Genomic DNA, 57,671 nt, shown 5'->3' on the forward strand with positions numbered 1-57,671 from the left:
CCCCAGAAGAAGACAACGCCAATGCTGAGACTTTATTGGCCTCTGAAAAAGACCGTGCAGAAAACCTGATGATCGTCGATTTATTAAGAAATGATCTTGGCCGCACCTGCCTCACTGGCAGCATTAAAGTACCCAAACTCTTTGCTCTAGAAAGCTATGCCAATGTTCATCATTTGGTGTCGACCGTAGAAGGAAACATTGCAGGAGTAGATCAATCCATTCGGGTATTCCACGAAAGCTTCCCCGGCGGCTCAATTACGGGAGCACCCAAAATTCGTGCCATGGAAATCATAGATGAGCTAGAGCCACATGAACGTTCCGTCTATTGTGGCTCCATTGCCTACTTCAGTGTCAATGGTCAAATGGATTCCAGCATCACGATTAGAACCTTAGTTGCTGACCGTGGACGCCTGCATTGTTGGGCGGGAGGCGGTCTGGTAGCCGACTCTAAATATCAAGAAGAGTACCAAGAAACCTTTACCAAAGTAGGTAAATTAACTCATACTCTCGAAGATGATTTTTTGAAATAGGTCGCAGTATGTCCGATATGTCGCAGTTTTTAAACGCTCCAGCTATCTCAACCAACTTAGATGAGATACGCGCTGCGCTCGACAATACGCTAGAAGTCCATTCCATTTATAACCCTGATAAAAACCTGTCACCTAGTGCTTACAGATTAAAATACCGCTCTGCCGCTGTATTAATTCCTATCTGGCACTCGCCTGAACACGACCAACTAGAAGTATTAGTCACTAAAAGAGCGCTGCATATGCGTAACCACCCAGGGCAAATAGCCTTCCCTGGTGGCAAACATGACCCTGACGATGCCAGCATCCAATACACGGCATTAAGAGAAACACTGGAAGAAGTAGGGCTAGCCCCTGATTGCTTTGACTTAATAGGTGAATTGGGTGAGTACTGCACGATTTCTGGGTATTGCATCAAACCCATCATTGCTGAAATGACACGATTGAGTGCCATGAGCTTATGCGAAGATGAAGTTAAATCCGTTCATTGGGTACCGTTAGACTTCCTATTAGACCCTAGTAACTATCAATTTAAAACTCGACAAATTGGTACAGTGACGCACAGCTATTTTGAAATAAAATACCAAGACATTCGTATTTGGGGGGTTACTGCTGGCATCCTATATGGCCTTTATCAGACCCTCTCCAATCATATTCGCTAAGCCATTATAAGGTTAGTGTGCTTTCGTCTTTTGCATCGTTCGCACAAATTGTTATGGTACAGCCAACATACATTTAGATAGTGGTAAAACAGACTATGTCTACTTTCGACTTAACGTCTTTCGTTGCTAACAACGTTGAAGACGAAGCACAAAAAATTATTCATAACGCCATGAAAGAATTCGACAACATCGCCATTTCATTCAGTGGTGCAGAAGATGTTGTATTGATCGATATGGCGGTAAAAGCCAATAAAAATGTAAAAGTATTTTCTTTGGACACTGGTCGTTTGCACGCCGAAACGTACCGTTTCATTGAACAAGTTCGCAAGCACTACCAAATTGAAATCGATATTCTCTCGCCGAACAGTGAAGTGCTAGAAAACTTCACCCGTGAAAAAGGCTTATTTAGCTTTTTTGAAGACGGCCATAAAGAGTGCTGTGGCATTCGTAAAGTTCAACCGCTAAAACGCAAATTAGCCACTCTAGATGCATGGATTACCGGTCAGCGTAAAGACCAAAGCCCAGGCACTCGAAATGTGTTGGCGTTTGCTGAACTCGACTCGGCATTTAGCTCAGAAGAGAAACCACTTTTCAAGTTTAACCCACTGGCTAACTGGTCTTCTGAAGATGTCTGGAACTACATTAAGATGTTTGATGTGCCATACAATGAATTGCATGCCAAAGGCTTTACTAGTATTGGCTGTGAGCCTTGTACTCGTGCTGTATTGCCTAATCAGCATGAGCGTGAAGGTCGCTGGTGGTGGGAAGAATCTGAGAACAAAGAATGCGGTCTGCATATTGGCAACCTGATTCCTACTGCGCAACAATAAACGGTAAAACCCGCAGCTGATAAAATCAACAGGCTGGACTAAACCGCCTGTTGATCTCTCTCCTGAACCACTTCTTGCTGCCACTTTTCCATAAAACGCTCGTAACACACTTCCAAATTTAGAATGTGCTTAAACAGCACCTCACCCGCATGGGTCAGCTCAGTCGTTCGACCATGACGAATAACCAAGGTCGCGCCTAAGCCTTGCTCTAACTTTTTAATGTGCTGGCTCACCGCTGGCTGAGTCAGTCCTAACTGCTGAGCGGTTTGCGTGAAATTGCCCGTTTTCACCAATGTTTTAAACGTAACTAGATGATGAGTATTTAACATAACGATTCCTTATAATTGGATGCATTATGACGAAGCCTTTTCACGGGCACATTGACCTAAGTCGTGTTTTAATGAAAGACTGATAATTCCTTACATACGTAGAGTATGAGCATGATAATAGAGCAAGATGAGATGTTGCCTTGGCACGAGAGGCAATCCGGCTATAAACAACCTCGTGAAAATGACTACCGCACTCCTTACCAACGGGATCGGGCGCGTATTATTCATAGCGCGGCGTTTCGTCGCTTGCAGTCTAAAACTCAAATACTGGCCATTCGCCAAAACGATTACAGCCGCACGCGTCTGACCCATTCACTAGAAGTGGCGCAAATCGGTAATGGTCTGGTACATCAGTTAAAACACAGCGCCTCAGCGGAGGCGCCTTTTCAAAAGTGGCTCGCCGAGCCCGCGCTGATCGAAACCGTTTGCCTAAGTCACGACATTGGCCACCCACCTTTTGGCCACGGCGGCGAAGTGGCGCTGAACTACATGATGAACAACAATGGTGGCTTCGAAGGCAATGCTCAGTCGTTGCGCATCTTGGGCAAGCGTGGCTCTTACTCCCCTACTTTCGGCATGGATGTGACCCGCCGAACCCTGTTAGGCATTCTCAAATACCCAGTGTTGCACAACACTGTGGTGGGAAGTTACCCGCAAAAGCCGGATCGTTTTAGACAATTTAAAGCCAGCCACTGGGCTCCACCAAAATGCGTCTATCAGGAAGAACAAGATCTGCTGACTTGGATTATGGCGCCCTTTAGCGACGCGGATAAACTCGCCTTGCAACACACCACTCGCCAGACGCCTGACCGCCATGCGAAATCAAGCCACTCTAGCTTCGATACCAGCATCATGGATCTGGCCGACGACATCGCCTATGGCGTACACGATCTAGAAGACGCCATTGTGTTAGGCATGGTCACCAAAGAAATGTGGTCAGAGCACCTAGAACCTAAGCTCGCCAGCCTCGCTACGCCGTTTTTAGATAAGCACCTTGGCGACATCAAAACACAGCTGTTTAGTCGTCAAAGTCATTTGCGAAAAGAAGCCATTGGTAGCCTTGTTAGTTGGTTTATTACCTCTTGTCAGGTGGTTGAAAATAGCGCCTTTGAACACCCTTTACTGCGTTTTCAAGTGACGCTTCCAGAAGGTCAACGACAAGCGCTCTCTTTGCTGAAAAACTTTGAAATGCAACACATTATTCAGCGCCCAGAAGTGCAAATGCTGGTCTATAAAGGCCAACAAATGCTCTTGGAAATGTTTGAAGCGCTGGCCGCCGACCCAAGCCGACTGCTGCCGAGAGAAATCGCCACTGAATGGCAAAAGAGCGTCGATGACGGCCACGATGGTTTGCGTATTCTTTGTGATTACATGGCGTCCATGACGGACGACTACGCCAGTCGCATGTACAACAAGCTATTTGTACCTAGCTTAGGTTCGGTCTTCGAACCCATGTGATATCACCAGATAGCATCGCATATTACCAATAGACGCCCCTTCTTATGGCTTATAAAAGGGGCGTTATTTCTCTATTTTTTCCAGCTAGGCCTTTGCTATGAATACCTTAGACACAGCGTCATTACTACAGCAATTCCCGCTACTCAAACAACTGATCGCCTTAGAAGAAACCAGCTGGTTTAACCCCAACATCACTCGCCTCAAAGACGCCTTGCCTTATGTGGGCCTAAGCGCTCAAGACATCCAAGACGCCAGCGACAGACTGACTCGATTCGCCCCTTATTTGGCACAAGTATTTCCAGAAACCGCCGCCTGCGGTGGCATCATTGAATCTGAACTGGTCGACATTTCAACTATAAAGGCCGAACTCGAAAAGAAATACAATACTCAAATCACGGGATCGTTACTGTTAAAAAAAGACAGTCATCTGCCTATTTCTGGCTCAATCAAAGCCCGTGGCGGCATTTATGAAGTATTAACCCATGCTGAGAAGCTTGCTATACATGCAGGCTTGCTGAGTATTGATGACGATTACAGCAAACTGACTTCTGATGAGTTTCAACGTTTCTTCAAACAACATAGCATTGCCGTAGGATCGACAGGCAATCTAGGCATGTCGATCGGTATTATGAGCGCAAAATTGGGCTTTTCGGTCGCGGTTCATATGTCGGCAGACGCGCGCCAATGGAAAAAAGACACCTTGCGTGCTCACGGTGTGACCGTTGTCGAATACGATCAGGATTATGGCGTGGCCGTAGAACAGGGCCGCAAAGAGGCAGAAAACGACCCAAACTGCTTCTTCATCGATGACGAGAACTCACACACCTTGTTTCTTGGCTATGCGGTCGCCGGAGAACGTCTGAAAGCGCAATTTGAGCAACAAAACATCCTTGTTGATGTGAATCATCCTCTGTTTGTGTATTTGCCTTGTGGCGTTGGCGGAGGCCCTGGTGGGGTGGCATTTGGGCTTAAAATGGCCTTTGGTGACCATGTCCATTGCATTTTTGCTGAGCCAACGCACTCCCCTTGTATGTTACTTGGCGTGCACACTGGACTGCACGATGCCATTTCAGTTCAAGACCTTGGCATCGATAACATCACAGCCGCAGATGGTTTGGCCGTAGGGCGAGCTTCTGGATTTGTCGGGCGCGCAATGGAGCGCTTATTGGATGGCTACTACACGCTCTCAGATGAACGCATGTATCGTCATTTGGGTGATATGAACGAGCTGGAAAATATTCAACTAGAGCCGTCGGCGTTAGCCGGTTTAATCGGCCCTATTCTCGTCTCCAACAACCCCGAATACCGCCATCGTTTAGCACTGGATGACGACAAAATGCATCACGCGACACACCTCGTCTGGGCCACTGGCGGTGGCATGGTACCAACAGAAGAAATGGCGGCGTATTTAGCAAGAGCCCAGCATGAGAAGAGCAAAGAAACAGAGAAGACGAAAGAAACAACCTAGTCTTGGCACTTCGGACTAGGGTTAGGGCCTTAATACCGGCCAATTATTTCTTACGCAAAGCCTTTGCCACGCAAATAGCAGAATGCGCGTCATTGGCCGCGTACAACACCTGACTTTTCTTCAATGGATAAGCGCCCCAATTTGAAATCTGCGCGCCTTTCCTAAGACAAAGATTCAACACCATAGCCACGGCTGCACGGGCACCTATGGTGTTTTTCTCCCCCACTTTTTTTTTCAACACAACGGACAAGTCTTGAGTATTGGCAATCTCTATATCGAGCTTATTACGCAGCGCTTTATTGTCATCTTTAATGCCAAAGCCGACTTTTTGAATACGCTCATTCGTTAACAATACCCGTGCCGCCTCTACAGCAAACGAAAAGCGAGTCGGAAAAAGATAGCCTGTAGATTCGGTTGCCAATTGGATTAACGCAGGTGCCGGACTCTCTTCACCCTTACGAAAAGTTGGCTTGGTTTCTGTGTCAAAGCCAAGACAAGGCTCGTTTTCTAAAGCGCTCACGGCTAGTTTGGCGTCTTCTTCGCTTTCAATGATTTTAATATCCGGTAAATCAAGCCCCATATAAAACGGCAATGCTTTGATTTGCTCCTTAGTAGGACGCTCCATAATGGCTCTCTTGGCTTGTTTTCTTAGGTTGCTTTCTTAGATCCCTATTCAACCATAAAACCGCCGCAATAGGCGGATAAAACCGTCATCGACCTGCGCCCATGCTATAGTCATCCGCTTATCTGTGCTGCTGTTTAAGGTCTGGCCACGTATGGCAATCTCTGAATACCCTTCAAAACTGAGTTTACCTCAGAGCAATCCCGGCGTCGTCACTGTGCTGGATTACCTGATCATTAAATTCCCCTATGTTGACGCGCAAATTTGGCGACAGCGGATGGCTGCAGGCAAGGTACATTGGCATGACGGCACCTTGATTCATGCGCACACGCCATTCGAGACACAGCAAAGAGTGTATTATTACCGAGAAGTTGACAACGAACCTCAAATCCCTTTTCAAGACACTATTGTGTTTCAGGATGAGCACCTTTTAGTGGCTTACAAACCCCACTTTTTAGCCGTGACGCCAGGCGGCCAGTTTGTTAATGAGTGCTTGCAGACCCGCCTACGACGCCGCACAGGTTTAGATAGTTTACAAGCTCTGCATCGGTTGGATAGAGTCACCGCGGGCTTAGTGATTTTTTCGATTAACCCAAACACTCGACATCCATATCATGAGTTGTTTAAAACACGACAAGTACACAAAACCTATCAAGCCATTGCAAACGTGAGCAACAGTGACAATCTAGTAGGACAAGAATGGGAGGTAAAGAATCGTATCGTGCCCAGCGAGCCACGCTTTCGCATGCAGGTGGTTGAGGGTAACGCCAACAGCCTCTCAGTCATTCGTTGCGTACAACAAAGTCCCCAACAAGCCTTATTTGAACTCACCCCTGTTACCGGTCGAACCCACCAGCTGCGTCTTCATATGCAGACACTGGGCTGGCCGATTCTGCATGACAAATACTACCCCGTTTTAGAGCCGCTTAGTGCCGACAACTACGCTGCGCCATTGCAGTTACTCGCCAAAGAAATTCAATTTATTGACCCCATCACTCAGCAGGCTAGGCACTTTCTTTGCCAAGATCAACTAGCGCTCTAGGAAGATTGAAATACCAGTATAAACACCCAAAATAAGGTGCCTTGGCGATTACTCAAACAAAGGCTTCTTCGGCCAAATATCGTCAAACTTGGCCTGACTTTTTTGCTGTTTGGCGGCAAAGCTTTTCATCATATCATTCGGCCTAAACATCCCTGCTTGCCAAGTCGCCATGTATTTCAAGCTGTCTTCCACACTGTGATCGCGACTGTAGTTAATCATCTCTTTGCAGCCAGTTACCGCCAATGGAGAATTCTTGGCAATGGATTTTGCTACGTCTAACACACCTGATATGAGACTTTCATGGTCAGGAAAAACGGCATTAAGCAAGCCCATGTCTTTGGCCTCTTGGGCACTAAATTTACGCCCAGTGTAAGCCAATTCTCGTACTATTCCCGCGGGTACTAATTTCGGAAAGCGTTGTAAAGTACCGACGTCTGCAGTCATACCTAATTCGGTTTCTTTAATGGTGAAAAAAGCGTCTTCTGTGGCGTAACGACAATCGGCGGCGCACACCAAATCCAACGCGCCACCAATGCAGCCGCCCTGAATCGCCACTAAAACAGGAATACGCGACCCTTCAAGAGAAGACAAGCTGGCTTGTAGCTGCATCACCACACGACGTAAATTCTCCGCCATTCGTCCAGGGTCGCCTGTCATGGGCACGGCATCGCCACTCATAAACACGCTAAGATCCATCCCAGCACTAAAGTGCTTCCCGGTCGAAGAGATCACAATAACCCGCGCCAATGACTCTGAATCCAATCCCTTAACTAACAGCGGCAGTTCTTTCCAAAATGCCTTATTCATTGAGTTCATTTCGGTCGGACGCGACAATTGTATATGCGCGATGTGATCTTTAATATTAATCTCGAAACACGTGAATTTTCGTTCTAAAATAGCCATGACATTCACCTTTTAATTATCGTTTTTATACGGTAGGCCACAGCCTATTAAATGATCAGAATGCATCAAATTAGCAAGCTTTTGCACTTAGAATCAAGTCGCTTCATTTTTTCTTCAAACCTCTCTCCCTGTTAACCTTAGAGGTCTAGCGAGAGTTGAACATTCCTCCCCCCTATCCTGATGAAGTTTCATTATCATTGACGACAAAATATGCTTGAATAGCCACCTCTTAATTTAGGCATAAAGAAATCAATTAATGAAAAAACTCACTATTCTCGATGGCGGTATGGGGCGCGAACTTAAGCGTCTTGGTGCACCGTTCTCACAGCCCTTATGGAGTGCACAAGCACTAATAGAAGCACCACAATATGTGACTCAAGCGCATCAAGGTTTTATTGATGCAGGCGCTGAAATCATCACAACAAATAGCTATGCCTGCGTACCCTTTCATCTTGGCGAAGCGCTTTACCAAGAGCGTGGTGCGGCGCTAGCTAAGCAAGCCGCGATCCTTGCTCAAAACGCGGTAAACAATACCCAACAAACAATATTGGTCGCCGGTTCACTGCCTCCTCCATTTGGTTCTTATCGTCCTGACTTGTTCGAAGAAGACCGCGCTTTTGATATTTTAAAAACATTGTTTAATGCACAAAACGAACATGTCGATCTATGGCTGGCTGAAACCATCTCAAGCATTGAAGAAGCGCAAGTCATGATAAATGTGCTTAAAGAGTCAACGAAACCTTGCTACTACGCATTTACACTGAACGATAATATTGAACAACCCGCGACCCTACGCTCTGGTGAAAGTGTCACAAAAGCCATTGGCGCTATCATTCAAGAAAACATTGATGGGGTATTCTTTAACTGCTCTATCCCAGAAGTCATTGAGCAAGCGATACGCGATACTAATAACGTATTAGAGAAGCACCATAAACAAATCGACATTGGTGTTTTTGCTAATAGCTTTACGCCTATTTCAACGGATCACAAAGCCAATTTAAGCGTGCAAGGCTGCCGTGATTTATCCCCTGAACAATATCTAGAATTCGCCAAAAAATGGCATACCGCTGGCGCCAATATTATCGGCGGGTGCTGTGGCATTGGACCCGAGCATATAGGCCTGCTGGTACAGTGGAGAGACGGCTTCGAAAAAGCGTAGCACCATGGTGATATTAGCTCCGCTATTTAGGTTTATAACCAGATAGCAGAGTATCAGCAATGACGTTATTATCGGCGACACAATACGTTCTCAATAATTCTATGGATTAGCAGTATCAATGATACCTTCAACTCAATTCCCTATGATTGCCGCCTTTGTATCGTTACTGTCCTTACAAATTGGGGCCGCCTTTGCTAAGACAATTTTTCCTCTTGTTGGTACCGATGGTGTTGCGGCTCTGCGCATCGGCATCAGCGCGCTACTTCTAGCGATTGTATTTCGTCCATGGACTGCAAAATTTCAAGCGACTTACTGGCCGAGTATTTTAATCTACGGTGCCATGATTGGGCTCATGAACCTGTTAATTTACCGAGCCTTTCTGCACATCCCCGTCGGTATCGCCATTTCCATTGAAGTGCTGGGACCACTCGGCATTTCATTACTTTCAACTAAGCGTAGAACGGACATTATCTGGGTACTCTGCGCATTAATTGGTGTGCTGTTGCTGCCCTTTAATCAAGCTGATACCGCGTTAAGTCTAACCGGTGTTATTTACGCTGTATTAGCCGCTATTTGCTGGGGTTTATACATCAAAACGGCAAGCACAGTCTCACAACTTGGCAGTAAAGGGGTGGCGACAGGTATGTTCATCGCCGCACTCTTCATGGTGCCTATTGGCACTGTTCAAGCGGGACCTTCACTCTTTACCCCTCATATCCTCATGCTTGGCTTAATCATCGCCTTGCTATCCAGCGCCGTGCCTTTCTTACTCGATATGTATGCACTAAAACGGCTTCCAAGAAGCATTTTTGGGATTCTAATGAGCGCCTCTCCTGCTGTCAGCGCCATTGCTGGCGCCATCATTCTTGATGAGCAACTAAGCACATTGCAGTGGTTTGGCATTGCCGCTATCAGCCTAGCGTGCATTGGAGCAAGCTTTACTAAAAAAGCATAAGTCACTGCTTTTAGTAATTACGCCGTTAAGCTCTAACGAATTAAGCTGAGAATAGGACGAAACTCTGGTGCTCTGCAGTCTTTTACAAGCTCGTACAGACACATTTCTAAGCCTGTGATTGTCACGCCTTTATTCATCAGTGCGGTTATCCCAAGTTGCTTATTGGTCTGCGTTCGAGAAGAAACACAGTCGTTGACCAAGTGCACATCGTAGCCACGATCCAACAATCCGCTGGCGGTTTGATAGACGCATATATGTGCTTCGATGCCACACACCAACCAAGTTGTTATCTGTGATTCTGCTTGCACTGCTTCGACAAACTTAGCCTCTTCACAAGCATTAAAGGTAAACTTTTCGATTGACGTCAATGGGGCTAATAACGAATGAATTTCTTCTATCGTTGAGCCTAACTTATCTGGATTTTGTTCAAGGTAAATAATAGGGAGAGCAAGTGTTTGGGCAGCCTTGATCAGCTGTTCACAATGAGAAATAAAGAATTCGCTGTCGTGGACTAGGCGAGCAAGCTTACCTTGAATATCCACCACGATAAGACCCGTTGTGTCTTTTTCTAACATAAGCCACCTCCAGATAGTTGGCTAAGCCTAATGCCATTCCGCTCGACTTAATCCATAAATAGCATGATCAAGCACATGCTCGTTTATCTTTTCAGCTCGCGTAATAATACCTTCTAGTTTGAAACCTAAGCGCTCACACACTCGACGACTGGGCTGATTATCAACAGCGGCCGATATTTGAACTTTCTCCATATCGAAGTCAGTAAAGGCCATGGTTATTAGTTTCGTAACGCATTTAGAGACAATGCCTTTACCTTGATAGTCCGTACTTATCCAGTAACCGATATCCACCTTCTTCAGATCGTGATCGATGCTATTAAAGCTAATATTACCCACTAGCGTTTCATTATAAAATATCGCACAAACCAGTGATTTTCCATCAGCGTAGTCGTGCAAAGAACGACTAATAAAGTTCAGAAAAAAACCGTCATCATGAGCATATGGAGGCCAAGCTAACCATTCACCCAAATAGTCACGCTCTCTCGCCACAATATCGAGGTATAAAGAAGCAAATGAGTTGTGAACTAGAGCCAGTTTTAAGTTTTTTTCAACATCCAATGTAAACATAATTCCCCTTATATCATGCAAGTGTTGCCATAAATTAGTTCGTCTTTCTGCGTTTTACTACGCCTATACACACTACTAATAATGTTAAAGCGACACCAATGAAAAACTAGAAAACAATAAGGAGAGTAATAATAGGAAAGTGGTAGCGGTAAGAACAACGTTACCCATATTGTCTGGGTAACGCGTTTAAGGATGTGGTTACGCTTCTTGTAGTTCTTTTAATAGATCATGAATTTCGGCTTTTAACTCTTTATCAATGATTTTATTACTATGGATTTTAGCTTTTTCTAAGGACTCAATAGCCCCTTCTGAATCACCAAATTCTACTTGAAGTAATGCTTTTGAATAGCCGATAGAAGATAAATAGTCTTTTGAGTTTATCGCCTCAGCTTTCAATAAGGCTTTATTATAAAGAGCGATAGCTTGTTCTATATCATCGTTAAAGTCTGCAAGCGCTTCCCACTGTACCGGGTGATCTTTGTCGGTATTATCATTGTCATCGCAGATCTTTTTCAATTGTGCATAACACGCATCAAAACCAACTTGATCTTTTTTATTCGCAAAAGACATTAAGTCATTGGCCAACGAAAAAACTTCTTTATAAATTTTCGTGTTCATATTTCACTCTATATTAAGCATTCAAAGATAATAGCTGCCTATGGTAATTTTAACGGGCAGTTTATGACAGTGTTGATATGTTAAAACGCGATTCTATCTGGTCAAAAACACTCTCGCGCTCTTAAAAAGACAGTAACATTTATTGATCTAATGGAATTCTCTGCCGAGTAGGTGTACATCTTCAGTAATCGCATCGTTTTGAGCAATGTTAGGCAATAAGCCCCATTGCTCGAAGCCTTGCCTCGTAAAGAATCGTTGACTGGCGTCATTACTGGCATAGATATAGGCAATTAAATGAGTAAAGCCGATACTTGTCTGATGATGCTCTAAATGCTGGATCAGTTGTTTGCCTAGACCTTTGTGCTGGTATTCAGGAGCAACATAAAGACTAATTTCTGAAGCTCGATCAAAAGCGGGTAACCCATAGAAAGGCTCAAGAGAGCACCAAGCGACAACCTCATCTTGTACAACTATAACCAACATCGGGTATTTATCAGAGGTATTTTCAAGCCATTCCATGATATCGATAAGACCAATACTGTCTTGTCGATTAGTGGCAACCGCGAACGGATCACCTTGCTGAAAGATAGATAAAATAGCCGGAGCGTCTTCTAAAACAGCGGCACGAATCAAGTGTATCTTCTCTGCATTCATACCGCTATTGTCTCTTAGGTTCTTACGATGTGCGAATCGTTGTTTAGCCTTGCTCTAGCAAGCTACGTAAATCAATCAGCGCGGCGTTAGCGCGAGATAGGTAAGATGCCATCACCAACGAATGGTTTGCCAAGATACCAAAACCACTGCCATTGAGAATCATTGGAGACCAGATACTTTCTTGGGTCGCCTCTAATTCTCGAATAATTTGACGCAAGCTAACGAGAGCATTTTTATCTTTTAGTGTAGGAGCAAAATCCACTTCCACTGATTTAAGAATATGGATCAACGCCCAACTAGTGCCGCGGGCTTCATAAAATACATTATCAATTTGGCTCCACGGCGTTTTAACGTATTTGTACGCTTCCTCGTTATTGTTATTGCTCGCATCTTGAGCGCTTTTATTGCCCGCTAAATCTGTATTCTCACGAACTTTAACTACGCTGGCTGATAAACGCTGAGATAAGCTACCTAAACGAGTACTCACATCTGATAACCAATCCACTAGGTTATCTGAGCGAGCGTAAAACTTCGCCGGTGCTTGTCGTGAATTGCCCGCCAAACGATCCATGTACTCTAAGATCTCTTTATTACCGCGCTCGTATTCGCTTTCACTAGAAGGCAATGCCCAGCTATTATTATCAAAGTTAAATTGAGGCTCAGCGACTTTTAGGTTCACATCTTCGGTTGACTGAGATTGCGACCGACTAAACTCTTTACGCATTGCGCGAGCTAAGTCCCTTACTTGAACCAATACTCCAAATTCCCAAGAGGGCATGTTGTCCATAAAAACACCTGGAGGCATCACATCATTCGAAATAAACCCACCTGGTTTATTAAGCAATGTATCGACCATTTCATGCAATGTATTGGCTGTCGTATAACCTACAACCAACTGTTTATCAGGGCCAAGATCACCACGTGCTTCTGCAGTCGCTTTTGCTGACGCAACCACATTAAATTGGCCAGGCTCCGTGCTCCAATACATTCCCAATATAGATAACAGAATAACCAGCACACAAATAAGACCAACTATCCATTTCCATAATCCAGGCAAATGGGAGTCGCCTTTCCAAAACTGTAATTTACTTAATAAACTCGCCATCGTTATTTCACCTTAATTCTGTTGTAATTCGACCATATAGTCTGAGCGATGATAAATCATTGCGCGTACACGATAATCACTGACTCGACTGTTGATAATTTGATAAATCAATCGGGCTTGTTTGTCATTCGGCCAATAAATAGCAACTTCACTTTGGTCTTTTGCTACTTTATCGATAATAGGCTGAAGTGTCTTAACTATTTCATCGTCACTCAAACTGAATAAATCATGTGGCAAAAAATATTGCCCTGCTTTAATTTGAGATTCTGCTGTTTTAGAAGCATTCACTTGAGTGTTTGTTGATCCACCCTGAATCGTTTGCTGTTCAGTCTCTGACGGCGAGGCGTTTAGTCTTGCTGCTCGCTGTCGTTGCGCTTGTATTCGTTGTTCCTTTAATCCTCTAATACGCGCCGCCATATCATTAATGGTCGCGTCTTCAGGGTTTACTGAGCGAGCAGAGTCTAGATAACGCTCAGCGGCTTTATAATTTGTTTGTCTCGCCGCGTTTAGCGCCCATTGAGTATAAGTATCAACAATGGAAGCAATACCCAGTGTCGCTTGATAATTACCCGGGTCTCGACCCAATACGGCTTGAAAATACAAATTAGCATTATCATCGACTGGCGTAAGTAATTGATTTGCCGCGAGAGCTTGTTTCCCCAGCTGAACCAATTTGTCCGTCATTATTTCAAAAGAGGTACGCACCTTTTTTTGAGTAACTTGAACCACTTTTTTAGCGTTAACTGGTGTTTGTTTCGCCTTAGCCACTTTTACCACTTCTGGTTTGGTTAGACCGACATGAGTAGGGTCCGATTTTTTCACATTTTCTTGGCATCCAGCGAGGAAAATGACAGTAAACAGTAAGGATATCGTTTTAATGCTCAATTTAGCCTCTTATGACTGGCAACTTTCTAAAGGGTTGATAGTCTATATCCGCTATTCGTGTGATGGAATAGATTCACGCAATCTAACTTATTTATAAAAGATTCTTATGCGCCTATTTATTGTATTTTGTTTGCTCTTAGTTAACAGCACCGCTTTTGCATTTACTTTTGCTCCTACCACAAATCAACTAGGACCTACTTTTCTACCCGTTGAGCAAGCCTTCCAGCTCACGTTAGACCCACCAAAAGATGGGAAAATAAAAGCGAATTGGTACATCAGTAAAGGTTATTATCTTTACCAGAACCGTTTATCACTGTCTGGCCCTCAAGCCGATAAACTGCACTTTGCAGCGCTGCCTAAAGGCGAAGACAAAACCGATAAATATTTCGGCGACGTGGTTATCTACAAACACAATTTGTCACTTTCTATTTATTATGACATTACTTTGCCTGTTGGTACTAAAATCAATGCCACCCTACACTACCAAGGATGCGCTGAAAAAGGCTTATGTTACGCGCCGCAGTCCACCCCGATTGAATTCACCGTCCCGCAGACAGATAAGACCAGTGTTAAAACGAATGCATCACAATCGATACAAGCTCCTGTTGCGTTATCTGAAGCCTCTTCAATCAACCAAATTCTTGCCTCAAGCAATCTATGGGCGGCCATTGCCGCTTTATTTGGCTTTGGCTTATTGCTTTCGCTAACACCCTGTGTGCTACCAATGATTCCTATTGTTAGCGCCATTGTTGTCGGCACGCGACGCTCGAAATTAGGCTCTTTTTATTACAGCGTTGTGTATGTACTTGCGATGGCGCTGACTTATGGCGCCATCGGTGCTATTGCCGGTATTTTCGGAACCCAGCTTAATTTGCAAGCACAGTTGCAAAGCCCTGTACTGCTTTCCATCAGTGCGATTCTTTTTATTGCCTTGGCCCTTGCGATGTTTGGAGTATACGAACTGCGCTTACCGTCATCATGGCAAAATCGTCTACAGCAAAGTAGCAATCCAGACTCTGCTTCAAGTCTACGCACGACGATCAATACCTTTATCGCAGGCGTACTGGCAACATTGATTGTTTCGCCTTGCGTGTCAGCTCCCGTCGCTGGCGTATTACTTTATATATCCAGCCAAGGTGATATTTGGTATGGCGCACTAATGCTTTTTGTTATGGCGTTAGGTATGGGGATTCCGCTCTTATTAGTTGGGTTGTTTGGCCCTAAAATATTGCCTAAAACGGGTCCTTGGCTTCACGACACTAAAGTCATTATGGGATTTGCCCTACTGGCTGTCTCTATCTGGCTCGCAACTCGCTGGTTACCAGACGCCACCCACCTTATTTTATGGGCGGCCTTAGCACTCGGCATAAGTGGCTACTTCCTACACAGAGTGAGTAAATCATACTCTCATCCAGTGCGCTGGTTTTTTGCACTGTTCTTTGGTGTGATTGGTGCTTTTGAAATGTATGGAGGGGCTTCTGGTGCTTCCAACCCTCTAGAGCCTCTTTCATCCACTCAAGACAGAATTGAAGATGTTAGCGCTTCTCCATTCAAAAAAACCATTACCAGTTTAAACGAAATTCCACCGTTATTAGCCAGCCAAGACCATCGACCCATCATGTTAGATTTTTATGCCGATTGGTGCATAAGCTGCAAAGTCTTGGAAGAAGAAGTTTTTAAAGCAACAGATATCCATCCATATTTAAAACAGGTTCAACTGGTCAGAGTCGATGTGACAAAAAATACATCAGAGAACAAAGCGTTCATGGCGCACTTTTCTGTGTTCGGCCCCCCTTCTATCATCTTCTTAGATGAAAATGGCAACGAACGTAAAGACTTAACCTTGATTGGAGAACCATCTAAAACAGATGTTTTAAATCGCTTAACGTATATAACAAAAAACAATCAGTCAGAAAATAAATAATGGTTTACTAGTGTTCAAATAAAATACTGGGCAGCATTTTAATGGTTTTTTTGCGTCATAACTGGACAATATCACGCTTTTTAACGATAATTTCTTACTACATGACTCTGCCCCTTCACTTTTGGCCGCTAATGTAAGTAGATTGTTAAAATCTTGGTTTTACAACGTCTTCATTAAAGGACTTCATTTGCCAGAGCGTGCCGAATTAATAATGATTAGCCTTCATAAAAGTGCTAAACAATTTAGACCGAAAGAAGAGAGTAACAATGGATATTCGTAAAATTAAAAAACTAATCGAGCTTCTAGAAGAATCTAACGTCTATGAGATTGAAATCAAAGAAGGCGAAGAAGCTGTTCGCATTAGTCGTGGCGGTGCTCCCGTTGCGATGGCGCCACAAATGATGGCAGCGCCAGCACCTCAAGCTACGCCAGCTCCTGCACCAGTGTCTTCTTCTGCCGCACCAGCAGCCGCACCTGAAATCGCAGGCCACACAGTAAATTCCCCAATGGTTGGAACTTACTACAAATCTTCAGCGCCAGGTGCTAAAGCCTTCATTGAAGTCGGTCAAAAAGTCAACGCTGGTGATACTATCTGTATCGTTGAAGCCATGAAAATGATGAACCAAATCGAAGCTGACAAGTCTGGTACTATCGGTGCCATCCTTGTAGAAGACGGCGAGCCAGTTGAATTTGATCAACCTCTCGTTTCCATCGTTTAATCCACAGCAATAGGTTTCATCATGCTCGATAAGGTATTGATTGCAAACCGAGGCGAAATCGCGCTACGTATTTTACGTGCGTGTAAAGAACTCGGTATCAAAACCGTTGCGGTTCACTCTAAAATTGACCGCGACCTACTTCATGTTCGCCTAGCAGACGAATCCATCTGTATCGGACCAAATCCTTCAGCGCAAAGCTATCTGAACATTCCTGCGATCATCAGTGCCGCAGAATTGACAGATACTTCTGGGATTCACCCAGGCTACGGCTTTCTAGCTGAAAACGCAGATTTTGCTGAACAAGTTGAACGCTCCGGCTTCGCCTTCATTGGCCCTAAAGCTGAAACGATTCGCCTTATGGGTGACAAGGTTTCTGCGATTAAAGCTATGAAAGAAGCTGGCGTTCCTACCGTTCCAGGCTCTAACGGCCCAGTGCCAGAAGACCCAGAAGAATGTGTTCGCATCGCTCGTGAAATTGGCTTTCCTGTGATCATTAAAGCTGCTGCTGGCGGTGGTGGTCGTGGTATGCGCGTTGTTCACAACGAAGGCAGCCTACTTAAATCGATCAGTGTCACACAAGCAGAAGCGGGATCTTACTTCGGCGACAGCACGGTTTACATGGAAAAATTCCTACAAAACCCACGTCACGTAGAAGTTCAAGTACTTGCTGATGGCCAGGGTAACGCAGTTCATTTGTATGATCGCGATTGCTCTTTGCAACGTCGTCACCAAAAAGTATTGGAAGAAGCGCCAGCACCAATGCTTGATGAAACATCTCGCCAAGCTTGTCTAAAAGCCTGTGTTGATGCTTGTATCAAGATAAATTACCGCGGCGCAGGTACTTTTGAGTTTTTGTACGAAGATGGTGGCTTTTACTTCATCGAAATGAATACTCGTGTTCAGGTAGAGCATCCAGTTACTGAAATGGTAACCGGTGTTGATATTGTAAAAGAACAGCTTCGTATTGCCAGCGGCATGCCTTTGACTCTTAAACAAGAAGACATCAAGCTAAACGGCCATGCGGTAGAAGCACGAATCAACGCTGAAGATCCAAAAACCTTCATGCCAAGCCCTGGTAAAGTGAACTACTTCCATGCGCCAGGCGGTAACGGTGTACGCGTTGATTCTCACCTTTACAGCGGCTACTCAGTACCACCAACGTACGACTCTATGATTGCAAAAATCATCTGTCATGCACCAGACCGTACTATGGCACTAAAACGCCTTTCTGGTGCATTGGATGAAACCTTCATCGATGGCATCAAGAGCAACATTGACCTGCAAAAAGATCTCACAAACGATGCGAACTTTATTGCTGGTGGCGTTAATATCCATTACTTGGAGAAAAAGCTCGGCTTATAAGAGCTGATGCTTATCCCTAGCGTTCGTAAAGTTCGCTAGGGATCTTCACTTTCTGCTCGCGAACCTTCCCCAGCTTCGTTATTCTATCCCTTGCTTGTTTATTTTTCGGATGTTTGTTTATGCCTTGGCTTCAAATTTGTTTACACACCACACCTGATCATGTTCCTGCCTTTGAAGACACCCTACTAGATTGCGGCGCTATGGTCGTCACCTTTGAAGATGTTCATGATGACCCTGTCTATGAACCAGAACTAAATACAACGCCGCTATGGAAACACACGAAAGTAACAGGATTATTCGAAGCAGATGCCGATGTAGAACACATTCGCCCTGTTATTGAGCACAAAGCCAGCACCTTAGGTGAAGAAACTACGATCGACATAAAAATCGAAATAGTCGAAGACAAAGATTGGGAAAGAGAATGGATGGACAGCTACCATCCAATTCAATTTGGTGAACGCCTATGGGTATGCCCAAGCTGGCGTGAAGTCCCAGACGAAAACGCTATCACCCTTATGCTCGATCCAGGCCTAGCTTTCGGTACTGGCACACACCCAACCACCGCACTCTGCTTACAGTGGTTAGACAGCCTTGACTGTCATAACAAAACCATCATTGATTACGGTTGTGGCTCAGGTATTTTAGGCATTGCTGGACTATTGCTAGGCGCAGATAACATGGTTGGTATCGACATTGACCCACAAGCTGTGCAAGCGACACAAGCCAACGCTGAACGCAACAACATCGACCCTGCGCGCATCGAGGTAAAACTTCCACCTTACGAATCAGATTTACAGGCTGATATCGTTGTCGCTAACATCCTAGCGGGACCTTTAGCACATTTAGCCCCAACTATTACGGCATTAGTGAAAACCGGCGGTCAATTAGCACTATCAGGCATCCTTGCAAACCAAGCACAAGAAGTAATAGACGCATATCAAGAATGGTTTACGATTGAATCTATTACAGAAAAAGAAGAATGGGTTCGCATTGTTGGTATTAAAAACGCCTAAAATCACTAGGTAATCAGTAGAAGTCCAAATAGGAAGGCCGTAACACAATGACCGATAGCTTAATCACTCGCTGTCCCAAATGTTCCACTGCATTTCGTGTAACCGATGATGTATTAAGCATGGCAAAAGGAAAAGTACGTTGCGGTCAATGCTTCCATATTTTTGATGCCAGAGAAGCGGCTAACAAAATAACAACACCACCAGCGCAACCCACCGCAGTAAAAGAACAGATTCTTGAATCGAAAGCGGAGCCTGAACTTAAAAAGCACACACCATTTTCCGAACCAGAGTTAGAGCCAGAGACGAACGATATATCAAAAGGTAACACTCTGCTTTTTACTTCAGCCGACGATGAACCTGTTAGTCCAGAATGGTTACAAACACTGTTCGATGAAGGTGATTTAGCACCGGGCACTCCAGATGACCCTTTGTTTGATACCCCCAAACACACTCATCAACCTCTCGATTCGGACGACTACGACCCAACTGATGCATTACTCATTAACACGAGCAGCACGTCGTCACGCACCAAGCAAAACAATGAATTCAGCAACCATAACAATGAATTCAGCAACCATAACAATAAAAAGGCTTTTTCTAAGCCCCAAAGAAAAGAAAACCAAGCCCAGAAACCAAACGATGCGCAAACAGACCCCGCGCCATGGGAACTAGAACTAGCAGAGGTCGAAGCCGTATTAAATGCAACACCAAGGCAACAGCCAACCAAAAAAGAAACTCTCGAACTTTTCACTGCGAAAAATAAACACGAAGAATTACACGCTAAACCTGAAGCTGAAACCGAACCTGACTACATGGCGGCCTTGCATTCACTTGCCCAGGAAACCTCCCAACAGGACGCTTCCAATAGAATAACCAGCCAACATGTCGCATTAGATCAGCTGACTGGTCAAGAGTATCTTGACCCTTTATTGGGTGAATACGAAAAAGAGCAAAAATCCAACAAACAACCGCGCTCCTTCTTATGGTTTCTAGGGGTTCTGTTTGGCCTATTCGCTCTCGCGACACAAGTGACTGGACATTTCTTTTTACAAGGTAGCCAGTCGGAAAATTTTAGAGTGTTTTATCGAACCTTTTGTACCTATACTGGCTGCACTTTGCCCGTATTTGTTGACATTAACGCCATCAGCATTCAACACGTACGTATCCAAAGCCACCCAACAAAACCGAATGTATTATTAGTTAACGCCATCATGACTAATACCAGTAAGTACGCACAACCCATGCCTAAAATTGCTCTAGAATTCTTTGATCTAAATGGCGCTCCCGTCGCCGCCCGGTTATTCTCTCCTAGAGATTATCTTGATAAAGACTTCTTAGACATTACTTATATGCCGCCTAACACGCCAATTCACTTAGTCATTCCTATTCGAGATCCTGGCGCACGAGCGGTTACACACCAGCTTCGAGTTTTCCCAGCGGGGACTCGTTCTTATTAATTTAGGGTATTTTTGAGCCCGTAATAAAATAAGCACAAAAAATAGCCAATTTTCGTGTTGTCAAGACTTCAAAAATGTCTATCTACTAGGTATTATGCACGCCCGCTCGACATTGTCGCCGATCTTAAACTTTCGATTCAGTATTCAGGAACAGCATGGCTTTTGCTATTGGCTCATATTGCGTTGACAAGCCAGTTATTCTAGCCCCTATGGCAGGTGTAACAGATTTGCCTTTTCGCCGCCTTTGTCATGATCAAGGTGCTGGATTAGTCGTCTCAGAAATGGTGACGTCTGATGTTCGTCTTTGGAACTCGACGAAGAGCCGTCATCGTTTAATTCACGATGCCGAAGTCTCGCCAAGATCCGTGCAAATTGCTGGCGGCGACCCAAAAATGATGGCAGAAGCGGCTCAACAGAATGTTGAACTAGGCGCTCAAATAATTGATATCAATATGGGTTGTCCTGCTAAGAAAGTATGCAATAAAGCAGCAGGGTCAGCGCTGCTAAAAGACGAAGTATTGGTTCGTGAAATATTAGAATCGGTGGTAAATAGTGTCTCTGTTCCTGTTACTTTAAAAATCAGAACAGGATGGAGCCAAGATCAAAAAAATGGTTTAACCATTGCCAAGATGGCAGAAGACATTGGTATCAAAGCATTGGCTGTCCATGGAAGAACACGAGAGTGTAAATTTCAGGGGCAAGCTGAGTACGATACGATTGCCGAGATCAAGCATCATCTTACTATTCCGGTGTTTGCTAACGGTGATATCAGGGATGCAAAAACCGCTAAATTCGTGATGGATTACACGAATGCTGATGGCGTTATGATCGGACGAGCAGCACAAGGACGACCATGGATTTTTCGAGAAATAAATCACTACTTACAAACCAATGAACTGTTAGCACCTCCTTCTCTTTTAGAAGTGCATCAGTTGGTTATCAGTCACGTCAATGCTCTTCACCAGTTTTATGGTGACTATCTGGGCGTGCGCATTGCACGCAAACATGTTGGCTGGTATCTACAAACGTTGGCGGACAACACACAATTTCGTAGCTTGTTTAACCGTATTGATAATACGCAAGAACAGCTCGATCAACTGAACGAATTTTTTGTTTGTCATATGACAAACAAACCTTGTACTTAATAGGCAAAGACTTTATAGCCTCGTCAGATTTATTATCTTTCGTAATCTATGATCTATGCTCATTACTAAATGGTTAGCTTTAAACTAGAAGGTCATTCTGTGGTAGAACAAACTCATACTAAAACGTTTCAAGCGGCTTCTTCAGAGCAGTCACAAACACTACGTGATAACGTTGAAAAAGCACTGCAAAACTACTTCGCTCACTTGGATGGGCAGCCAGTGACTGACTTGTATCAGTTAGTCTTAGCGGAGGTCGAGGCACCTCTTCTAGAGTCTGTCATGAGCTACACAAAAGACAATCAAACAAAGGCGTCAACTATCCTTGGCTTAAACCGAGGAACATTGCGCAAAAAGTTAAAGCAGTACGGCATGCTTTAACCATTGAAAAAAGGGCAATTTCGCCCTTTTTTCGTTTTACCTTCCCCTTGTTTATTTATCGTTAATCAATTGCGAGAACCATGATGGCAAATCACACAACTGTTACTCCAATCAAACGAGCTCTAATCAGCGTTTCTGACAAAACAGGCATTGTCGAATTCGCCCGCGAATTAACCGCTCAGGGCATTGAAATCCTTTCTACTGGTGGCACTTACCGTCTATTACTTGAAAACCAAGTAGCGGCAACGGAAGTATCTGATTACACCGGTTTTCCTGAAATGATGGATGGCCGTGTAAAAACACTGCACCCGAAAGTACATGGCGGCATCCTTGGTCGTCGTGATATCGACGGCGCGATCATGAAAGAACACGGTATCGACGAGATCGATATGGTCGTTGTTAACCTATACCCATTCGAAGCAACAATCGAACGCCCTGATTGCGACCTACCAATGGCGATTGAAAACATCGACATCGGTGGCCCGACTATGGTTCGCTCTGCAGCGAAAAACCATAAAGACGTGGCTATCGTTGTATCACCAGCGAGCTACGATGCGCTACTTGCCTCTCTAAAAGCAGACGGCGGTTTAACGTACGATCAACGTTTCGACCTTGCGGTACAAGCATTTGAACATACGTCTTATTACGACGGTGCTATTGCTAACTTCTTGGGCAAAAAAGTGGAAGGCGGCAGCGAAGATTTCGCTCGCACATTCAACTTGCAGTTCAACAAACAAGAAGAAATGCGTTACGGCGAGAACCCACATCAAAAAGCGGCGTTCTATGTTGAAGCAAATCCAAAAGAAGCCTCCATCAGCACGGCAAAACAAATTCAAGGTAAAGCCTTGTCTTACAACAACATTGCTGACACTGATGCCGCTCTAGAATGCGTTAAAAGCTTCGACAAGCCAGCTTGTGTAATCGTTAAGCACGCCAACCCTTGTGGTGTGGCGACTGGCGAAAACCAATTAGCGGCTTATGAATTAGCCTTCCAAACAGACCCAACGTCTGCGTTTGGTGGCATCATTGCTTTTAACCAAGAATTAGATGCAGCAACCGCTCAAGCGATTGTTGACCGTCAATTCGTTGAAGTGATCATAGCGCCAAGCGTTAGCAAAGCAGCCGCAGACATAGTGGCAACTAAGCAAAACGTACGCGTTCTTGAATGCGGTCAATGGTCACAAGACAAGCCTGCAGCACTAGACTACAAACGCGTTAATGGCGGCCTATTGGTTCAAGACCGTGACGACGGCGCTATCACGCTAGACGACCTAAAAGTTGTGTCTAAGCGTCAACCGAGCGAAGCAGAACTAAAAGATCTATTGTTTGCTTGGAAAGTGGCTAAATTCGTTAAATCTAACGCCATTGTTTACGCAAAAGCAGAACAAACAATCGGTGTGGGCGCTGGCCAAATGAGCCGCGTATACAGTGCAAAAATCGCAGGTATTAAAGCCGCTGACGAAAACCTTGAAGTACCGGGTTCTGTTATGGCCTCTGACGCTTTCTTCCCATTCCGTGATGGCATAGACGCCGCAGCGGCAGCGGGCATTACTGCCGTTATTCAGCCTGGTGGCTCAATGCGTGATGCTGAAGTCATCGCGGCAGCAGACGAAGCCGGCATGGCAATGGTCTTCACTGGCATGCGCCATTTCCGTCACTAATCAACCGCCACTAAACAGCCGTCACGATAACAGTGACACTCTTTAGCGAATAGCCAGTGAGGAGACTCACTGGCTTACAATAGAAAGGATGAAAACATGAAAGTTCTTATTATTGGTAACGGCGGTCGTGAACATGCACTTGCATGGAAAACCGCAGAATCAAGCGATGTCGAAAAAGTCTTTGTTGCACCTGGTAATGCGGGTTCAGCGATGGAAAACAAAGTTGAAAACGTCAATATTGGCGTGACTGATATTGCCGATCTTGTTGCCTTTGCCAAAAAAGAAAACATCGATCTGACCATTGTGGGCCCTGAAGCGCCATTGGTTATTGGTGTGGTAGATGCGTTTGAAAAAGAAGGTCTTGCTATCTTCGGCCCAACCGCTGCCGCAGCACAGCTTGAAGGCTCTAAGGCCTTTACTAAAGACTTTTTAGCTCGCCATAACATCCCAACAGCGGCCTACGGCAACTTCACTGAGATCGAACCTGCGGTTGCTTACATCAAGCAACAAGGCGCTCCGATTGTGGTAAAAGCCGATGGTCTTGCGGCTGGTAAAGGTGTGATTTTGGCTCAAACAGAAGCCGAAGCCATCGAAGCGGTTGAAGACATGCTGCAAGGCAACTCTTTTGGTGATGCGGGCAGCCGTGTGGTCATTGAAGAGTTTCTAACTGGCGAAGAAGCCAGCTTCATTTGTATGGTAGATGGCGAAACTGTATTGCCAATGGCAACCAGCCAAGACCATAAAGCACGTGACAATGGTGACCTTGGACCAAACACTGGCGGCATGGGCGCTTATTCCCCTGCTCCCGTTGTAACACCTGAGATTCATGATCGCATCATGAACGAAGTCATTATGCCAACCGTGAAAGGCATGAACGCTGAAGGCAATCGTTACCGCGGTTTCTTATACGCAGGTGTTATGATTGACGCTGATGGCACACCAAAAACACTGGAATACAATTGCCGTTTTGGTGATCCAGAAACACAACCTATTATGATGCGCTTGCGTTCTGATTTGGCAAAAATGTGTTTGGCTGCCGTCAATGGCCAGCTAGACAGCGTTGAAGCAGATTGGGACCCTCGTGCTAGCCTAGGCGTTGTACTGGCTGCTGGCGGCTACCCTGCTGACTATCCGAAAGGCGATGTTATCTCAGGCTTAAATACGGTCCTTCCAGCGCACCAGAAAGTCTTCCAAGCAGGTACTGCATTGAAAGATGGTAACGTGGTTACTAATGGTGGTCGTGTCCTTTGTGCGGTCTCTCTTGGCGATACCGTTGCCGAAGCACAAGCTGGCGCTTATGACGTCGTAAAAACACTGTCTTGGGATAAAGTGTACTTTCGTACCGACATTGGTCATCGCGCCATTGCCCGTGAACAGAAATAGTCACTCGTTATAAGAAATTGCTAAATAAGCAACGCTGCTGATTTAGCGTTCCTTTTTAAAAACGATTTTCCAAATAAAAAGGCTCGTCATTTTTGACGAGCCTTTTTTTGTTTCTATGTTCCACTCTAATATTGTATTGCTATCAAGGAGTGGCGAGCTGTACGCAATCAATCAATGGCTGCGGATAAACACCTAAAACAACCACGATAATCACTGATATTAATAGTACACATGTACCAGATTTAATAGAGGCACTCTTCGCTTCGATACTTTCTAAACGCTCTTCTACTAGAGAGTTGTCACGAGCCGGCAAAAATACGTTAATGGCTACTTTCAGATAATAATAAAGACCAATAGCACTCCCAATAACCACCGCCGCACTTAACCACCAAAGAGAGGCTTTCATCGCTAATGCAAGCACATAGAACTTACCGATAAAACCAAGCGTCATTGGAATACCCGCTAACGATAACATCATCACGGCCAGAACAATGGCAATCAACGGGCGACGCTTAAATAAGCCACGGTAAGCAGAGATCTCTTCTACATCTTTGCCTTTATAGGGGCTTGATAGCAAACTCACCGCACCAAACGAACCTAAGCTGGCAAATAAATACCCGACTAAATACACACCGGTTGTTTCAATGGCTAATTGGCGATCTTTTATAGCCACTAACACGATTAGCAAATACCCTAAGTGTGCAATCGAGGAGTACCCTAATAATCGCTTAATATTCGTTTGCGACACCGCCATTAAATTACCAAATAGAATGGAAACGAAAGCAATTACACCCAGTACTAATTGTACCGATGGCAAACTTGCTAATGGCGCTTCTAAAAAGATGCGCATTAGCACTGCAAAGATAGCAATCTTACTGCTTGTTGCTAAAAAGGTCGCTACTGGTGCTGGTGCACCTTGGTACACATCAGGCGTCCATAGGTGAAACGGCACCAATGAAAGCTTAAAGCAAATGCCCACTAACAGCATGCCAATACCAACCAATAATAAAGGCTGATGAATCATGCTGTGATTAAGGCTAGCACCGATACCCGCAAAGGATAACGACCCAGTATCGGCGTACAAAAGCGCCATACCAAATAACATAAATGCCGAAGCACCTGCGGATAGCAGCATGTATTTGATCGACGCCTCAAGTGAAGGCTTCTGCTGGAAGACATAGCCCACCAAGCCGAACAACGGCAAGGAGACCAACTCAATTCCTAAGAACAAAGACGCCATATGGTCAGCACACGCTAACAATAGTCCGCCACTGGTAGAAATGAGCACCAGCATATAAAACTCTTCTTTATTATCCTGATGATATTTCAACCAAGAATAACCAAAGACACAAGTTGCTAAGCCGGCCAACAGTACTAAGCCGGAATAAAACAAAGTGAAGCCATCGACACGTAACAACGGCGTAATATGCGTAGGAATATCTTTACCGGCAAAGGATAACGACAAGAATGCCGCAGTAAGCCCTATCAGACTTAGCCAAAGCGTCATACTGTGAGAGCGACGCCAAGCAATAGCCAGCATCACCACAACGACCGAGAAATCAACGATCAGAAGCGGTAATAAAGTGATCAATTGTTGGATACTTATGGTCATGGAAAATTACAGCCCTGTGGTTGATGTACCTGAGATGGATAAAGAAGAAGCCGCCGTATAATAATGCTGGATATTGGCAATTGCAGCGTGCGATGTATCAAGTACGCCTTGCGGATAAACGCCCAACAACACTAAGAGTACGACTAATGAAAGAATCATCGATAGTTCTCTTACCGACATAGACTTCAACGGAGCTTCTGATTTTGCTTCTCCGTAATAAGCTCGGTGCATCATAATCAGTGAATATACGGACGCAAACACCAAACCAAATGTTGAAACAACGGTGATCACCGGAACCACGCTAAAGCTACCAAACAGCATCATAAACTCGCCGACAAAGTTCCCCGTGCCCGGCATACCTAACGACGCCACAGCAAAGAACATAGACAAGCCTGGCATATATCGTAAACGCCCCCAAAGCCCGCCCATTTCCCTCATGTCTCGAGTGCCTAAACGTTCATAAAGCTGACCACAAATGATAAACAAGGCGGCCGCAGATAGACCCAGAGCAATCATGGTGACAACCGCTCCTTGATAGGCAAGTTGGCTGCCAGTATAAATAGCCACCATCACAAAGCCCATGTGGGACACACTGCTGTAGGCAATCAAGCGCTTAATGTCGGTTTGAGCAAAGGCCATCCAAGCGCCGTAAAAAATACCGATCACACCCAACCACATAGCAATGGGTGCAAATTGCGCCGAGGCATGAGGGAAGAATGGCAACACAAAACGCAGTAAACCATAAGCCGCTGTTTTTAGCAGAAGACCCGCTAAATCAACCGAGCCTGCCGTTGGAGATTGGCTATGAGCATCAGGCAACCAGCCATGGAACGGCACTAAAGGCATCTTAACCGCGAACGCAATAAAGAAACCTAGCATCAGCAAGTAAGCTTCGGTATTGCTCATTTTCGTACCAAGAAGATGATTATAATCGAAGGTCCAAACGCCCGTCGTTTGATAATGAACAAAGACCAATCCGATAATCGCCACCAGCATGATCAAGCCGCTAACTTGAGTATAGATAAAGTACTTAATAGCCGTCGCAATACGAGTTCGTTCGTCGGAACCTTTATAGCCCCAAAGTGCGATCAAGAAGAATATCGGTACCAGCATCATCTCCCAGAAGAAGAAGAATAAGAACATATCAATCGCAAGAAATACGCCCATCACACCACCCACAATCCATAACAGATTGAGGTGAAATAATCCCTCACGCTTGTCCACTTCATTCCAAGAACAGACAACAGAAAGTAGGCCTAGAAAGGCGGTTAATACCACCATTAATAATGACAAACCATCCAGTGCAAAATGAATCGAGATCCCAAATCTAGGAATCCATGGCACTATAAATTCAGACTGCCATTGAGGAACACCATGGGGCACTGTTAATGAAAAGTGCCCTTGTCCCCACATCACTAATGATAATAATAACGTCAGCACCATGCTAAGCACGGCTATCCAACGAGGTAACGCTCGGCTAAAGCGTTCGCTCTGCCAACACAACAGACCGCCAATAAAAGGCAGAAGAATGAGCCAAGGTAATAGCATGGCGTTATATGATCCTCTTCAATTGATAACACTCACTTAAGCACATCGGATTAACTCCAAAGCAACAGGCCTAACACGATCACAGCACCCATTCCAAGCGATGCCATATACCAACGAACTTGGCCATTTTCACTTAAAGCAAGTCCTTTATTAAAGCCAATCGCGACAAAACGAAGACTGTCTAACATGGCATTGATTGGGTCTCGGCGCAGCCAATGTGCAATCGCTAAATAAGGACGCACAAATAATTGGTCATACAACCAATCAAAGCCCCAGGCATGAAACCAAAACTTACTCAATAATCGACCAAGGCCAGTATTGGCCACTTTAGTCACCAAACGTCTATTGCCCAACCACAAGAAAGCCGCAATCAAGACACCGGCAATAGCAAAACCACCGGAAATCAACTGCACCATCATGGATTCATGACCTGGCATCGACGGTAATACGTTTTCAAGAGGCTGTTTAATTAACGCGCCCACAAACGTCGATAAAATCATCAATACAATCAGTGGAAGATGATGAGAGATACCTCGACCAGGAGTGGCTTTGATTTGATCTTTGCCGTGAAAAACGATGAAAATCATGCGGAAGGTATACAAGCCCGTTAAGAACGCGCCCACTAAGCCAGCAGTCAATAAATTAATATGGCCGCTTGCCAACGCACCAGACAAAATTTCATCTTTACTGTAGAAGCCAGCAGTGATCACAGGCAACGCAGCCAGTGCGCCCCCACCGACCAAGAAGCAGGCATATACGAGAGGGATATGCTTACGCAAGCCACCCATTTTGAAGATATTCTGCTCATGATGACACGCCACAATAACGGACCCAGCGGAGAGGAATAACAGCGCCTTAAAGAAAGCATGGATCATCAGATGAAAAATCGCAGCATCCCAAGCTTGCACACCCAGCGCCAAGAACATATAACCGATCTGACTCATAGTGGAATAAGCCAACACCCGTTTAATGTCCGTTTGAACCAGTGCCGAAAAGCCTGCAATTAACAGGGTAATTGCCCCGACGATGCCAACTAAATGCAACACTTCTGGTGACAATAAAAATAAGGTGTGAGTACGAGCAATCAGATACACCCCTGCCGTCACCATGGTTGCAGCATGAATTAATGCCGACACAGGTGTTGGGCCTGCCATCGCATCTGCCAACCAAGTTTGTAATGGCAATTGCGCTGATTTACCCACCGCACCACCTAATAACATCAAGGTTGCCCAGAACATAACCGAGGAGCCTACGGCCACTTGAGCGGGAGCGATCGTCGACAGTTGTTGTATATTTAACGTGCCAAATTGCTGATAAAGAATAAACAAAGCAAAGGCCAAAAAGACATCCCCTACTCGCGTAACAATAAAAGCTTTTAACGCGGCGGCACCATTATTACGATCTTTGTAATAAAAGCCGATCAACAAATAACTGCACAGACCAACCCCTTCCCAACCAAGATAAAGCAGCAATAAATTATCGGCCAAGACCAAGATTAACATGCTGGCGATAAACAAGTTAGTGTAGGTAAAGAAGCGAGAGTAACCTTCTTCCCCGCGCATATACCAAGAAGCAAATAGATGAATAAGCGCACCAACACCGGTCACCACACACATCATGGTTAATGATAAACCGTCTAGATGTAATACCGCTTGAACATCAAAATTGCCTTCGTGTATCCATGTCCATAATGGCTGATTAAACGACGTTATTAGCCCTGCGTGCATCTGTGTTAGAAAGTCGATACCCACATAAGCGGTAATTAACGCGGCAAGAACAATAGAGCCCACACCAATTACAGCGGAGGTATTTTCCGACCAGCGACCACGAGAAAAGGCCAGTAATAGAAAACCAATTAAAGGCAAAAGAACCGTTAAATAAAGTAAATTCATCCGCGCATCTCACTCACTGTATCCACGTTCAAAGACTGGTGACGACGATGTAATTGCAACAATAAAGCTAAGCCTATACTCGCTTCAGCCGCGGCCAAACTGATGGCCAAAATATACATCACTTGCCCGTCGGCTTGTTGCCAGAAACTACCAGCGGCTACAAATGCTAACGCGGCCGCATTGATCATAATTTCAAGAGACACCAACATAAAAAGCAAATTACGGCGCACTAATAAACCAGCCAACCCTAAAACGAATAATATCGCCGCAAGAATTAACACATGCGATAATGGAATCATGCATCTTCCTCCATAGAATCAAGGCCCGTTTTATCTCGACCCAAATGGAATGCCACAATTAAGCCAGCCAGTAGCAATAAAGACGCTAATTCAACCGCCAATATATAAGGGCCAAATAAGCTTTCACCGACGCTTTTACCACCAATCAATTGATACTGAATAGCACCATGCTGAAGACTACCGATACCGTAAACCAAGGTAATCAGTAGCAACCCAGAGATCAGACCGGGACCAATCCATAACGAAGGTTTTAACCATTGACGCTCTTGCTTAATCACTTCGCCACCGAGGTTGAGCATCATCACCACAAACACAAATAGCACCATAATGGCGCCTGCATAGACGATGATTTCCAACGCCCCTGCAAAATTGGCTCCCATGGAGAAAAACACCACCGCCACAGACAGTAACGACACAATCAAATACAACAAAGCATGCACTGGGTTAGTGTGACTAATAACGCGAATCGTCGTCACAATCGCAATGAACGCAGCAATATAAAAAACAATATTCACAGCAGAGCTCCTTACGGCATCAAACCTTTAACATTAATAGGTTGTGCTTCATTTTCAGCCGCCCCTTTCGGTTTGCCAGCGATCGACATACCCGCCATTCGATAGAAGTTATAATCAGGGTATTTACCTGGACCTGAAATCAACAAGTCCTCTTTCTCATACACCAAGTCCTGACGATTAAATTCACCCAGTTCAAAATCGGGTGTCAGCTGAATCGCCGTGGTTGGACAGGCTTCTTCACACATGCCACAAAAAATACAGCGTGAAAAATTGATACGAAAAAACTCTGGCATCCAACGACCGTCTTCGTCCTCCGTTTTTTGCAGAGAGATACAGCCAACAGGGCAAGCCACCGCACACAAGTTACAAGCGACACAGCGCTCTTCACCATCAGGGTCTCGAGTCAGCACAATACGACCACGATAACGAGGCGGTACATACACTGGAACTTCTGGGTACATTTGCGTTTCACGCTTCGCAAACGCATGCATACCAATCATCCAAAGGCTGCGCGCTTGTGTGCCGAAACCAACCAGCAAATCTTTTAACGTCATGGTTGTCCCCTAAATTAGTTGTTTTGAATCAGCACAATCGCCGCGGTTATTAGTAGATTGATCAAGGTAATGGGCAGACATATTTTCCAGCCAAAAGACATTACTTGGTCATAACGAGGACGAGGTAAAGCGGCCCTAAGCAAAATAAACATCACCATAAAAAAGGCTGTTTTCAGTGCAAACCACACAACAGGCGGTAAAAAAGGCCCCTGCCAACCACCGAAAAACAGTGTCACTATCAATGCAGAAACCGTCACAATACCGATGTATTCACCGACAAAGAACAAGCCAAATTTCATTCCGGCGTATTCAATGTGGTAACCATCAGCCAATTCTTGCTCCGCTTCTGGTTGATCGAAAGGGTGACGGTGACAAACCGCAATCCCAGCAATGGCGAAGGTTAGAAAACCAAAGAACTGTGGAATAATATTCCACAGATGAGCTTGGTTATTGACAATATCCGTCAGTTGAAATGAACCTGCTTTCGCGACAACTCCCATCAAAGACAAACCAAGAAAAACCTCGTAACTTAGTGTCTGTGCTGAGGCTCGTACGGCACCTAAAAGAGAGTATTTGTTATTACTTGCCCAGCCAGCAAATAACACAGCGTATACACCCAAGCCCGCCATCATCAAAAAGAACAGCACACCAATATTAAGATCCGAAACAATCCAACCCGGACTGACTGGCACAATGGCAAACGCCAGCAGTAAAGAAGTGAACGCGATCAATGGCGCTAGAGTAAAAATAAAGCGATCTGAGAATGGTGGGATCCAATCCTCTTTAAAGAACATCTTGATCATATCTGCGACGAGCTGCAGAGAGCCGCCCCAACCGACTCGGTTAGGGCCATAACGATTTTGAAACAAGCCTAGCAAGCGCCGTTCACCAAAACTCATAAACGCACCACATGCCACCACAACCATCAAAATTGCCAGCGCTTTACCAATGGTAATCAGCGTGGTGATGATCTCAGGTGAAAATATGCTCATGCTCGTTCCTCCTGCAGATTGTCAATCATTTTACCTGCAAGACTCGCTGGCAATCCTTCAGTACCAAGCGGCAAACCAATACTGCCAACTTGTAATTGATCACTAAAAGACACAGGCAGTTGCCATTTCTTTCCACCCCATGTGAAGCACACTTTTGCGTGTTCATGAACGCCCAGTTTTTCGGCATCCATTGGGTGAATTAATAGAGCTACCACTCCGGTACGCTCTTGGATCACTGGACTGCGTTGCGACAATTCATCACTACCAAACAGTCGGTAATTAGCAGCAACCTGCCATTGACCCTCAGTAATTTCAAACGCATTAGGAATGACGCTAAAATACTCACCCTGTGTAGACGCTTTGATTAAGCGCACACCCGGATCGCCATTGCGTAAATGTCCACCCACTTCGTCTTGAAATTTATTCCACGCTTGTGGGGAGTTCCAACCCGGAGCCCAAGCAAAAGCAACTTCGTTACGATCGGCTTGCGGATTGTTATTCCCTTCCATAGAGAAGGCAAAAGGCGAATCTACATCTTGTGGCTGACGAGGTTCATGCACACTGATATCAGCACGCATTGCCGTACGGCCACTATAACGATGTGGTGAACGGGCAAGTTTTTGACCATGGATTCTAAAATCGGCATTCGGTGCAGCATCTATAATCGGAGCTAACTCAGGAACTTCTTGGGCAATTTCTTCGATTAAATTGTCAAAGGTTCCCCAATCTGACGAATGCAGATTTTTTGCTGAATCAACGAGGTGCAACCAACGCCATGCGGCCAATACAATCGTACCTGGTTTGTAATAACTAGGGTCATACACTTGGAAGAACCGTTGCGCACGGCCTTCTAAATTAACAACTGTGCCATCAGCTTCAGCAAAGCTACCAGCAGACAAGACTAAATCTGCGCGTTGTGCCAAGGCCGTATTCTGGTGATCGACAACGATAAGATGTTTTAGCTGTTCCAATGCTTGATCTACACGCTGTGGCGACACACGCTGATACAAATCATTTTCTACAACAATCGCTGTATCTGCGCCGTCTGCGATTGCGGACAAGCCATCATCTAATGTTTTACCGCCCAACATGGCCAATCCCATGCTGTTTACTTCACGAGCCACTAGCGTTAAGCCAACTTCATCGAGACCACGAGATGTCAGTGCTTGTGCAATATTAGCTGCGGCATCTATTAGCGCTATTTCGCCCGCCTGACTGCCTGAAATAATCAGGGGTTTGCGGGACGTTTTTAATGCTAATGCGATAAATTCTGCTTTTTTCTGCAACTCATCACTTAAGCCGGTGACCGCTGGTGCGCTAGGATCAATGGCATGAGCGATAGCAAAACCAAGACGAGCCTGATCTGCCGCTGACGCGCTGTAATGCCAAGCCGTTACATCATCTAACCGAGTACGATCAGTGTGGGTAGTGAAAATAGGATACTTAGCATGCTGACCAATATTTTGAACCGCCGCAATCTGCCATTCTGAAATACGCTGCACTGCAGCCATTTCACGGGCCTTGCCTTTCACTGCTTGTCGAACAGATAACGCAATGCGAGCCGCGGTTTGAGTAATGTCTTCACCTAAAATAACCACGGCATCGTAGGACTCGATGTCTCGCAATGTCGGGGTATGAATGCCTGAGGTATTCAATACTTGCAGCATGCGCTCAAGGCGTTGCTGTTCACCCGCTTCAATTCCGGTAAAAAAGTTTTCTTCGCCCACTAACTTACGTAGGGCAAAGTTGCTTTCTAAACTAGCTCGAGGTGAACCAATACCAATCACACGCTTTGAATCGCTTATCATATCCAGAGCAGACTGAACCGCTTGCTCTGTATTAAGGGTAACGTGCTCGTCACCTTGTTTTTGCAACGGCTTCTTAGGGCGATCATCTAAATTCGTATAACCATAACCAAAACGGCCGCGGTCACAAAGAAAGTACTGATTAACATCACCGTTGAAACGGTTCTCGATACGACGAACTTCGCCATAGCGTTCGCCCGGGCTGGTATTACATCCCACACTACATTGCTGACAAATACTCGGAGCAAATTGCATATCCCACTTACGGTTATATCGCTCCGTATGGGTTTTGTCTGTGAACACACCGGTTGGACACACTTCAACCAGATTGCCAGAAAACTCACTTTCTAATGTTCCTGATTCTGGTCGGCCGAAATAGATATTATTACTCGCGCCATAAACACCAAAATCTTCACCGTCTGCGTAGTCTTTGTAGTAACGAACACAACGGTAACAAGAGATACAGCGGTTCATTTCATGAGAAACAAATGGCCCTAATTCTTGGTTTTCATGGGTGCGTTTGTTAAAGCGATAACGACGTGAGTTATGACCTGTCATCACCGTCATATCTTGTAAATGACAGTTACCGCCCTCTTCACATACCGGACAATCGTGTGGATGGTTTGACATCATCCATTCCACCACGTTTTCTCGAAACGCCTTTGCTTCTTCATCTTCAATCGAGATGTAAGAACCATCGGTCGCTGGTGCCATACACGACATCACCAAACGACCGCGTTTATCATCTGCGTCTTTATATTGCTTTACTGCGCATTGACGACATGCGCCGACACTACCCAATGCTGGATGCCAGCAAAAATAAGGAATATCAAGTCCTAGAGACAAACAAGCCTGCAATAGGTTGTCTGCTCCATTTACCTCGTATTCTTTGTCATCTACATGAATGGTTGCCATAAGTCTTATGCTTCCCACTGGCCCGTCACTATTAGACGGGCATCAAACACAAAAATAATTAAGCTGAATAAATTACTGCTGATTCGGTTGAATACCGCGGATCTCACGTAAATTATTAGCTTGTCCCGTAATGCCCGCTTCGAATTCACTGCGGAAGTAATTGATTGCACTCTGTAATGGCTCAACCGCGCCCGGAGCATGGGCACAAAACGTGTTACCAGGTCCTAACGAGCGACATAATTGCTCAAGTGTTTCAATGTCTCCTGGTTGGCCTTCACCGTTTTCAATGGCCATCAGGATTTTTACACTCCAAGGCAAGCCATCACGACAAGGTGTACACCAACCACAAGATTCGCGAGCAAAAAAAGTTTCTAAGTTGCGAACCAAAGAAACCATGTTGATCTTATTGTCCACCGCCATCGCCAACGCGGTTCCCAGACGACTACCAGCTTTTTGGATATGCTCAAAATCCATTGGCAAATCCAAATGCTCTGGTAAAAGGAAATCCGTACCAGCACCACCTGGTTGCCAGGTTTTCAAATCCAATCCGGCCTTCATGCCACCCGCGTAATCTTCCAGAATTTGACGCGCGGTAGTGCCCATTGGCAGCTCCCACAAACCTGGGTTATTGACGCGACCAGAAAAGCCCATAAGCTTGGTGCCACAATCCTTACTGCCATTGGTCGTAATACCTTGGTACCAATCCACGCCTCGATTAAGAATGCCCGGGACATTACAGATCGATTCCACGTTATTGACGCAAGTGGGTTTGCCCCATGCACCAGAAACAGCGGGGAAAGGCGGTTTTGATCTTGGGTTCGCTCGACGCCCTTCAAGAGAGTTAATCAATGCGGTTTCTTCACCACAGATATAACGACCCGCACCTGTGTGCACGAACAGTTCAAAATCTTTACCGCTGCCTAAAATGTCTTTTCCTAGCAACCCTGCTTGCTTCGCTTCTTCTATCGCTTTACGTAGATTTTCAGCCGCTTCGACGTACTCTCCACGCAAAAAAATGTAACCTCGATAAGCTTTAATAGCGTGCGCCGCGATGATCATGCCTTCTACCAATAAATGCGGCATTTGCTCCATCAACAAACGGTCTTTATAAGTACCAGGTTCCATTTCATCGGCGTTACAAATCATGTAACGAATGTTCATCGATTCGTCTTTAGGCATCAAACTCCACTTAAGACCGGTCGGAAACCCTGCACCACCACGGCCGCGTAAACCTGCGTCTTTCACCTGAGCAACCACTTCATCAGGGTGCATCGCTAAGGCCTTTTCGACACCGATGTAACCTTCTCGTTGACGATATTCTTCTAACCAAACTGGCTGTTCATCATCACGAAGACGCCATGTTAGCGGGTGATCTTCTGCCGTCCGCTTACTTGATAGGCTCATTGATACTGCTCCAAAATTGTTGACAGCGTAGCGACTTGTAAGCGCACGTGCGTATCATCGTTCACCATCATGGTTGGCCCTTTATCACAGTTCCCCAAACAACACGTTGGCAAAAGCGTAAAACGATTGTCCGCTGTGGTTTGTCCAGGTTTGATCTGGAGTTGTTTTTCTAACTCATCAACGATTTCCTCAAAACCCGTTATGTGACAAACGACACTATCGCAATAGCGAATAATGTGTTTCCCCACTGGCTGACGATAAATTTGACTGTAAAAAGTGGCGACACCTTCAATATCACTGGCAGGTATACCCAATAAACCTGCGATGGCTTTAATCGCACCATCTGGCACCCAACCATGACGTTTCTGAACAATTTTTAATGCTTCAATAGAAGCGGCACGAGGATCTTCATAATGATGTTTTTCATGCTCGATAGCCTGCGCATCAGCATCATTTAGAATAAAATCGTCGTCACTCACTGTAATTATTTCAATCGATTGACTCATGATTAACGGTCCACATCTGACATAACAAAATCAATACTGCCTAGGTACACAATGAGATCCGATACTAGGCTGCCTCGAATTACCGATGGAATTTGCTGCAAATGCGGAAAACTCGGCGTACGTACACGGGTACGATAACTAGAAGTATTGCTATCGCTAGTGAGGTAATAACTGTTGATGCCTTTGGTCGCTTCTATCATTTGAAAGGACTCATTGGCAGGCATAACTGGACCCCATGACACTTGTAAAAAGTGGGTGATCATGGTCTCGATATGTTGCAGAGTTCGCTCTTTCGGAGGCGGAGTCGTCAATGGATGATCCGCTTTAAATGGACCAGAAGGCATGTTTTGGTAACACTGAGTTAAGATCTTCAGACTTTGACGAATCTCTTCAACTTTAAGCATGACACGGTTGTAACAATCGCTGACACCACCGCCGACAGGGATTTCAAAATCAAAATTTTCGTAGCCTGAATAAGGGCGCCATTTGCGCACATCAAATTCGATACCGGTGGCTCGTAGCCCTGCTCCAGTGACACCCCATTCCAACGCTTCTTTGGCGTTATAGGTTGCAACACCTTGAGAGCGCGCTTTCAATACGGAGTTATGCAGCGCTGCTTTTACATATTCATCTAAACGTTTAGGCATCCAATCTAAAAAGGTTTTTAGTAACTGTTCCCAACCTTTTGGCAGATCATGAGCCACACCGCCAATACGAAACCAAGCCGGATGCATACGAAAACCGGTAATCGCTTCCACTACGTCGTATATTTTCTGACGATCAGTAAAAGCAAAAAACACCGGCGTCATCGCGCCAACATCTTGAATAAACGTGGAGATATAAAGTAAATGACTATTGATGCGAAATAGCTCAGACAGCATCACTCGAATCACTTCCACACGTTCAGGCACTTTAATACCAGCAAGCTTTTCAACCGCTAATACATAAGGCATTTCATTAACGCACCCACCTAAATATTCAATACGGTCGGTGTAGGGAATATAACTATGCCAGGTTTGGCGTTCGCCCATTTTTTCAGCACCACGATGGTGGTAACCAATATCAGGAACACAGTCGACAATGTCTTCACCATCAAGCTGTAAAATAATGCGAAAAGCACCATGTGCAGAAGGATGGTTTGGCCCCAAGTTAAGGAACATAAAGTCTTCATTGTCTTTACTACGCGCCATACCCCATTCTTCGGGTTTGAAAGTAAGCGCTTCCATTTCAATCGCTTCTTTTTGGCGTGTTAACTCATAAGGGTCAAATTCGGTTGCACGAGCGGGATAATCTTTGCGTAATGGATGACCTTTCCATGTATCTGGCATCATGATACGACGTAGATTAGGGTGCCCCTTAAAGACGACACCAAACATTTCCCAAGTTTCACGCTCATACCAATTAGCGTTTGGAAACAGGCTAATAATGCTGGGTAGCTCTAACTCTTTTTCACTCAACCCGACCTTTAACATAATGTCGGTATTGCGATAAATAGATAACAGGTGATAGAAAACTGTGTAATCAACACCGGTCGGTAATTGCTCACGATGTGTTCGTAGACGCTCATCAACCCCATGCAGGTCATACAACATGGAATAAGGTTTAGAGATGTTTTTTAAGAAAAGGATAACGTCAGTGATTCGTTCTCGAGCAACCCAAACAACTGGCATCCCAGTTCGTGTTGCTTGAAAATGAAACGTCGACTCTCCAAACTTTTCGATAAGCTCACTAACGACAGGGTCAGTGCGGTGATCTCCAGTCTTCCAAGACTCAGGGACGGAGTAACTTGTTGCTTTGGTCATCTTTGCTCACTATCTTGAAATACGCTTAATGCACATAATGAACGATTAAATTTCGTCCGGAGTTCGTAGGTTTTTCACCGCAATACGATCATCACGTTTTCGTTCACGCTCAGGCTCCATATTGGCTTTGTAAACCCCTTGATCACCCACAACCCAAGACAGTGGACGACGTTCTTTACCGACGGCTTCTTGAAGTAAATTGAGCGCTTGAATATAGGCTTCTGGACGAGGTGGGCAACCTGGAATATACACATCCACAGGAATGAATTTATCAACACCTTGAACCACAGAATAGATGTCGTACATGCCGCCTGAGTTAGCGCAAGCCCCCATTGAAATCACCCATTTTGGTTCTAGCATTTGATCGTATAAACGCTGAATAACAGGCGCCATCTTGGTAAAACAGGTGCCTGCTACAACCATGAAATCCGCCTGTCTTGGTGAGGCACGAAGTACCTCAGAACCAAATCGAGCGACGTCATTGACGGCAGTAAATGACGTGGTCATTTCAACGTAACAACAGGACAAGCCAAAATTGTATGGCCAAAGTGAGTTTTTACGCCCCCAATTGACTAAATCATGTGCTGCATGCTCGAGCTTGCCTAGGTAAACACTACGGTGAACCTGCTCCTCAAGCGGGTCACTGACTACTTCTGTAGTTTCAAGTGGATAGCGATCGTCTTCGCCATCCAAATTAATGCGTGTGAGCGTATAATCCATGATGAGACCTCTCGGTTATTTGTGAGAACCGTCGACAAGTTTGATAATTTCAGATTGATTAATAAGCTCTTTTGAACGAACTGGCGCCCAATCCAACGCTTTAGTTCTGATCAAATAAATCAAACCAGCAAGCAATACAAAAATGAACGTAGTGGCTTCAATGAAGCCCATCCAACCGCTTTCACGAATGGATACCGCCCAGGCATATAAATAAAGAGCTTCGACATCGAAGATTACAAAGAACATAGCAACCAAATAAAATTTGGCGGAAAACCTAAGTCGCGCGGTACCAACCGATGCAATACCAGATTCAAAAGGCGTATTCTTGGCGCGAGCTTGTGCTCTTCCACCTAAGAAAGTCCCTCCGATCAACATCGCACCACCAAGGCCTATAGCGACCACAATAAACACTGCAAATGCCCAATGATGGGCGATTACATCGACAGGTGTAGACATAGAAAACGGCGCTTAAATTAAATGTTGGACAAAAACATTGGCTCAGAAGATTGAGTCAATACCCTATTATTTTTTGAAGGTTCGATATCAGGCAGATGCAGGAAAATGATCTAACCTATTCAACTAAACTGAAGTGATAGAAAACGACTTGCAAAAAATCCTGAGAATCATTATTTTTTTATTAGATTTATTATTTCAAACAAAAATTCTGCTCATCGACGCTGAAAATCAGATGCGTTCAGGAGCATCTTCAGCAGATGTCAATTATCCTACTCGCCTTATTCTTATCCTGTATAGAGTCATGACGGTCACACAAGAAAGCACCACATTCTTTTCTACATTTATGAGTTTTTGTCCTTTATATTTATCAAGACTAAACATAAAAATGGTCAGATTACTGTAAGCAAAACACAAATCTGTTCTTTTAGTCAGAATTTGACTTACAAAAAAATACATGAAAACACCTTAAATAACGAAAACTCGACATTTGTTTATAAAGTGAATTACTTCTGCGAGGGTGAGATAAATAGAACGAAGGCTGACATTTCAGCTTTGAAAGGCAATAAAAAAGGCTTCCAATTGAAAGCCTTTTTTATCTGTGATTTTCGATTCCAATCGCTATGATCTTGATTCTATTGTAAGTAGATCATCTGGATTTTCCGTGAAATTATTTTTTAAGTTGCTGTTCTTTTTTATCTAGCCACACCTTAAATAATCGACCAAGCTCTAAAAAAATCAACCCAAAAATCACTCCAGCGACCCAATGCAATGCCAGTAAAAAACCGATCGTTGCAATCATCGCATAACCGTACATCAGGTTTGTACGCACCTTTGGCTTATGCTGTCGAGTAAACCAAGTAATGCACAGTAAAGCTAAGCTAAACCAAACATAATGCTCTACTAAAATTGGATATAGCATTTCATCCCCTATCTAGTTAATAATGATAGCCTTACTTAAAACATTCTGGGCTAGCTTTTTGTTTTCACGACTAATTCTACTATTTTTATTGTTGGCTACCAATGACTCTTGGGCCGCTCACGACATTGCGTTGATAGATGACACCCATAGCGTGTTTAATGTAGCGAAAAGTGCCCACTATCTTGTTGACAGTAGTGGGCAGTTATCAATCAACACTGTCTCTTCAGAAGCATACTCCAAGCATTTTTTACCCGTTAACGGGTATTCCTTACAACTAGGGTTGATTAAAGGAAACATTTGGTTGCGAACAGAAGTCGCTATTAGAACCAGCAAAAACCAACCAGTTTTACTTGAGCTCAATGCCCCACGTATAGAATATATTGATATCTACATTCCTAGCCTTTATGAAAACCAGGTTCAAGCTCGTCTCGGTGAAGACCGTCCTTATTCGAATAGACCCATTGAGCACCCGAATTATCTTTTTCCGCTACCAAGTAACGCTCCGCCCGTATTTACTATCTATCTGCGGTTATCTTCAAACTTACCAATCAATGTGCAGATCTATCTTAAAACCTTGTCTAAGGTCTCATTAAGCTCACAAGAGAACTTTTCTTTTACGGGCTTATTAATGGGAATCCTATTGGTTTTGTTCTTAAGTAATATCTTTTTCTATATAAAAAGCACACACCCGATGTACATTGTGTACAGTGTTATGCTGTTAGGAATCGCTTTATTTCATCTGGCATTCCATGGTCAACTTTATCAATTTTTTCCTAATCAAGTAGGACTACAAGAACGTATATACAATTTTGCCGCTCTATCTTGTATGGTTGGCATGACCTTTTTCTCCCGACTCTATCTGGATACCAAATCCTATTTACCGACGCTCGATAAAGCGCTAGTTGTCCTTGGTACTACTAATGCTTTTTTCGCGATACTCTTTACCGCGTCACCACATTTTATCAATATCATCTACTTGTCTTTTATCACTTTTATTACACTGCTTCTGTTAACCGCATTGGCTGTTTATGCCTATTTCAAATCCATTCCTTTTTCTGGACATTATTTAACAGCTCGTATCACTTTGCTCATTGGGTATTTTATTTGGGCAATGAGCGCCTACGGAATGATGTCCAGTCCAATCATTTATGAATGGGGCTTGACGGTTATATTTATTATTGAAGCCATGATCCATTTCAGCGGCATGATTGCTCAACTCAATCCATTTTTGAAAAAACAATCCCGCTTAACTCGCTACTCACAGGCCAAGACGTTAGATCTTATTTCGGACCTATCAAGCCGCTTGCGCAGACAGATCAATGTTATCGATGGAAGTCTTTTAGAAATAGAAAAAAACCTTAAAAGTGAGAAAAACAGGCAGCTTATTCATAATGGACTGATTGCTAACAACAACTTGCAAGAATTAACTGAACGCCTTGATTTCATCGGTGCCACACAAGACAAAACTCAACCGGAACAATCGCTTCCGCTGTTTTTAACTAAAATTGTCGACGATGCATACAATAGCTTTCAACTTCTAGATCAAGACAATACAAGTGTCGATCTCATCACTAAGAACATTGATCATGTAGAAATATTAAACAATGCTGAGCTTATTCAGCATTTGATTGAAACCATGATACTGGAATTCAAATACTTCACCGATCAAGTGCTAACGATGGAGATTTCTCGTCACGATTTAAATCGTGAAGGCATACGAATGCTTGAGCTCTACTGCTACCCCATTCCAAACCGGGTGTCTAAAGCCGAAGGGGGATTTGATTTAGGGATGAACTACATCTCGTTACTCATCCATCATCTAAATGGTAAAATGGACATTACTCAGCATGAAAAATCTCAAGTATTAAGTGTTAGTATTCCAATTTCGTCTCATATTCGATACGCCAGAACCGAACTAGAGCAGGAACATAATTGCGATTTAATTCTCTTCGGCCAACAGGATAAAGACTTACAAAAAGCATTAAATATCCTACAGTCTAAGCACAATAATATTGAGCATTTTGATCAATTGGATGAGTTACTAATATTCTTAGACAAACCAGACAACCGATATTTGGCCAGTATTATTTTAGTCTTTGATAATGGCGGGCATATTCCTCATATCACTATTCAGAAAGTTCGACCACTGATGAAAGTTGAAGACCAATGCCTACTGATTACGAATAATGTTAAAATGTCACGAGATTACGCGAAAACCATTGGCTTTGATGAGCTAATGACCGGCAGTGAACTTGATAGCCAACTGCAAGTGCAATTATTGCGCCTGATTCGCAGAGGCGAGAGACATAAAAACACTTTATTGCCTAGCATCAAACCTTTGCGCAAAGAGCCTTGATGAATCGATACATACCTTCAATAATAGAAACCTAGGGGACTACATGGATTGCCTATTTTGTAAATTAGTCAAAGGCGAGATACCAGCCACTATTTTGTACCAAGATGATGATGTGATTGCCTTTGAAGACATCATGCCTCAGGCGCCAACGCACTTTTTAGTGATCCCAAAGCGCCATATCAGTACATTAAACGACTTGACCGATGACGATGCTCCGATCGTAGGGAAGCTCCCTATCGTTGCGGCGAAAATCGCCAAAGAAAAAGGCATTAGCGATGCCGGCTATCGCGTCACAATGAACTGTAATGAAATGGGTGGCCAAACCGTGTACCACATTCACATGCATGTACTCGGTGGTCGCGCCATGACCTGGCCGCCAGGCTAATAGGAGTAAATACGATGTTTTCTGTTCTAGACAAAGCGGTATTACAGTTTGATCGGGCTCTGCAAACACTAGTGCCACACGCAGCAAAAGCCATGCGAGCGTCTCCAGCTAACGAACACCAAGAAGCACAATACACGGATGCTGAACGCAAGCATGCTATTGGCCTAATGCGGATAAACCATACTGGTGAAGTTTGCGCTCAAGCATTGTATGCAGGCCAAGCAAGCACAGCCAAACTGGATGCCGTTAGAGAAAAAATGGAGCATGCTGCAGAAGAAGAAATAGATCACCTCGTATGGTGTGAGAAACGCTTATACGATTTAGGCAGTCGACCCAGTATTTTAAACCCATTATTTTATGGTGCTTCTTTTAGTATCGGCGCAGGGGCTGGATTGATTAGTGACAAGCTCAGTTTAGGCTTTGTCGCCGCAACCGAAGATCAAGTCTGCACTCATTTAGAAAAACATATGAGCGCATTGCCAGTACAAGATGTAAAAAGTAAAGCAGTGCTTACTCAAATGCACATTGATGAAGCACGACATAAACAAGCAGCATTAGACTCTGGGGGCTATGTTTTCCCTAAACCTGTTATGGCAATGATGACACAAATTTCAAAAGTTATGACCATCTCAACTTACAGGATCTGATTATGAACCGTGACCTACACGCCATTCGACGTGATTATCAATTCGAGGATCTCTTGGAAGATACCGTGGGAGACAACCCTACCGCTTTCTTTGATCAATGGCTTGCTTTTGCTATCGACGAAGGCGTCGATGATCCAACGGCTATGCTAATAAGCACAGTCGACGCTCAAGGGCAGCCTCATGCTCGTGTGGTTCTGTTAAAAGAACATAATGAGTCAGGCTTCACCTTCTTCACCAATTATGAAAGCGACAAAGGCCAGCAGCTGGCACACAACAACAAAGCTTGCTTAACGTTTTTTTGGCCCACGTTATCACGACAAATTCGTATTGAAGGTACGGTAGAAAAAGTACTCAGAGAGGTTTCTGAAGACTATTTCTCTAGTCGTCCTAGAGGCAGTCAACTTGCTGCACGAACATCAAAACAAAGTGCCATCATTAAAGATCGAAGCGTTCTTCAAGCCGCCTTTAAGGCAGAAGAAAAAGCGTTCACGGATCAAAAAGTGGCCTGTCCTGAAAACTGGGGTGGCTATACTTTAAACCCAACCTCTATTGAGTTTTGGCAAGGCCGTCCTAGTCGCCTCCATGATCGTCTATGCTTCAGCAAAATTAATGAACAATGGACACTGCGACGTAAAGCGCCTTAACCCTGTGTACAGTGATCAGAATAAGAGGAGCCGAAACGTTAAACTTATCCGCTCCTCTTTGACGTTTTTTCTTTTCGGTAAACTATGCTGCCATAACACCTGAGTAGATTCACACATCACTAACCAACTTTCGTTAGGTAAACTTACCGTATGTTTTATCTTGTGATTGCCTTTAAGGCGAAATACAAACTCCCTCTGCGCACCTAAACTTAACATCGCCACCACAGGCGCTGGGCCAAGCGTTGCTTCGCTGTCACTATGCCACCCCATATAATCGTCACCATCTTGATACCAGTTTAATAAGACACAATTAAACCGCTGCCCCGATAAACACTCGGCTTCTTGCTTAATACTCAGCAACCAATCTGGCCACCCCTGCGCATAATGATCTACACCGGAATAACGATAGCAAAGCCCATGATCACCCAAAAAAGCGACTTTTCGAGGCACACTAACCTCACGACCAAACATAATAATTTTCTCTTGATTCCACTCTAAATTCTTTTTAAGACAAGGTAATAGCACCGAGCACCTTGAGCTCGAATTTGAGTGTCGGTATGATGGCCGGACTCTCTTCGTTATATTTCCCTTGGACTCACATGTCAGCAGATCATGATGTTTTAGACGTTTCACGCAGTTCGTTCCTTGATGCATATCGAGGCTTTGCCGTTTTGCTTATGATGATTTTTCATTTTTGCTGGGATCTAGGAAACTTTGGTTATATTGAGTTTTCATTAGCCGATCCATTCTGGATCGATTTTAGACGCGTTATCGTGACGCTATTTCTCACCGCTGTAGGCTGGTCCGCCTATTTATCCAATCGTCATCACCTCAGATTCGTAATCTGGAAACGAGACGTAAAAGTACTGCTGGCTGCTGCATTGATTTCTCTCGGTACCTATCTTGCGCTCCCCAATCATTGGATTTTTTTTGGCATCTTACACTTTATTTTTCTGGCTACCTTTTTGGTACGCCCATTAAGTCGTCGCCCTATTCTTTCTGCTTTGATCGGCAGCGCTATTCTCGCCATCTACAGTGAAACGTCTTGGTTGCATTTCCCAAACGCCCTTCCTACCATAGTACATTACTTAAATTTACCTCATCAGACACTAGACATTCTTTTTCCACTGCCTTGGATTGGGGTTGTTTTGATTGGTCCTCTATTCGGTTATTTAAATTGGCATAAATGCACCATTCCAAACCACTTGTTGGTGCAAATATTAACCTTTATGGGTCGCTTCGCTCTACCTATCTATCTGGTACATCAGTTAATTTTATTCTCTTTGGTCGCTTTTGCCAAAATGGTGCTAAGCGCTTAATCCTGATCAATGTTTGGGCAAGAAAAAAGGCTATTTTTTTTTCGTAAAAATAGTAAAAAAAAGACAATCACATATTGCCTCCCACCAAGATTCCGCTTCCTAAGGCGAGCCTAGTTAGTAGACGCTTACCGTAGTCAACGGACCTTAATTCTGTGCATTTATCAAGTCTTGATTTAAAAAAAAAAGAGCATTATTGTTCGCACAGTCAGGTGATCAAAACACTATATGTAGTGTTCAAACAAGCAAGCCAACACTAGATACAGTAAAACACCTCTTAAATCACAGAATGCACTAATGGGAAGTTAAGGCATGAGCACTCTCACAGTTACTAAGCGTAACGGGCAGACCGAAAACATCAATCTTGAGAAGATTCATAAAGTCATTACATGGGCCGCTGATGGCTTAGACAATGTATCCGTTTCCCAAGTCGAATTAAAAGCCCAAATTCAGTTCTTTGAAGGGATTCGAACCACTGATATTCACGAAACTTTGATCAAATCGGCCGCTGATTTAATCTCGGAAAACACCCCTGATTACCAGTATCTTGCCGCGCGCCTTGCCATCTTCCATTTGCGTAAAAAAGCATTTGGTGATTTTGAGCCACCACATCTTTATGCTCATGTGCAAAACCTTGTTGAACAAAAGCGCTACGATGAAAACCTGCTAAAAGATTACTCTAAAGAAGACTTCGAGAAACTAAACGGTTTTATTGATCACTCTCGTGATATGGATTTTTCTTACGCTGCGGTTAAACAGCTAGAAGGGAAATATTTAGTTCAAAACCGCGTTAGTGGCCAGATTTATGAAAGCCCACAATTTATCTATATTCTAGTCGCTGCATGCTTGTTTGCAGGCTACGATAAGAAAGAACGCTTAGTCTTGATCAAACGTTTTTATGATGCTGTTTCTAAGTTCAAAATTTCACTACCAACACCGATCATGGCGGGTATTCGTACCCCTACACGTCAGTTCAGTAGCTGTGTATTGATTGAATGTGGTGACTCTCTAGACTCTATCAATGCCACGTCTAGCGCTATCGTTAAGTACGTTAGTCAACGCGCTGGTATTGGCGTAAATGCGGGCGCTATTCGCGCTTTGGGTAGCCCTATCCGTGGCGGTGAAGCTTTCCACACAGGCTGTATTCCATTCTACAAACACTTCCAAACCGCCGTGAAAAGCTGTTCACAAGGTGGTGTTCGTGGCGGTGCGGCCACTGTTTTCTATCCGATCTGGCACCTAGAAGTAGAAAGCCTATTGGTCTTGAAAAACAACCGTGGTGTTGAAGAAAACCGTGTTCGTCACCTAGATTACGGCGTTCAATTTAACCGTTTGATGTACCAACGTTTGATCAAAGGCGGCAACATTACCTTGTTCAGCCCATCAGATGTGCCTGGTCTATACGATGCCTTCTTCGCAGATCAAGAAGAGTTTGACCGTCTATACGTTCAATATGAGCAAGATGAGTCCATCCGTAAGCAAACTATTAAAGCGTCTGAACTGTTTACCTTGTTTGCTTCTGAGCGTGCTAGTACAGGCCGTATCTACCTGCAAAACGTCGATCACTGTAATACGCACAGCCCGTTTGACCCAGCCGTTGCACCGGTTAAACAAAGTAACTTGTGTCTAGAAATCGCACTACCAACTAAACCATTAAACCGCATCGACGATCCAGAAGGCGAAATTGCCCTTTGTACCTTGTCTGCTTTTAACCTTGGTGCCTTAGAAAACCTTGATGAGCTCGAAGAACTGTCTGAATTGATTGTTCGCGCATTAGACGCTTTGCTTGATTACCAAAACTACCCAATTCCAGCCGCACAACGTGCGACTGAACTGCGCCGTACTTTGGGTGTGGGTGTGATCAACTACGCATACTACCTTGCGAAAAACGGTGTGCGTTACTCGGATGGCAGTGCCAACGAATTGACTCACAAAACCTTCGAAGCGATTCAGTATTACCTACTAAAAGCTTCGAATAAGTTGGCGAAAGAATTCGGCCCTTGCTTGGCGTTCAACGAAACGACCTACGCAAAAGGCATTTTGCCAATCGATTCTTACAAAAAAGAAATCGATAACATCGTTTCTCCTGAGCTTTACTACGATTGGGAAACATTGCGTAGCGACATAGTGACGCACGGTTTGCGTAACTCAACACTCACGGCGCTGATGCCTTCTGAAACCTCGTCTCAGATCAGCAACGCGACCAATGGCATTGAGCCACCACGTGGTTTTGTCTCTGTGAAAGCCAGCAAAGACGGTATCCTGAAACAAGTGGTACCTGAGTTTGATCGCCTAAAAGAGCAATATGAGCTACTATGGACCATCCCTTCAAACGATGGTTACTTGCAGCTTGTGGGTATTATGCAGAAGTTTGTCGACCAAGCGATTTCAGCCAACACAAACTACGATCCACAGAAATTTGAGTCTCAAAAAGTGCCAATGAAGGTAATCCTGAAAGACCTTCTAACCGCTTACAAACTGGGTGTTAAAACGCTTTATTACCATAACACTCGTGACGGCGCAGACGATCAGCAAGACGATATTGATGACTGTGCTGGTGGTGCTTGTAAAATTTAGGTCTGATATTTGTCTTACAGACCCTGCGTTATTGGTAAACTAATACCGTTGAAATAGCGCAGACACGAGCCCCATCCTAGATGGGGCTTAGTTGTGTAAAGCGAAACAGAAAATTAATCACTCTCTAAGGCCTTCCTCTCTAGAATGCCTGACGAATTTAAGGAATCCCCTGAGCAATGAGTTACTCGACTTTTAACCGCAAGCAATTCGATAGTATGAAAGAACCTATGTTCTTTGGTGAAAATGTCAATGTTGCTCGCTACGACCAGCAAAAACACCCTATTTTTGAAAAGCTGATTGAAAAACAATTGTCTTTCTTTTGGCGCCCAGAAGAAGTCGATCTTTCTAGCGATCGCAAAGATTTCCAACGACTGGCAGAGCATGAACAACACATCTTTTTGAGCAACCTGAAATACCAAACCTTGCTAGACAGTGTGCAAGGCCGCTCACCGAATGTCGCGTTATTACCGATTGTTTCTCTACCTGAATTAGAAACTTGGATTGAAACATGGTCTTTCAGTGAGACCATCCACAGCCGTTCTTACACTCATATTATTCGTAATATCGTCAATGATCCGACCGTCATTTTTGACGACATTACCGTCAACACGGAAATCACCAAACGCGCAGACAGCGTCTCTGTCTACTACGACCGTTTGATTGAAATGGTGAGTTTGTACAACACGCTAGGCATGGGCACGCATCATATTCCAGGCAAAGGCAATGTTGAGATCTCAATGCCGACGCTTAAAAAAGCCCTCTATCTAACCATTGCGTCGGTAAACGTTTTAGAAGCCATTCGTTTCTACGTGAGCTTCGCGTGTAGCTTTGCGTTTGCCGAACGCACACTCATGGAAGGCAACGCTAAAATCATCAAACTGATCGCTCGTGATGAAGCCCTTCACCTAACGGGCACTCAGCACATGCTGAACCTAATGGCATCAGGCAAAGATGACCCAGAAATGGCTGTTATTGCAGCAGAATGCCAAGAAGAAGTTCGCAACATCTTCATAGAAGCCGCCGAGCAAGAAAAAGAATGGGCAAGCTACCTCTTTAAAGATGGTTCAATGATTGGTTTGAACGCACAAATTCTTGGCCAATACGTTGAATACATTACCAATGTGCGCATGCAGGCAGTGGGTCTAGACACTTACTTCGGCACTAAGCACAATCCAATTCCTTGGATCAATGCTTGGTTGGTCAGTGACAACGTACAAGTGGCGCCACAAGAAGCGGAAATCAGCTCTTACTTGGTAGGTCAAACAGACAATAACTTAGACGATTCAGACTTCGATGACTTCGACCTCTAAACAAGGTACGCCGTCTAAGGACCAAGTCCATCGAGTGTTATTGGGCAAGCTGCAGTTTCTCGTCACTGAAGACGAGCCTTTGCTCCCTCAGCTTGAAAGAGCCGGTATTCACATAGAATATCAATGCCGCGAAGGCTATTGCTCATCTTGCTCAATCAAACTCTTATGGGGGCAGGTGGAATACCCATTTGAGCCCCTCGCTTGGGTTCACAGTGGCTACATGCTTGCTTGCTGTGCAATCGTAAAAAGCGACATTGAAATCGCGTTTTTCCACGAATACCCCCCCCATAGATAAAGATATTCTGGCCGTTGCATTGTCAATGGCCAGCCTTTCATCGCACTCCCCCTAGAGCAAGGCACACATAGCGCCTAAGACAAAGTCCGGTAACCTGCGTAGATACGAGTTGCTGTCGTTACCCAACACGCTGCCCCAAACACATAAGCCAACACTGAAAAGTAACTAGGTAGCAGACAAATAAGCACCAAGAACAAGATTGTCTCTGTACCTTCTGTTAAGCCCCCTAAAAAATAAAGTGACTTGCGACCATAGTCTAAACGCTCGATATTGCGTTTTTCCGCCATGATGGCAAAGGCTAAAAAGCTGCTTCCCGTGCCCATAAACGCAAAAATCAAAAAGCTGGCAGCCAAGGCATTTTCAGCAGGGTTCATCAACGCGAAACCAAACACCACCGCGGAATAAAAAATAAAATCCAACGTAATGTCTAAATAGCCACCCAAATCGGTTGGTCCTTGAATACGCGCCACCGCGCCATCCAATCCATCCATTGCGCGATTGAACACAATCAGCAACAGCGCCACAAAGGTCATCTCAAAATAGAGGGCCGGCAAGACTAAAATGCCAAACAGAAAACCGACCACGGTAATGCCATTGGCCGTGACGCCGAGTGCATCCAAGCCTTTCGCTAAGCGGGCTAATGGTTGTTTTAAATTTCGAATAAAAAAGGTATCTAACATGAAAAAAAGTGCCTTGTTTGAATGGAAGCGAACAGTCTAAAGACTTGTTACAATAGGTTAAATTCGATGTTGAACAATAAGGTTATTATGATACACGCAAAACAATACGGTGAATCTGGCCCTGCCCTTGTCATCATTCATGGCCTTTTTGGCAACGCAGACAACTGGCATTCTATCGCGCAATCTCTTGCTGAACACTTTACTGTGTATTGCTTAGATTTACCCAATCATGGCAAGTCCTCTGCGTTAGAAGAAGCCAGCTACCCTAAAATGGCCAGCGCTATTCTAGCATGGGCCAATTCAACTCAGCTGTCCTCCTTCTCTCTTCTCGGACACTCAATGGGCGGAAAAGTTGCCATGCAGATGGCCGCCATGGCCAAGCCAAACCAAGTAAAAAAGCTGATTATCGCAGACATTTCCCCTGTAGATTATCAGCCAGGCCACACCGACATATTCAAAGGCCTAAAAGCCATTGACCAAGCAGACCTTCAATCGCGCAAACAAGCCGACACCTTATTGAGCCAATTTGAACCAAGCCTGCCTATTAGACAGTTCTTACTGAAAAATCTTACAAAAACAGACAAAGGTTTAAGTTTGGTGCTCTCTCTCGACAACATCGCCAACAGTTACGCCACGATTCTACAAAAACCTGAGATTACTACGCCTATCGATACGCCAACGCTGTTTATCAAAGGGGAAAAGTCGAACTACATAGTGGCCGATTACCAAAGTGCCATCATGGCACTCTTTCCTAACGCAGAATTCAAAATAATCCCAGACACAGGGCATTGGTTGCACGCCGAAAAACCCGCCGTATTTACGGGCTTGGTAAAACGCTTTTTAAGCAAATAACACAGACAAAAACGCCCTGACCTGACGTGTCCAATAGCTAGTCACTTCAGGTCAGGGCATCTTTATTCAATAACATTAAATTATAGCTGCGGCTCGTTTCACTCGATACTCATCAGCATAATAGGTACCCAGCATACGAATCTCTTCTGAAAAAAAACGCAATTCTTCCAGTGCAATCTGCATTGCAGGGTCTTGAAAATGCGCTTCCACATCGACGTAAAACTGAGTCGCCGTAAAATGCCCATTCACCATGTAACTTTCCAGTTTCAACATGTTAATACCGTTCGTAGCAAAGCCACCCATGGCTTTATACAGTGCCGCAGGAATATTTCGCACGCGAAACATAAAAGAAGTGATGTAAGTCTGCTGCGCTTCAAAAACAGGCATTTTCTGCTGCTTCGCAAACACCAAAAAACGCGTTGTATTACCTTGAGTGTCGTTAAAGTAGGTTTTTAGTATGTTTAGCCCATACAGCTCAGCGGCCAGCTCTGAAGAGATAACAGCTAGCCCTGCCTCAGCTTGCTCAGCAAGATGCTTCGCGGCACCTGCCGTATCGTACATGGCGACACTTTTCGCCCTCAGTGCCTTAATATTACTGTCACATTGAGCCAATGCTTGTGGATGACTACCAATCTGGCTCACTTGCTCTAGGGTCATCCCATGACGCGCCATTAAACAATGATTAACTGGTTCAAAATGTTCTTTAACAACATACAATTGAGTACGTCTCAATTCACGATAAATTTCTTCGACACGGCCTGCGGTGGAGTTTTCAACAGGAATCATCGCGTAATGTGCATCTCCTTGCTCGACCATCTGCAAGGCATCTGCAAAGGTAGCGCAGTTGACGCTTTTCCAGTGGGGGAACGTTTGTTTACAAGCTAGATGCGAATAAGCCCCAGGCTCGCCTTGATAGGCCACCACCTGAGTCGCATCAAAATGAATAATCTGTTCAGACATGGTATATTCGTTTCATAGGAAAGAGAGCTATTACTAGACCTCGATTTAAAAGACAAAGCAACTTTATGATAAAAACTCTATTTATTAAACTAGTAAGAGGCTATCAACTTTTGATTAGTCCTTTTCTAGGTAACAACTGCCGATTTTACCCTAGCTGCTCTCGCTATATGATTGAGGCAATAGAACGTTTCGGTATTGTGAAAGGCGTTTATTTAGGCCTAAGAAGGCTTGGCAAATGCCACCCTTGGCATGAAGGTGGAATCGACCCTGTGCCGCCCTGCTCCCACTCTCACAAAGATAACAGCCCCCCCTAAGATTGGATGCTACCAATCTGTAGTTTCAGCTCACTGGCGACCAGCACGGCTTGTGTACGGTTGTTAATCTCAAGTTTTCGAAAGATAGCGGTAATATGTGCCTTTACCGTTGCCTCAGAAATCGACAACGCATATGCAATTTGTTTATTAAGCAAACCTTCATGAAGATAACAAAGAACTTTATATTGTTGCGGAGTAAGTTCTGCCACCTTGTGTTGCATACTTAAATCAGGCTTTGGTTGGCTAAGTAATTCAGATTGTAAATACTCAGGCAGCCAGATATCTCCCGCTAAAATCGCATTAATTGCATTGCTATAAATAACGGGTTCGCTAGTTTTAGGAATAAAACCAAGCGCACCAGCCTCTATCACTTTAGCCACCATTGACACTTCATCGCTACCAGAAATAACAGCAACGGGAATATCGGGGAAGTCAGACCGGATCCGAATAAGACCGAACAAATCTCCGCTACCAGGCATATTTAAATCCAAAAGAAGCAGATCCACATCCTCCATTTGCCGCAAACAGCGCAAAGTTGAATCCAAATCATAGGTTTCTTCGATGGTAATACCTTTCATCTCAGCACGAAGCGCGCCACTTAGCGCGCTCCGAAACAAAGGATGATCATCTGCAATAATAAGTGAAATCACTAACGACTCTTTTTTTTAAGTGTTATTAAGACTTCACATTTAAACGGTTATCGATCAATTCATCAACCACACTTGGATCCGCCAAAGTACTTGTGTCGCCTAATTGGTCCTGTTCATTGGCCGCAATCTTACGAAGAATACGACGCATGATCTTACCTGAGCGCGTTTTTGGTAGGCCTTTGGTCGCCCATTGAATAAGATCAGGCGTTGCAATCGGGCCAATTTCTTTACGAACAAACTGTTTCAGTTCTTTCATTAAATCATCGCTTGGCTCAACACCATCAATCAGTGCAACGTAAACATAAATACCTTGGCCTTTAATGTCATGCGGGTAACCAACGATCGCAGCTTCTGCAACAGAAGGGTGTGCTACCAATGCACTTTCGATTTCTGCTGTCCCTAAGCGATGCCCTGAAACATTTAATACATCATCCATACGACCAGTAATCCAATAATGACCATCAGCATCTCTAGACGCGCCATCACCAGTGAAGTACATACCATCAAAGGTACTAAAATAAGTCTGTTCAAAACGCTCGTGATCGCCATAGACAGTTCGAGCTTGGCCAGGCCAAGAATCTGTAATAACCAGACCACCATCAATCTTGACACCCTGCGCATCTAACAAAATACCTTGAGCATCAACTAATGCAGGTTGAACACCGTATAAAGGACCCGTACAAGAACCTGGTTTACTATCACCTTGTACGATTCGTGGTGTCATCATCATACCGCCGGTTTCTGTTTGCCACCAAGTATCAACGATAGGACAAGAGGCATTACCCATTTCTGAATAGTACCAAGACCAAGCTTCTGGATTAATTGGTTCACCCACACTACCAAGAATGCGCAGTGAATCACGTTTACTAGAACGCGTTGCTTCATCGCCTTTCGACATAAGCGCTCGAATTGCCGTTGGCGCAGTGTATAAAATAGTGACGTTAAATTTATCAACAATACGACCGATACGACCAGAGTCTGGGTACGTTGGTACGCCTTCGAATAACACACTCGTTGCTGCATTAGCTAGAGGACCATAGACAATATAACTGTGCCCTGTGATCCAGCCAACATCCGCCGCACACCAAAAAACATCATCGGGCTTAAGATCAAATACAACTTCATGTGTCATAGCCGCATACATCAAATAGCCACCAGTAGTGTGCACAACACCTTTTGGCTTACCAGTTGAACCTGATGTATACAGAATAAATAAAGGATCCTCAGCGTTCATCGTCTCTACTGGGCATTCAGTGCTTTCTTTTTCAGCCTCAACCATCCAATCTAAATCTCTCCCCTCAAACCAAGGGACATCTTTTTTAGTGTGACGATAGGTCAAAACTTTCTCAACAGTAGGGCAAGCATTGTTTTCTAATGCCATATCTACATTGTGTTTTAAAGGTATAGTGTTGCCAGCTCGACGACCTTCATCTGCGGTAATGACAAGTTTCACTTCACAGTCATTCAAACGATCGGCAATGGCATGGGCAGAAAAGCCCCCGAAAATAACGGAATGGATAGCACCAATTCGAGCACAAGCTAACATGCTGTAGACAGCTTGCGGTATCATTGGCATGTAGATGGCAACTCGGTCACCTTTCTTCACACCTTGTTTCTTTAGTACATTGGCTATACGGCCAACTTCATCGTGCAAAGTTTGATAGGTAATAGCGTTCTTTTCTGAATTCTCTTCATCACTTTCTAAGTAATACGCGACTTTGTTGGCATGCTGAGCTAAATGGCGATCAATACAATTGTAGGCGACATTAAGTTCACCATCCTCAAACCATTTTATGCTGACATTTCCACGCTCAAAAGAAGTATTTTTAACCTTGGTATAGGGCGTAATCCAATCTAAACGCTTCCCTTCTCTCCCCCAAAATGCTTCTGGGTTTTGGATCGATTCTTGATAGCGTTTTTCAAACTCTGCTTGACTAATATTAGCGCTTTTTGCCGCCTCATTTGAGGTTGCACTGTATAATGTTTTCATAACCCGCTCCATTGTTAAAGTTGTTTTTAGGATGCTGAAACTACTATAGCTTTCTATACATGATGATCTATTCCACTTTAGTCTAAGCCTGACTTATTTCATGCGACCAGCTCTAACAAAAAAAGGAAGGTGTATTTGTTTTTTATGTAAAGGGTCACTCCACACGGAGCGCAGTACCGTATTTGCTTGTACTAAAAAATCATCGCCTTCGTCTTGAATGAGCAACTGCGCAGCCGTCCAAGAGCGAATAAAATCCATGGTTTGAGAAACAGACCAATTACAATATAAATCAAATTTAGGAACATCGATCGGCTCAAATGGGAATTGAATATCTCTATACTGATTCCAAAGCAAACGACTCTGTACAGGCCAATAAGAAGACAAATGAGACAGTACATGCTCAGAAATAACGAGGTCTTCTTGCTCGCCTACCGTAAGCCAGTTGTACCCCCAACACACCAAAAGACCACCCGGTTTAAGTACGCGCTTTACTTCTTGCCAAAATAAATCCAAATCAAACCAATGCAACGCATGACCTATGCAAACCGCATCAAAATAATGGTCTGGATAATTGGTTTTTTCAGAAGGAAAGACTTGATAATGTACTTTGCGATGCGGTGTCGCCTCAGCAATTTGAGATTCACTGATATCTGACGCTTCTACCTTATCAAAATAAGCGGCCAAATCGATAGATGCTTGGCCAGTGCCACAAGCAGCATCCCATACGACACCTGAACTTTTTACCTGATGTGAAAGCCAATAATACAGCTCTGCAGGATAGGTCGGTCGTGCCCTTGAATAAATACCTGAGGATCGTCCATCAAAAGAACGCATAAGAAATACCCTATTCAAATTATTTTGCTATCTCGATGACAATGACTTCCTATCAAGGGAGCACAATACACTATTATTTTTACCCGAAAATAAAACCTATTCCTATAATACATTATAGGAATTTAATACATTTTTTGCCTCTTCAACACCCTTCACACGGTGAGCTTGAATGCCTAAAGTTTGAGCCATATCAATGTTTACTTGATTATCATCAATAAACAGTATTTTCTCTGGCGCAACCTGCAATGCGTCAAGAACATAATCATAAATAGAACGATCAGGCTTTACTGACCCTATCAAATGAGAAGCAAAATAACTGTGGAAATTTCCAGCAAGCCCCATTTCATTCATGAGACGAGACCAATGGGCGGCATTGGTATTCGATAAAATTGCTCGATGGTAGTTCGGCTTAACCGATTGAACCAGCTCAAGAGCACCTGTAAATAAGCCTTTTGGCCACGTTTTGAAAGCCTTTTTAAAGGCCTCTTTATCAACATTACTGCCTACTTCTTGCGGCAAAC

General features: G+C 44.3%; 57 protein-coding genes (2 of these 57 cut by a window edge). 27 read left to right on the top strand and 30 right to left on the bottom strand.

From position 1 onward, the window contains the following. From pabB to V6259_RS09915, 3 genes are all read left to right on the top strand, one after another. Window positions 1-530, top strand: the final stretch of a protein-coding gene (gene pabB, locus V6259_RS09905) for an aminodeoxychorismate synthase component I (RefSeq protein ID WP_133011613.1). The gene continues 895 nt to the left of window position 1, outside the view; only the last 530 of its 1,425 coding nucleotides appear in the window; the start codon falls outside the window, past its left edge; it ends in the stop codon at window positions 528-530. An 8-nt stretch (window positions 531-538) separates the two neighbouring features. Beyond that, complete coding sequence (locus V6259_RS09910) at window positions 539-1,189, top strand: NUDIX hydrolase (protein ID WP_133011612.1); 651 nt, start codon at window positions 539-541, stop codon at window positions 1,187-1,189. Between the two features lie 95 nt (window positions 1,190-1,284). After that, window positions 1,285-2,019 carry a phosphoadenylyl-sulfate reductase gene (locus tag V6259_RS09915; protein ID WP_133011611.1) on the top strand — a complete coding sequence of 245 codons (735 nt, stop codon included), beginning with the start codon at window positions 1,285-1,287 and terminating at the stop codon, window positions 2,017-2,019. A 38-nt stretch (window positions 2,020-2,057) separates the two neighbouring features. Here V6259_RS09915 and V6259_RS09920 read toward each other — a convergent pair whose 3' ends face one another. Beyond that, the gene (locus V6259_RS09920; RefSeq protein WP_133011610.1) at window positions 2,058-2,348 is read right to left on the bottom strand and encodes a LysR family transcriptional regulator; all 291 of its coding nucleotides are present in this window, start codon (window positions 2,346-2,348) and stop codon (window positions 2,058-2,060) included. 111 nt (window positions 2,349-2,459) lie between these two features. On the opposite strand from V6259_RS09920, the gene V6259_RS09925 reads away from it, so the two are divergent. Both V6259_RS09925 and V6259_RS09930 read left to right on the top strand, forming a co-directional pair. Then, window positions 2,460-3,806: an anti-phage deoxyguanosine triphosphatase gene (locus V6259_RS09925; RefSeq protein ID WP_341584400.1), complete on the top strand. Its 1,347-nt coding sequence runs from the start codon at window positions 2,460-2,462 to the stop codon at window positions 3,804-3,806. A 97-nt stretch (window positions 3,807-3,903) separates the two neighbouring features. Further along, a complete protein-coding gene (locus tag V6259_RS09930) occupies window positions 3,904-5,274 on the top strand; it encodes a D-serine ammonia-lyase (RefSeq protein ID WP_341584401.1) in 1,371 nt (456 codons plus the stop codon). 43 nt (window positions 5,275-5,317) lie between these two features. Here the strand turns inward: V6259_RS09930 and V6259_RS09935 are convergent, their stop codons facing one another. Next, the gene (locus V6259_RS09935) at window positions 5,318-5,899 is read right to left on the bottom strand and encodes a 3'-5' exonuclease (RefSeq protein WP_341584402.1); all 582 of its coding nucleotides are present in this window, start codon (window positions 5,897-5,899) and stop codon (window positions 5,318-5,320) included. 151 nt (window positions 5,900-6,050) lie between these two features. Between V6259_RS09935 and V6259_RS09940 the strand changes: the two genes are divergently transcribed. Further along, window positions 6,051-6,938 carry a pseudouridine synthase gene (locus V6259_RS09940; protein WP_341584403.1) on the top strand — a complete coding sequence of 296 codons (888 nt, stop codon included), beginning with the start codon at window positions 6,051-6,053 and terminating at the stop codon, window positions 6,936-6,938. Window positions 6,939-6,986: 48 nt separating this feature from the next. Here V6259_RS09940 and V6259_RS09945 read toward each other — a convergent pair whose 3' ends face one another. After that, window positions 6,987-7,841 carry a crotonase/enoyl-CoA hydratase family protein gene (locus V6259_RS09945; RefSeq protein WP_341584404.1) on the bottom strand — a complete coding sequence of 285 codons (855 nt, stop codon included), beginning with the start codon at window positions 7,839-7,841 and terminating at the stop codon, window positions 6,987-6,989. Window positions 7,842-8,097: 256 nt separating this feature from the next. On the opposite strand from V6259_RS09945, the gene V6259_RS09950 reads away from it, so the two are divergent. Both V6259_RS09950 and V6259_RS09955 read left to right on the top strand, forming a co-directional pair. Next, a complete protein-coding gene (locus V6259_RS09950; RefSeq protein WP_341584405.1) occupies window positions 8,098-9,000 on the top strand; it encodes a homocysteine S-methyltransferase family protein in 903 nt (300 codons plus the stop codon). Window positions 9,001-9,118: 118 nt separating this feature from the next. Beyond that, complete coding sequence (locus V6259_RS09955; protein WP_341584406.1) at window positions 9,119-9,955, top strand: EamA family transporter; 837 nt, start codon at window positions 9,119-9,121, stop codon at window positions 9,953-9,955. A gap of 32 nt (window positions 9,956-9,987) precedes the next feature. Here V6259_RS09955 and V6259_RS09960 read toward each other — a convergent pair whose 3' ends face one another. The 6 genes from V6259_RS09960 to V6259_RS09985 all read right to left on the bottom strand — a co-directional run bounded on the left by V6259_RS09960 (window position 9,988) and on the right by V6259_RS09985 (window position 14,359). Further along, window positions 9,988-10,530 (bottom strand): isochorismatase family protein, encoded by a 543-nt coding sequence (locus tag V6259_RS09960; protein ID WP_341584407.1) that lies wholly within the window; start codon window positions 10,528-10,530, stop codon window positions 9,988-9,990. A 27-nt stretch (window positions 10,531-10,557) separates the two neighbouring features. After that, window positions 10,558-11,097 (bottom strand): GNAT family N-acetyltransferase, encoded by a 540-nt coding sequence (locus V6259_RS09965; protein WP_341584408.1) that lies wholly within the window; start codon window positions 11,095-11,097, stop codon window positions 10,558-10,560. A gap of 198 nt (window positions 11,098-11,295) precedes the next feature. Further along, entirely contained in the window at window positions 11,296-11,715 is a 420-nt protein-coding gene (locus tag V6259_RS09970; protein WP_341584409.1) for a tetratricopeptide repeat protein, read from the bottom strand. 147 nt (window positions 11,716-11,862) lie between these two features. Further along, window positions 11,863-12,369, bottom strand: a complete 507-nt coding sequence (locus tag V6259_RS09975; RefSeq protein ID WP_341584410.1) for a GNAT family N-acetyltransferase — start codon at window positions 12,367-12,369, stop codon at window positions 11,863-11,865. Between the two features lie 43 nt (window positions 12,370-12,412). After that, a complete protein-coding gene (locus V6259_RS09980) occupies window positions 12,413-13,474 on the bottom strand; it encodes a DUF2333 family protein (protein ID WP_133011597.1) in 1,062 nt (353 codons plus the stop codon). Between the two features lie 12 nt (window positions 13,475-13,486). Further along, on the bottom strand, window positions 13,487-14,359 hold the full coding sequence (locus V6259_RS09985) for a tetratricopeptide repeat protein (protein WP_341584411.1): 873 nt from the start codon (window positions 14,357-14,359) through the stop codon (window positions 13,487-13,489). 106 nt (window positions 14,360-14,465) lie between these two features. On the opposite strand from V6259_RS09985, the gene dsbD reads away from it, so the two are divergent. The 9 genes from dsbD to purD all read left to right on the top strand — a co-directional run bounded on the left by dsbD (window position 14,466) and on the right by purD (window position 25,401). Then, window positions 14,466-16,283 carry a protein-disulfide reductase DsbD gene (gene dsbD / locus V6259_RS09990; protein WP_341584412.1) on the top strand — a complete coding sequence of 606 codons (1,818 nt, stop codon included), beginning with the start codon at window positions 14,466-14,468 and terminating at the stop codon, window positions 16,281-16,283. A 266-nt stretch (window positions 16,284-16,549) separates the two neighbouring features. Beyond that, window positions 16,550-17,002: an acetyl-CoA carboxylase biotin carboxyl carrier protein gene (accB, locus tag V6259_RS09995; protein ID WP_341584413.1), complete on the top strand. Its 453-nt coding sequence runs from the start codon at window positions 16,550-16,552 to the stop codon at window positions 17,000-17,002. 21 nt (window positions 17,003-17,023) lie between these two features. Beyond that, a complete protein-coding gene (gene accC / locus V6259_RS10000) occupies window positions 17,024-18,364 on the top strand; it encodes an acetyl-CoA carboxylase biotin carboxylase subunit (RefSeq protein ID WP_341584414.1) in 1,341 nt (446 codons plus the stop codon). A gap of 119 nt (window positions 18,365-18,483) precedes the next feature. Further along, window positions 18,484-19,377, top strand: coding sequence for a 50S ribosomal protein L11 methyltransferase (gene prmA, locus V6259_RS10005; RefSeq protein ID WP_341584415.1), 894 nt, complete (start codon window positions 18,484-18,486; stop codon window positions 19,375-19,377). A gap of 47 nt (window positions 19,378-19,424) precedes the next feature. After that, window positions 19,425-20,834 carry a DUF3426 domain-containing protein gene (locus V6259_RS10010; protein WP_341584416.1) on the top strand — a complete coding sequence of 470 codons (1,410 nt, stop codon included), beginning with the start codon at window positions 19,425-19,427 and terminating at the stop codon, window positions 20,832-20,834. Between the two features lie 155 nt (window positions 20,835-20,989). After that, the gene (gene dusB / locus V6259_RS10015) at window positions 20,990-21,979 is read left to right on the top strand and encodes a tRNA dihydrouridine synthase DusB (protein ID WP_341584417.1); all 990 of its coding nucleotides are present in this window, start codon (window positions 20,990-20,992) and stop codon (window positions 21,977-21,979) included. A 99-nt stretch (window positions 21,980-22,078) separates the two neighbouring features. Continuing rightward, complete coding sequence (fis, locus tag V6259_RS10020; protein WP_133011589.1) at window positions 22,079-22,357, top strand: DNA-binding transcriptional regulator Fis; 279 nt, start codon at window positions 22,079-22,081, stop codon at window positions 22,355-22,357. 83 nt (window positions 22,358-22,440) lie between these two features. Then, window positions 22,441-24,018, top strand: coding sequence for a bifunctional phosphoribosylaminoimidazolecarboxamide formyltransferase/IMP cyclohydrolase (gene purH, locus V6259_RS10025; protein WP_133011665.1), 1,578 nt, complete (start codon window positions 22,441-22,443; stop codon window positions 24,016-24,018). A gap of 96 nt (window positions 24,019-24,114) precedes the next feature. Further along, complete coding sequence (gene purD / locus V6259_RS10030; RefSeq protein WP_341584418.1) at window positions 24,115-25,401, top strand: phosphoribosylamine--glycine ligase; 1,287 nt, start codon at window positions 24,115-24,117, stop codon at window positions 25,399-25,401. A 142-nt stretch (window positions 25,402-25,543) separates the two neighbouring features. On the opposite strand, the gene nuoN is transcribed toward purD, so the two are convergent. The 14 genes from nuoN to V6259_RS10100 all read right to left on the bottom strand — a co-directional run bounded on the left by nuoN (window position 25,544) and on the right by V6259_RS10100 (window position 41,340). Then, the gene (gene nuoN / locus V6259_RS10035) at window positions 25,544-27,013 is read right to left on the bottom strand and encodes an NADH-quinone oxidoreductase subunit NuoN (protein WP_341584419.1); all 1,470 of its coding nucleotides are present in this window, start codon (window positions 27,011-27,013) and stop codon (window positions 25,544-25,546) included. Between the two features lie 6 nt (window positions 27,014-27,019). Then, a complete protein-coding gene (gene nuoM, locus V6259_RS10040; RefSeq protein WP_133011586.1) occupies window positions 27,020-28,561 on the bottom strand; it encodes an NADH-quinone oxidoreductase subunit M in 1,542 nt (513 codons plus the stop codon). A 50-nt stretch (window positions 28,562-28,611) separates the two neighbouring features. Further along, window positions 28,612-30,453, bottom strand: coding sequence for an NADH-quinone oxidoreductase subunit L (nuoL, locus tag V6259_RS10045; RefSeq protein ID WP_341584420.1), 1,842 nt, complete (start codon window positions 30,451-30,453; stop codon window positions 28,612-28,614). Then, a complete protein-coding gene (gene nuoK, locus V6259_RS10050) occupies window positions 30,450-30,752 on the bottom strand; it encodes an NADH-quinone oxidoreductase subunit NuoK (protein ID WP_133011584.1) in 303 nt (100 codons plus the stop codon). The genes nuoL and nuoK overlap by 4 nt, the downstream gene beginning before the upstream one ends. Further along, complete coding sequence (nuoJ, locus tag V6259_RS10055) at window positions 30,749-31,267, bottom strand: NADH-quinone oxidoreductase subunit J (RefSeq protein ID WP_133011583.1); 519 nt, start codon at window positions 31,265-31,267, stop codon at window positions 30,749-30,751. The genes nuoK and nuoJ overlap by 4 nt, the downstream gene beginning before the upstream one ends. An 11-nt stretch (window positions 31,268-31,278) precedes the next feature. Further along, on the bottom strand, window positions 31,279-31,821 hold the full coding sequence (gene nuoI, locus V6259_RS10060; protein ID WP_133011582.1) for an NADH-quinone oxidoreductase subunit NuoI: 543 nt from the start codon (window positions 31,819-31,821) through the stop codon (window positions 31,279-31,281). 14 nt (window positions 31,822-31,835) lie between these two features. Beyond that, window positions 31,836-32,813, bottom strand: a complete 978-nt coding sequence (gene nuoH / locus V6259_RS10065; protein WP_133011581.1) for an NADH-quinone oxidoreductase subunit NuoH — start codon at window positions 32,811-32,813, stop codon at window positions 31,836-31,838. Next, a complete protein-coding gene (gene nuoG / locus V6259_RS10070; RefSeq protein WP_341584421.1) occupies window positions 32,810-35,533 on the bottom strand; it encodes an NADH-quinone oxidoreductase subunit NuoG in 2,724 nt (907 codons plus the stop codon). The genes nuoH and nuoG overlap by 4 nt, the downstream gene beginning before the upstream one ends. Before the next feature lie 72 nt (window positions 35,534-35,605). Continuing rightward, window positions 35,606-36,937, bottom strand: coding sequence for an NADH-quinone oxidoreductase subunit NuoF (nuoF, locus tag V6259_RS10075; RefSeq protein WP_133011579.1), 1,332 nt, complete (start codon window positions 36,935-36,937; stop codon window positions 35,606-35,608). Further along, window positions 36,934-37,443, bottom strand: a complete 510-nt coding sequence (gene nuoE, locus V6259_RS10080) for an NADH-quinone oxidoreductase subunit NuoE (protein WP_341584422.1) — start codon at window positions 37,441-37,443, stop codon at window positions 36,934-36,936. The genes nuoF and nuoE overlap by 4 nt, the downstream gene beginning before the upstream one ends. Window positions 37,444-37,445: 2 nt before the next feature. Further along, entirely contained in the window at window positions 37,446-39,245 is a 1,800-nt protein-coding gene (nuoC, locus tag V6259_RS10085) for an NADH-quinone oxidoreductase subunit C/D (protein ID WP_341584423.1), read from the bottom strand. A 45-nt stretch (window positions 39,246-39,290) separates the two neighbouring features. Then, complete coding sequence (locus tag V6259_RS10090; protein ID WP_133011576.1) at window positions 39,291-39,965, bottom strand: NuoB/complex I 20 kDa subunit family protein; 675 nt, start codon at window positions 39,963-39,965, stop codon at window positions 39,291-39,293. A gap of 15 nt (window positions 39,966-39,980) precedes the next feature. Then, complete coding sequence (locus tag V6259_RS10095; protein WP_133011575.1) at window positions 39,981-40,421, bottom strand: NADH-quinone oxidoreductase subunit A; 441 nt, start codon at window positions 40,419-40,421, stop codon at window positions 39,981-39,983. 667 nt (window positions 40,422-41,088) lie between these two features. Beyond that, window positions 41,089-41,340 carry a hypothetical protein gene (locus tag V6259_RS10100; RefSeq protein ID WP_133011574.1) on the bottom strand — a complete coding sequence of 84 codons (252 nt, stop codon included), beginning with the start codon at window positions 41,338-41,340 and terminating at the stop codon, window positions 41,089-41,091. A 58-nt stretch (window positions 41,341-41,398) separates the two neighbouring features. Between V6259_RS10100 and V6259_RS10105 the strand changes: the two genes are divergently transcribed. The 4 genes from V6259_RS10105 to pdxH are packed head-to-tail and all read left to right on the top strand — an operon-like array spanning window position 41,399 to window position 45,372. After that, window positions 41,399-43,696: a 7TMR-DISM family protein gene (locus V6259_RS10105; RefSeq protein ID WP_341584424.1), complete on the top strand. Its 2,298-nt coding sequence runs from the start codon at window positions 41,399-41,401 to the stop codon at window positions 43,694-43,696. Window positions 43,697-43,739: 43 nt separating this feature from the next. After that, window positions 43,740-44,081: a histidine triad nucleotide-binding protein gene (locus V6259_RS10110; RefSeq protein ID WP_341584425.1), complete on the top strand. Its 342-nt coding sequence runs from the start codon at window positions 43,740-43,742 to the stop codon at window positions 44,079-44,081. A gap of 14 nt (window positions 44,082-44,095) precedes the next feature. After that, window positions 44,096-44,728, top strand: a complete 633-nt coding sequence (gene coq7 / locus V6259_RS10115) for a 2-polyprenyl-3-methyl-6-methoxy-1,4-benzoquinone monooxygenase (RefSeq protein WP_341584426.1) — start codon at window positions 44,096-44,098, stop codon at window positions 44,726-44,728. A gap of 2 nt (window positions 44,729-44,730) precedes the next feature. Then, the gene (gene pdxH, locus V6259_RS10120; protein WP_341584427.1) at window positions 44,731-45,372 is read left to right on the top strand and encodes a pyridoxamine 5'-phosphate oxidase; all 642 of its coding nucleotides are present in this window, start codon (window positions 44,731-44,733) and stop codon (window positions 45,370-45,372) included. A 15-nt stretch (window positions 45,373-45,387) separates the two neighbouring features. On the opposite strand, the gene V6259_RS10125 is transcribed toward pdxH, so the two are convergent. Continuing rightward, a complete protein-coding gene (locus V6259_RS10125) occupies window positions 45,388-45,897 on the bottom strand; it encodes an alpha-ketoglutarate-dependent dioxygenase AlkB family protein (RefSeq protein WP_341584428.1) in 510 nt (169 codons plus the stop codon). 74 nt (window positions 45,898-45,971) lie between these two features. On the opposite strand from V6259_RS10125, the gene V6259_RS10130 reads away from it, so the two are divergent. From V6259_RS10130 to yfaE, 4 genes are all read left to right on the top strand, one after another. Continuing rightward, on the top strand, window positions 45,972-46,691 hold the full coding sequence (locus V6259_RS10130) for a heparan-alpha-glucosaminide N-acetyltransferase (RefSeq protein WP_133011568.1): 720 nt from the start codon (window positions 45,972-45,974) through the stop codon (window positions 46,689-46,691). 309 nt (window positions 46,692-47,000) lie between these two features. Further along, window positions 47,001-49,265 (top strand): class 1a ribonucleoside-diphosphate reductase subunit alpha, encoded by a 2,265-nt coding sequence (gene nrdA / locus V6259_RS10135; protein WP_341584429.1) that lies wholly within the window; start codon window positions 47,001-47,003, stop codon window positions 49,263-49,265. A 176-nt stretch (window positions 49,266-49,441) separates the two neighbouring features. Beyond that, window positions 49,442-50,575, top strand: a complete 1,134-nt coding sequence (nrdB, locus tag V6259_RS10140) for a class Ia ribonucleoside-diphosphate reductase subunit beta (protein ID WP_341584430.1) — start codon at window positions 49,442-49,444, stop codon at window positions 50,573-50,575. Next, window positions 50,559-50,870, top strand: coding sequence for a class I ribonucleotide reductase maintenance protein YfaE (gene yfaE, locus V6259_RS10145; RefSeq protein WP_341584431.1), 312 nt, complete (start codon window positions 50,559-50,561; stop codon window positions 50,868-50,870). Before nrdB ends, yfaE begins: the two co-directional genes overlap by 17 nt. A gap of 74 nt (window positions 50,871-50,944) precedes the next feature. Here yfaE and V6259_RS10150 read toward each other — a convergent pair whose 3' ends face one another. Next, window positions 50,945-51,550, bottom strand: coding sequence for a CDP-alcohol phosphatidyltransferase family protein (locus V6259_RS10150; protein WP_341584432.1), 606 nt, complete (start codon window positions 51,548-51,550; stop codon window positions 50,945-50,947). Between the two features lie 66 nt (window positions 51,551-51,616). Here V6259_RS10150 and V6259_RS10155 point away from each other — a divergent pair, with 66 nt between their 5' ends. Next, window positions 51,617-52,402, top strand: a complete 786-nt coding sequence (locus V6259_RS10155) for an alpha/beta fold hydrolase (RefSeq protein WP_341584433.1) — start codon at window positions 51,617-51,619, stop codon at window positions 52,400-52,402. Window positions 52,403-52,477: 75 nt separating this feature from the next. On the opposite strand, the gene V6259_RS10160 is transcribed toward V6259_RS10155, so the two are convergent. Then, window positions 52,478-53,362, bottom strand: coding sequence for a prephenate dehydratase (locus tag V6259_RS10160; RefSeq protein ID WP_341584434.1), 885 nt, complete (start codon window positions 53,360-53,362; stop codon window positions 52,478-52,480). Window positions 53,363-53,427: 65 nt separating this feature from the next. Between V6259_RS10160 and yidD the strand changes: the two genes are divergently transcribed. Next, a complete protein-coding gene (gene yidD, locus V6259_RS10165; protein WP_341584435.1) occupies window positions 53,428-53,676 on the top strand; it encodes a membrane protein insertion efficiency factor YidD in 249 nt (82 codons plus the stop codon). Here yidD and V6259_RS10170 read toward each other — a convergent pair. The 4 genes from V6259_RS10170 to V6259_RS10185 form a co-directional block, all read right to left on the bottom strand. Beyond that, window positions 53,673-54,326 carry a response regulator transcription factor gene (locus tag V6259_RS10170; protein ID WP_341584436.1) on the bottom strand — a complete coding sequence of 218 codons (654 nt, stop codon included), beginning with the start codon at window positions 54,324-54,326 and terminating at the stop codon, window positions 53,673-53,675. The two genes, yidD and V6259_RS10170, sit on opposite strands and share 4 nt — an antisense overlap. A 25-nt stretch (window positions 54,327-54,351) precedes the next feature. After that, entirely contained in the window at window positions 54,352-56,316 is a 1,965-nt protein-coding gene (gene acs / locus V6259_RS10175) for an acetate--CoA ligase (protein ID WP_341584437.1), read from the bottom strand. Window positions 56,317-56,409: 93 nt separating this feature from the next. Beyond that, window positions 56,410-57,150, bottom strand: a complete 741-nt coding sequence (locus tag V6259_RS10180) for a class I SAM-dependent methyltransferase (RefSeq protein WP_341584438.1) — start codon at window positions 57,148-57,150, stop codon at window positions 56,410-56,412. Window positions 57,151-57,252: 102 nt separating this feature from the next. Further along, window positions 57,253-57,671, bottom strand: the 3' portion of a protein-coding gene (locus tag V6259_RS10185; protein WP_341584439.1) for an HAD family hydrolase. Its footprint extends 193 nt past the window's final position; 419 of the gene's 612 nt are visible here — the last part of the coding sequence; its start codon lies beyond the right edge, outside the window — the gene reads right to left on this strand; the stop codon is at window positions 57,253-57,255.

Origin of the sequence: Marinomonas sp. TI.3.20, assembly GCF_038155025.1 — a bacterium.
Taxonomy (GTDB): domain Bacteria; phylum Pseudomonadota; class Gammaproteobacteria; order Pseudomonadales; family Marinomonadaceae; genus Marinomonas; species Marinomonas flavescens.

Coding starts and splice junctions, on each gene's coding strand:
- V6259_RS10155 (WP_341584433.1), top strand. CDS start 51,617: ATGTTGAACAATAAGGTTATTATGATACACGCAAAACAATACGGTGAA.
- V6259_RS09940 (WP_341584403.1), top strand. CDS start 6,051: ATGGCAATCTCTGAATACCCTTCAAAACTGAGTTTACCTCAGAGCAAT.
- pdxH (WP_341584427.1), top strand. CDS start 44,731: ATGAACCGTGACCTACACGCCATTCGACGTGATTATCAATTCGAGGAT.
- V6259_RS10160 (WP_341584434.1), bottom strand. CDS start 53,362: ATGTCTGAACAGATTATTCATTTTGATGCGACTCAGGTGGTGGCCTAT.
- V6259_RS09970 (WP_341584409.1), bottom strand. CDS start 11,715: ATGAACACGAAAATTTATAAAGAAGTTTTTTCGTTGGCCAATGACTTA.
- V6259_RS10095 (WP_133011575.1), bottom strand. CDS start 40,421: ATGTCTACACCTGTCGATGTAATCGCCCATCATTGGGCATTTGCAGTG.
- nrdA (WP_341584429.1), top strand. CDS start 47,001: ATGAGCACTCTCACAGTTACTAAGCGTAACGGGCAGACCGAAAACATC.
- yfaE (WP_341584431.1), top strand. CDS start 50,559: ATGACTTCGACCTCTAAACAAGGTACGCCGTCTAAGGACCAAGTCCAT.
- coq7 (WP_341584426.1), top strand. CDS start 44,096: ATGTTTTCTGTTCTAGACAAAGCGGTATTACAGTTTGATCGGGCTCTG.
- prmA (WP_341584415.1), top strand. CDS start 18,484: ATGCCTTGGCTTCAAATTTGTTTACACACCACACCTGATCATGTTCCT.
- nuoM (WP_133011586.1), bottom strand. CDS start 28,561: ATGCTATTACCTTGGCTCATTCTTCTGCCTTTTATTGGCGGTCTGTTG.
- V6259_RS09960 (WP_341584407.1), bottom strand. CDS start 10,530: ATGTTAGAAAAAGACACAACGGGTCTTATCGTGGTGGATATTCAAGGT.
- purD (WP_341584418.1), top strand. CDS start 24,115: ATGAAAGTTCTTATTATTGGTAACGGCGGTCGTGAACATGCACTTGCA.
- V6259_RS09930 (WP_341584401.1), top strand. CDS start 3,904: ATGAATACCTTAGACACAGCGTCATTACTACAGCAATTCCCGCTACTC.
- nuoN (WP_341584419.1), bottom strand. CDS start 27,013: ATGACCATAAGTATCCAACAATTGATCACTTTATTACCGCTTCTGATC.
- nuoG (WP_341584421.1), bottom strand. CDS start 35,533: ATGGCAACCATTCATGTAGATGACAAAGAATACGAGGTAAATGGAGCA.
- nuoF (WP_133011579.1), bottom strand. CDS start 36,937: ATGAGCCTATCAAGTAAGCGGACGGCAGAAGATCACCCGCTAACATGG.
- V6259_RS09955 (WP_341584406.1), top strand. CDS start 9,119: ATGATACCTTCAACTCAATTCCCTATGATTGCCGCCTTTGTATCGTTA.
- accC (WP_341584414.1), top strand. CDS start 17,024: ATGCTCGATAAGGTATTGATTGCAAACCGAGGCGAAATCGCGCTACGT.
- V6259_RS10180 (WP_341584438.1), bottom strand. CDS start 57,150: ATGCGTTCTTTTGATGGACGATCCTCAGGTATTTATTCAAGGGCACGA.
- V6259_RS09915 (WP_133011611.1), top strand. CDS start 1,285: ATGTCTACTTTCGACTTAACGTCTTTCGTTGCTAACAACGTTGAAGAC.
- V6259_RS09975 (WP_341584410.1), bottom strand. CDS start 12,369: ATGAATGCAGAGAAGATACACTTGATTCGTGCCGCTGTTTTAGAAGAC.
- V6259_RS09945 (WP_341584404.1), bottom strand. CDS start 7,841: ATGGCTATTTTAGAACGAAAATTCACGTGTTTCGAGATTAATATTAAA.
- dusB (WP_341584417.1), top strand. CDS start 20,990: ATGGCTTTTGCTATTGGCTCATATTGCGTTGACAAGCCAGTTATTCTA.
- V6259_RS10150 (WP_341584432.1), bottom strand. CDS start 51,550: ATGTTAGATACCTTTTTTATTCGAAATTTAAAACAACCATTAGCCCGC.
- V6259_RS09925 (WP_341584400.1), top strand. CDS start 2,460: ATGATAATAGAGCAAGATGAGATGTTGCCTTGGCACGAGAGGCAATCC.
- nuoI (WP_133011582.1), bottom strand. CDS start 31,821: ATGACGTTAAAAGATTTGCTGGTTGGTTTCGGCACACAAGCGCGCAGC.
- dsbD (WP_341584412.1), top strand. CDS start 14,466: ATGCGCCTATTTATTGTATTTTGTTTGCTCTTAGTTAACAGCACCGCT.
- nuoK (WP_133011584.1), bottom strand. CDS start 30,752: ATGATTCCATTATCGCATGTGTTAATTCTTGCGGCGATATTATTCGTT.
- nuoL (WP_341584420.1), bottom strand. CDS start 30,453: ATGAATTTACTTTATTTAACGGTTCTTTTGCCTTTAATTGGTTTTCTA.
- nuoH (WP_133011581.1), bottom strand. CDS start 32,813: ATGAGCATATTTTCACCTGAGATCATCACCACGCTGATTACCATTGGT.
- nrdB (WP_341584430.1), top strand. CDS start 49,442: ATGAGTTACTCGACTTTTAACCGCAAGCAATTCGATAGTATGAAAGAA.
- accB (WP_341584413.1), top strand. CDS start 16,550: ATGGATATTCGTAAAATTAAAAAACTAATCGAGCTTCTAGAAGAATCT.
- nuoC (WP_341584423.1), bottom strand. CDS start 39,245: ATGACCAAAGCAACAAGTTACTCCGTCCCTGAGTCTTGGAAGACTGGA.
- V6259_RS10110 (WP_341584425.1), top strand. CDS start 43,740: ATGGATTGCCTATTTTGTAAATTAGTCAAAGGCGAGATACCAGCCACT.
- purH (WP_133011665.1), top strand. CDS start 22,441: ATGGCAAATCACACAACTGTTACTCCAATCAAACGAGCTCTAATCAGC.
- V6259_RS10010 (WP_341584416.1), top strand. CDS start 19,425: ATGACCGATAGCTTAATCACTCGCTGTCCCAAATGTTCCACTGCATTT.
- V6259_RS09920 (WP_133011610.1), bottom strand. CDS start 2,348: ATGTTAAATACTCATCATCTAGTTACGTTTAAAACATTGGTGAAAACG.
- V6259_RS09965 (WP_341584408.1), bottom strand. CDS start 11,097: ATGTTTACATTGGATGTTGAAAAAAACTTAAAACTGGCTCTAGTTCAC.
- V6259_RS10130 (WP_133011568.1), top strand. CDS start 45,972: ATGTCAGCAGATCATGATGTTTTAGACGTTTCACGCAGTTCGTTCCTT.
- V6259_RS09935 (WP_341584402.1), bottom strand. CDS start 5,899: ATGGAGCGTCCTACTAAGGAGCAAATCAAAGCATTGCCGTTTTATATG.
- V6259_RS09950 (WP_341584405.1), top strand. CDS start 8,098: ATGAAAAAACTCACTATTCTCGATGGCGGTATGGGGCGCGAACTTAAG.
- V6259_RS09910 (WP_133011612.1), top strand. CDS start 539: ATGTCCGATATGTCGCAGTTTTTAAACGCTCCAGCTATCTCAACCAAC.
- yidD (WP_341584435.1), top strand. CDS start 53,428: ATGATAAAAACTCTATTTATTAAACTAGTAAGAGGCTATCAACTTTTG.
- acs (WP_341584437.1), bottom strand. CDS start 56,316: ATGAAAACATTATACAGTGCAACCTCAAATGAGGCGGCAAAAAGCGCT.
- V6259_RS10100 (WP_133011574.1), bottom strand. CDS start 41,340: ATGCTATATCCAATTTTAGTAGAGCATTATGTTTGGTTTAGCTTAGCT.
- V6259_RS09980 (WP_133011597.1), bottom strand. CDS start 13,474: ATGGCGAGTTTATTAAGTAAATTACAGTTTTGGAAAGGCGACTCCCAT.
- V6259_RS10090 (WP_133011576.1), bottom strand. CDS start 39,965: ATGGATTATACGCTCACACGCATTAATTTGGATGGCGAAGACGATCGC.
- nuoE (WP_341584422.1), bottom strand. CDS start 37,443: ATGAGTCAATCGATTGAAATAATTACAGTGAGTGACGACGATTTTATT.